Below are 57,671 nucleotides of genomic sequence, written 5' to 3' on the forward strand. Positions count from 1 at the left end.
TATAAACATCAATATTATTTACTCCCCCAGCTATAATAGAGCCTATATCTACTGGTCTAATCATATAATTTGAAGGGATAATAACTTGTGTTCTTACAATATCTTCTCCAATTGGTCTAATATTCTGAAAAGGGGCAGCACTTTTATAAATAGCTACTTTTCCCTTATCTAAATTTATCAAATCCTCTACCATAATTACACAATCGAATTCTTTAGGTATTGGATCTCCAGTATCCACTACTAAATAATCAATTCCTTCTCGTAGTTGGATATGACTCCGATCTGTTGCTCCATATGTTTTGGTACTTATAGTTGCAATACCATCCATAGCAGAACTATTATAAAAGGGTGAAGATATTTTCGCAAAAATTGATGAGTATGAAACTCTTCCTACAGATTCCCAAGTAACCACATTTTCCTTTTCACCTTTAATGCATAATAACTTATTAAAATATATTTTAACTGCTTCATTCAAATCAACATTTGATAGAAAGACTTCTTGAGCCAATACTCTCATCTCCTTTATAATTTATAGACTTCAACTGCTTGTCCTTCTTTTAAACCTTCCGCGTTTTTTTCTATCTTTATATACCCCCATGCCTTTGAAAATGCTGTTATAATCCCAGATTTACCAAACACCGGCTTTGCAATAACCATGCCTTCTATTGTTTCAAGCTCTACAGGTAGATATTCTTCCCGGCCTTTAGCTTTATGGTAATTTATACTCATTACTGCATTTGTTCCATAAATCTTTTCGCTTTGAAGCATTAGGCTATATATATATTTTTGAACAAGTATTTTATATATAATACAACATGCAAGTGGATGTCCTGGAAGTCCAAATATTATTTTTTCTTTATGTTTTCCTATTATAGTTGGTTTCCCAGGCTTTACTGCTATTCCATGTACCAAGACCTCTCCATCGTCAAACGAAGCTATAACCTTTAAAGTGTGATCTTTCGTGCCAACAGAACTTCCTCCTGAAATTAGTACCACATCACATTCATTAGATGCTTTTTGTGTTGCACTCTTTAACAGTTCATAATCATCCTTAATAATTCCATAGCTTACTGGCTCCATTCCATCCTCAAGAAGCAGAGACCAAATCAGGTAAGTGTTTATGTCCCTCACTTCACCCAAAGAAGGCTTTACTTCGCAGGGTACTACTTCATCACCAGTTGAAATAATACCAACCCTAGGTCTTTTATAAACCATCACCTCGGAAATTCCTATACTTGCAAGAACACCTATCTCATAAGGTCTGAGTTTACTTCCCTTTTTTACGACAATATCCTGAGTATTTATATCTTCACCAATTTGTATTACATTATCACCCATAGCCACAGGTGAATAAATAAGTATTGTATTATCATCTAGCTTATGGCTATACTCAACCATAACAACACTATCTGCGCTTTCCGGAAGCATCCCTCCTGTAGGTACGTATAAGCACTCCCCCCCTGCAATATCCGAGGGTGGGATATTCCCCATAAATACCTCACCCTTTAGTTCAAGCATAGACGGGAGTCCTTCACTAGCTCCAAATACATCTCTTGATCTTACTGCAAAGCCATCTACTGTCGATCTCTTAAATTCTGGTATATTACATTCTGCTTTTATATCTTTAAAACTAATTCTATTAACGCTTTGCATAATGTTAATTTTTTCACATTCAATCTTATAGATAAAAGAACTATCTATTATTTGTTTAGCTTCTTTTACAGATACCACATTAAAAAATTCCATTCTCATTCTCCCTTTTGTTAACTTCTACCACACTCGCTAGCTTCCCCTGTAAGTATAGCAATTCCATGTGGAATTGCAGGTATTATAAATTGAAGATTTTCTACAGCACCTTTTGGGCTTCCTGGAAGATTAATAATTAGGGTTTTTTTGCGGATTCCTGCAATGCTTCTTGAAAGCACAGCCTTTGATGTAATCTGGATTGATTTCATCCTCATAACCTCACCAATGCCGGGTACATATTTCTCAATTACATTTCTAGTTGCCTCTGGCGTAACATCTCTTTCTGAAAACCCCGTTCCTCCATTAGTTAAAATTAAATCCACCTTAAGCTCATCACATAAATAAATCAATTCTTTTTCTATTTCCTGTTTCTCATCAGAAATTATTTTATAGAAACTTATAACAAATCCTTTACCTTCTAATTCATTTCTTATTGCAGGACCTGTCCCATCAATTCTTTCTCCCCTAGAACCTTTATCACTCATGGTTAAAATTGCAGTTTTTATCATTTTCATCACTCCTTTTCAACATCGGTCTTAACAATTTATGCTCTAGAAACTTAAGAACCTTATTTTTTTACTTAATTTTAATCTCATTATTATATTTTCAATTACTGAAGAATTCAATAAATAGGGCTTTTGAAGTATAACTAATATATCTCTTCTTATAAATTCACAAGTAAGGTATAATAAATGACAAAGTTATACTTATTGGTTATTTTTTAAATTTTGTACTTTTTTGTTTAATTATAACACTTTACTATAATACAAGTATTTTACCACATTTTTAATTTATATACTATGTGGCTACTTACGTAACAATATTAGTGACTACTCACCCCTCCTGTATATATTTATTTTTTTACATTTACCTAAAATTGAAAAAAAGTGGGAAACTCAAAATTCAGTTCCCCACTCCACAGTATTATTAGTCTTGAAATAAAATTATGTGAATTCTTCCACCCAATGTATTTTACCCGCCCCCAAATTATATTCAATAGTAGTATTAATTTGAATGTTATTTTACAACAACTGAAACTCCATCTGGTATTACTGTTATCGTCGCATCATCTCCCTTTATTTTAAGAGCTCTAACAAGCGCTTCTTCAAAGGTAAATGCATGCTGCATATGCATATTCTTTATCATTTCAGGGTCACACATATCTGTAACAAGAATTACGGTATGCGCATCTAGTATCCGCGCAAGAATCTGAAATTCCCATTGATCTGGTGCTGTATCATTTCTTCCTACTTTAATTACCCTATCAAGAACTTCTCTTGGGCTACTTGCATTTGCGATATTGTCATAAAATGACTGACCACCATGTCCATCATTACAAGCAGACACCATGATTATAAGTCCGCCGTCCTTACAAGTTGCTTCTGCTGCAGTCATACCTTTTACAGTCTGATATATATTTTGGTCTAGTGGATATCCTCCATTAGTTGATATTGCAATATCTGCCTTCACAGCTTTCACAGCTGCAAGTTCCATAACAAATTTACAACCTTCAACGTGGGCAAGCTCACTATCTCCTGCAAATGCATTTATAACATTCTTCTCACTGTCAATAACAACATTTAGTATAAATGCCAGTTTAGCTTGCTTAGCAGCGTATAACATATCTCTATGAATTGGATTATTTTCAATAACTCCGGACCGTGCGTACTCACTTGCTATAAATTCAGAACAATGATTTGCCATAACTGTCTTTGCTGATGCCACTCCGGGGAGAACACTCTTGCGTCCTCCAGAAAAACCTGCAAAGAAGTGTGGTTCTATAAATCCTTCTGAAATTAAAAGTTCAGCTTCCATCGCTATCTTATTAAGCAATAGTTCTCCACCTGAGGGAAGAGTTCCGACGCGTACCATATCGCCATAATCCTCTGATACATGATTTATTATAACTTCATTATCTACTATTTCCTGACCAAACTTATCAATCATTTCTTCTCTTGTAGTAGGTCTATGGAAACCAGTAGCAATTAATATTGTTATTTCAATTTTAGGGTTCGATGATCTTATTCTTTCAAGTAGTATTGGCAGTGTTACTTTACTTGGTACAGGTCTTGTATGGTCACTAGTTATTAATACTAAGTTTTTCTTCCCCTTAACTAGCTCTTCTAGTTTTGCACTTCCAATAGGGTTATCAAGTGCTTTTTTTACAATTTCCTGCTGAGTACTTTCAACTTTGTATGCATGAGCTTTTGATTCTAATATTGCTACCAAATTTTTATCTGGAATTTCAATTTCCAAAAACTGTTTTGAATATGGTATTTTTACTTTAGTCATATATATTCCTCCCTACATTATAAAATATTTTGCTCCAAAGTACGTAATTAATCCTAATATTGCTACATATGCAAGGCAAAATTTTAAAGTTGCCTTTAATATCTTACCTTCAGCTCCTACAAGTCCAGTGGCTGCTGTGGCAACTGCAATACTTTGAGGAGAAATCATTTTACCTGCAGTGGCACCACCAGTATTAGCAGCTGCTAACCAATAAGGACTCATATGTAAATTTTTTGCAACTTCAACTTGAAGTGGTCCGAACAATACATTTGCAGAGGTATCACTCCCAGTTACAAAAGTACCTAAAGCACCTATGATTGGGGCAAACAATGGATAAAAGCTTCCTGTTGCTGCAACTAAAACCACGGCAATAGATGTTATCATTCCGCTATGACTCATTACCTTTGCAAGAGAGACTATTGCAAGTATTGTAATTGCAGTTTTACTCATTTGTTTGCAAGTATCAATAAATACTTTTACTATTTCTTTAAACTTAGCTCCCTGAATAAGTCCCCCTATAAATGTGGCAAGAATTATAAGTGTCCCTGGATTAGCAATCCATATAAAAGAACTAATTTTTGCATCTGGGCCATTATATATTTGAACAGATGTTTGTATAGATGATAATGGTTTATTGATTGCTGGTATAAGAGAACTTGTTATTAATATAAAAGTCAGAACTAAGATAAATGGCACCCATGCCAATAACCCTTGTTTTGCGGATATACTAACTTTATCTTTAGATGCAGTATTTTTATAGAATATTTTAGTTATTGCAACTGTTACAATAATACATATTATTGAACCAATTAGTGCTGGAAGTTCAGGACCCATATATTTTGCAACTAGAAGTTCTGGTATTGCAAAAGCTAGTCCTGACGCAATACAAATAAGCACAACTCCCTTTATTGCCTTTACACTTTTACCTGTTAGCATTACTAATATTAATGGTAAAACTGCAATTAATACAAATAATTGAATTGCAACTGCATAGCTTAAAGTAACAGGATCAATTGCTGCAACCTTTGCTAAGGTTGTTACAGGTAGACCTATTGCTCCAAAAGCTGTTGGTGTTGTATTTGCAATAAGACATATTATTGCTGCAAATACAGGATTAAAGCCAAGTGCGGCTAAAATACTGGCAGGTATTGCAACTGCCGTACCAAAACCTGCAATTGCTTCAAGAAATCCACCAAAACCCCAAGCAATAATTAAAACTAAAATTCTCTTATCAGTTGTGATTCCTGTCATCATATCCTTTATTACGTCCATACTTTTTGTATGAATAGAAAGATTGTAGGTAAACACTGCTGCAATTATTACAACAATTATTGGCCATATTGCCATTGCTGCACCCTCAAGTGTCGCTGTGAGAGCTTGACTAATTGGCATCTTCCAAACTAGGATTGCAAGTATTATTGTAATTACGAGTGTGATTGAACAAGTTTTATGTCCTGGCATTTTTAAAACACCGAGCGAAACCATGAGCCATACAATGGGGATAAGTGCTATGAAAAATAATAAATAATTATTCATCTTTTATTCCCTCCTCTATTAATAATACTAGTCACAATACTGAAATCGACTACATCAAAGTATTATTATATCGCCAACATCTTTAAAAGACATTGGCGATATCATTTTTTCTATTCACAAACCTTTCCTGGATTTAATATATTATTAGGATCAAATGCCAATTTTATATTTTTCATAAGTCCTACATATACAGGGCCAAATTGTTCAAGCATATATGCTTTCTTAGCAAATCCAATTCCATGTTCTCCAGATACTAAACCCTTGAGCTCCCTTGATTTTTCATACATTGCTTCAAATACTTCTTCAATCTTCACTGACCATTCTTTATCTGTAAGCTCATCCTTTAATACATACACATGTAAATTACCATCACCTGCATGACCAAAGCTTCTTATTCTCACATCAAATTCTTTTTGAAGTTCATTAGTATACTTAATGAACTGCGCAACTTTATTTCTTGGAACAACAACATCACATTCATCCATATCAGTTGTCGTTGCTTTAACAGCTTCAAGGAAAGCTCCTCTTGCAGACCAAACAGCTTCTTTTCTTTCATCTGTATCAGTTATAAATACATCAAGAGCACCTTCTTCAAGGCAAATGTTAGCTACACTTTCATAAGCTCTTTCTATTTCTTCTATACTATTACCATCAAAAGTTAGTAAAAGATATGCATCTGACGAATTATCCGGGAATTTTTTTCCTAGGAATTCTTCAGCAGCAATAATAACTTCTCTTTGCATAAATTCTATAGCAGTTGGTACAGATTTTGATTTAACTATTAAAGGTACTGTTCCTATTGCCATATCAAGATTTGGAAAAGGTATTAAGAGCGATACAGCTTTCTTAGGTAGTGGTATAAGTTTTAATATAATTTTTGTGATTATTCCAAGGGTTCCTTCAGATCCACATATTAAATCTTTTATGCTGTATCCAGTAGAATTCTTAACTACTTTCCCTCCAACATCAAGTATTTCTCCGCTTGGAAGCACTACTTCAAGGCCTCTTATATAATCTCTAGTAACTCCGTACTTAACAGCTCTCATTCCACCTGCATTTGTATTGATATTACCAGCAATTGTAGCCGATTTTTCACCTGGATCTGGTGGATAAAATAAATCAAACTCTTCAACGTATTTGCTTATTTCCATTAAAAGTACGCCTGGTTCAAGAGTTAATGTTAAGTTTTCTTCATCAATCTCAAGTATTTTGTTCATTCTGGACATATTTATCATAATTCCACCGTGAATTGGAACTGATGCTCCAACTAGTCCTGTTCCAGAACCTCTTGCTACAACAGGAATCATGTTTTCATTTGCATATTTCATAATCTTTGATACTTCGCTTGCTTCAAGAACCTCAACTAATACGTCGGGCATTTTGCTTATTCCACCCATCTCGTCATGGCTAAAATCATCATTTATTGCTTCTCCAGTAAACACCCTATCTTTATCTAATATTGACACTAAAAACTCTATATCCTTAGCATCAAGTTTTTTGTAATCCATAAAATTACCTCCTCGATTCTGAATTTAGTGTTTAAACCTAGTTAGTTTAAACACTAACTTGCCTATTATCTATAACTCCAGTTTAAAAGTTAACGTATACAATACTCAGCTCCTGAATTTTTAATATTTTCAATCAATTGAGGAACTATTTCATAAATATCTCCTACTATCCCATAATGAGCTACATTGAATATAGAAGCATTTTCATCTTTATTTATTGCAAATATACGCTCTGAACTATTCATACCAGCTGTAAACTGAACTGCACCAGAAATTCCAAGAGCTATTATTAGCTTTGGTTTAACTGTTCTACCAGAAAGACCAATTTGTTTCTTAGCATTAATCCAACCTGCTTCAATTGTTGGTCTTGTCCCAGCTATTTGAGCACCAAGAATGTCTGCTAATTCTTGAATCATAACCATATCCTTTTCTGATTTTAATGCCCTACCAACTGCAATGATTACTTCTGCATCTGAAATATTTTCCTCAACTTCTTTCTTTGTAACCTTTAATACTTCAATATTCGAATCGAGTTTTGCTCTATCCATTTCACAGATTGTAATCTTACCTTTTGCATCGCACTGTTTTTCAGGTGCATTCATAACCTTATATCTTACTGTTGACATCTGTGGTCTATTATTAGGACATACAATTTGAGCCATAATGTTACCACCAAAAGCAGGTCTTATCTGTACAAGGTCTGTATTTTCTTTCATTTTAAGTATTGTACAATCAGCTGTGAGTCCAGTTCTAAACCTTGCGGCTACCCTTGGGGCAAGAGATCTACCAATTGTTGTAGCACCAACCAATAATGATGATGGCTTTACCTTGTTTACAAAGTCTTCAAATGCAGCTGTATAAGGTTCTATTCTAAACTCTTCAAATTCTTTATAATCGTATACAAAGACCTCATCAACTCCATAATGAAGCAATTCTTTAGCCTTTTCCTTTATGTTATAACCAATAAATACACAATATACTGGGAAATTAACAACTGCCGCAAGCTCCCTAGCTTTTCCGATAAGCTCCATTGTTACAGGATGTATAACTCCTTCTACATGGTCAACATATACTCCTATACCCTTCCATAAACTTTTATCAACTTGCACGGCCTCTGTTTCAATAAATTCCATTACACCTGTTGGACCTTTTTTAACGCAAATCTTACACATTTTACATCCTGCATTAACTTCAATTTTACCATCTATGTATTCAATAGCACCAAAAGGGCAAACCTTTATTAATTCTTGAATATTTGAATCGTTTACTTTCTCTTGGTTACAAATTAACTTACTCATGAAAATTCCACCCTTCTCTATACAAATTTTAATTCTTTAAGTTTTGCAGCTATTTTTAAACTAAGCTCTGCACCATTGCCTGTCCATGTTTCTCTATCATTATTTACATCTGGTGGAAATATTCTTTCTACCTGAGTTGGTGAACCATTAAGTCCATATTTCTTTTCATCTTTATCTTCAAAATCGTTTAGTGTTATCATTTTTATTTCTCTATCTTTTGTAGCTAATTTTTTCCTATAAGATGGAAGTCTTGGTTGAAATATATCTTTATCTACAGTTAAAAGACATGGAAATTGAATCTCTGCTACTTCAACAGTATTTGCCATATCCATTTCTACAATAATTGATTTTTCTTTTATTTCTATTATTTTTAAAACGTTTGCAATGTGAGGAATATTAAGATATTCAGCCATTTCTGGTCCTACTTGAGCAGTGTCTCCGTCTGTTGTCTGCTTTCCACATAATATGAGATCAAATTCTCCCATTTTCCTTACACCTTGTGAAAGTGTATAAGCTGTAGCAAGAACATCTGCTCCGGCAAACTTTCTATCAGATACAAGTGCTCCTTCATCTGCTCCCATCATATATGCTTCGCGAATTACATCATTTGCTTGTGGTGGTCCCATAGTTATAACCTTAATTACCCCACCTTTTTCTTCCTTTATTCTAAGTGCTGTTTCTAATGCATATAAATCATAAGGATTCATTTTTGAATCTACACCATCTCTTTTTAAAACACCTGTAACTGGATCTACTTCAACTTTTGAAGTTCCTGGAACTTGCTTTATACAAACTAAAATTTCCATATGTGCTCCTCCATTCTTTTTATAGAAAATCTAAAACTCATTAATGGTAAGATGGTCTGACCATCTTTTAAATCATAATAACACACTATTGAAAATATTTCTACTATTATTAATTAATTAATTAACAATATTTATTTTATTCAAAAATTTAAAAGCGAGGGTAATATTTGTTATTACTCTCACTTTTTGCTTTGGACAAAATTATATGTTTTGAAATCATTTTATTTTACTCATATACCTATTTGCAAAATCTAAATGTTCCCGCATTGCTTTTCTAGCATCAGCTGAGCTATGTTTTTCCATAGATAAATATATCTCATTGTGCTGAGAAAAAAGTATTTCTTTATTTTCTGGATCAACTAATATTAATTTTCTTGCATCCTTAATAAAATGATCTACAAGCGTTGAAACTGTTTTAAGAATGTTAAATACTAAAACATTGCCCGAGCACTCAGCAATCTTATAATGAAATTCTTTATCAATTTCAACATTAGTATTCTCATCCGCACAATTCATAAATCTTTGAGTAAGCTCTTTTAACTCTTTTAGTTGTTCACTTGTTATCCTATTCGCAGCAAGGCCTGAAGCCTCCACCTCCACAATCTTTCTAAGCTCCCATATCTCTTCTGGATTGCTTCCCTCTAACATAAACATAATTGATAGCGGTTCAAATAATTTATCTTGAAAATTTGCTTTTATATAACTACCTTCTCCTTGTCTGCACTCTATAAGTCCAATGACTTCTAATGTTCTAAGCGCTTCACGGATAGAAGCCCTGCTTACCTTTAATTGCTCCACTAAATTCCTCTCTGAAGGAAGTTTGTCACCCTTTTTAAGCGTGCCTTTATCAATCATATTTTTTATTTGATCTATTACCTGTTCATAAACTTTTGTGTTTTTTATTGGACTAAACATTTTGTTCCCCCTGTATATCTCTACAAATAGTTAAATATAAACTTTACATTTTTTTCCATTATGCTTCTTCTAATATTCAAAACCCACACATTGTATACATTTTATTCAAATTCCACATAATATATACATTATAACATAATATATGTATTGCAACGTAATAATTATAGTTTCATAATACTTCAAAAAATTTCTTAATAACTATATATAATTGTGGATTGGCATAATAAACATCATCAGAGTGGATTAAAAAACCGACAAGACTCATACAGTCTTATCGGTTAAATTATCACCTTCGTAGCTGCTCATCATCTTGGACGCTGCAAAATTAATCTTACAGTTTAAATTTTGAACCATGCTATTCAGTTTTCCCGCTAATTTGGATTGATTTTCAGAAGCAAAGCCTTCTCACATAAATTTTTAATGCGATGCCTTTAATTTCAGTATTTATGGTTGAAAAATAGAAGACATCCCCTTATTTGGCATAATTGAATGACAACAAACAAAAACCAAAAGGGGATGTTCTTTATGAATATAATTATAACAAAAAATTATACTGAAAAACAGTTTAATTTGATAAATTTTTTATTATTTTTATTATAATCCTCAATATTTAAAAATGCCCTTGAACCATTATTCAGAGAAAATAAAATTTATTTTATTTTCTTCAAAAAATTCTATATATTTTTCAGATGGTTTTCTATCTGTTATAAGATAATCTATATCTGTTAATTGACAATAAGTCATAAGTGATGAAACTTCAAATTTAGACGAATCTGCTAACAAATACAACTCATTACTCTTTTCTACTATAATTTTTTTAATTTTATATTCTAATGGTGAAGAATTTGTGGCTCCATTAGATATAGAAATACCTGAAGCAGCCATAAATGCTTTATTTATATTATAATCTTTGAATATTGTAAGAGTATTTATCACCTCAAAAGAATTTGTTTTTCTTATTAACCTTCCTCCCGTACAAATAACATTTAAATTTGGAAAAGGGAGTGCGATTATTATAACATTCAAACTATTCGTCAGTATAGTTACATCATTTTTGTTTTTTAAGAAGTCTATCATATTAATTGTTGTTGTCCCAGAATCAATGAATATTACATCTCCATCATTTACAAATTCAGATGCAACCTTAGCTATTGCCATTTTTTCATAATTATTTTTAATGTTTCTTTCTTCGAAAGGAATTATTTCTTTAATAATAGCTGTTACTCCTCCATAAACTTTTTTTACACTCCCTTTTTTTACAAGTTCATTTATATATCGGCGAATTGTATTTTTAGAGATTTTAAAAATATCGCATAATGAATCTAAAGTGACTGATTCATTTCTTAATATATATTCCTCAATTTCTTTGATTCTATTAATTTTCATAATCAATTATCCTTTCGCACATGATTTTTCTAGGCGATAGATTGTAATTTCAGTATTTATAGCAAAAACCCATAAGAACATTCTCTTATTTCTTTTTTATCTAGCAAGTCCTAGTGGTGAAAATAATATATACATTCCGATCATACAAATTACAACAGCTATTCCAATACACTTTCCATATTTCCAAGGTGTTAAATCAACTTTACTTTCATCATCTTGAATTTTGAATGGTATTTCCATCGGTTTTAATTTACCAATTAATAACATTATTAAAATATCCAAGAAAAATAAACCACTCAATACGTATAAAAAATTAACATCAGCAAATAAAAATTTAGAAATCGTATAGGCTATAATATGAAAAATCATTGTTACTTTTGCGGCTAAGGCAGGAACACGTTTTGTATAGAAGCCAAGCAGAATAATTGCTAGTAATGGCATATTATAAAAGCCATTGTATTCTTGAAGGAAAGTATACAAACCTGCTGGTGCATAAGCAATAAAAGGGGCTACAACTATTGAAACTATTGCTACAAATGCTGTCACTATTTTCCCAACCTTAACAACTTCTTTGTCAGAAGCTTTAGGACGAATTATTGGTTTATAAAAGTCTAATGCGAATAGGGTTGAAGTACTATTTAAAGCTCCTGCGAAAGAACTTAAAATAGCTCCAAAAATTACTGCTCCGAAAATACCATAAGCCCATGTTGGAAGTACTGCCGTGACTAAAGATGGGTACGCATCATCAGCTACTTTTAGTGTCTTTCCAAACATATTATATGCAATAATCCCCGGAAAAACTAAAAATAAAGCTCCAAAAATTTTAAAAAAGCCTACATATAAAGCACCCTTTTGTGCTTCTTTGAGATTCTTTCCAGCTAATGCTTTTTGAACAATCATTTGATTAGTACACCAATAAAATAGATTATTGAAAAACATCCCGAGGAACAATGTCGGCCAAGGAATCAATTTTGAATCAAGTGCTCCGATAGCATTTAATTTGTCTGGAGTTCGCTGGATTATTAATTGAATTCCTCCAGTGAAACTACCGTTACCGAGCAAGATTAATCCTAAAATTGGAATTGAAATACCTCCAACAATTAAACCAACACCATAAATCGTATCACTAAAGGCACTTAAAGAAATTCCTCCAATCAACACATACAAGAGTCCAACCAAGCCAATAAATGCTGCTACAATTATAATTGCAACTTGGCCATTTACATTTAATAACTTATCTATATGGAAAAGTTTATTAAAAACTAACGCTCCTGAAAACAATACGACCGGTAAAAAAGTAACTGTATAACTTACTAGAAACAAAAATGATATAATTCTTTTAGTCGTTGTATCATAACGAATTTCAATAAAATCAGAAATAGTACTAATTCCATGTTTTAAGTATTTAGGTAAGAAAACAAACGCCAGTAGCACACAAGCAAAAGCAGCTGTAACCTCCCAAGCCATTACCTCCATTCCAGCTACGTAACTTTGGCCATTTTGTCCAACAATTTGCTCTGTAGATAGATTCGTCATTAGAATTGTTCCAGCAATTGTTATTCCTGTTAGGCTTCGTCCTCCAAGGAAATAACCATCCGCATCATCTTTGTTAATTAATTGTGATTTTTTCCAAGCAATAAACCATACAGTTGCAACGATAGCCATAAATGTAATTCCTGAAAAGAGATTCATTAAGTCACCCCCTTTTTGTAATAGGATTATGCTCCGCATATATCTTTAATATATTTTCTTGCTTTTACTGCATATTCAAATGGATTTGCCTTTGCTGGGTCTTGCTCTGCTTCCACCAATAGCCAACCCTCATAATTATTGTCTGCTAAAATTTTGAATATTGGCTTAAAATCAATGCTTCCATCACCTGGCACTGTAAAAGCTCCTAATCGAACTCCTTTTAAGAAACTAAGTTTTTCATCTTTAACCTTTTTTACTATTTCCGGTCTAATATCTTTTAAATGAACATGCTTGATTCTATTTATATATTTTTTAAGTATTGCTATATGATCCTCACCTGAATATACTAAATGACCTGAATCAAATAACAAGTAAACTAAATTTTCATAAGTAATACTCATAAGCTTATCTATCTCTTTTGTTGTTTGTACTCCTGTTCCCATATGATGATGGTAAACCATTTTCATTCCCTTATCTTGAGCTAACTTTCCTAGCTTGTTTAATCCATTTCCAAGCAGCTTCCATTCTTCCTCATTAAAATGGTACTTCCCATCAAACACTGGAGTATCTAGTTCACCTTGTACGCTATGTCCTTGCTCAGCTACAACGATTACATCAGCCCCAAGATCATGTAGAAAATCTCTATGCTTAACAAATTCTGCCTCAGTTTCTTCATATGGTTTCGTAGTTAAGAACGAACTAAACCAAGCACTTGCAATTTCCAACCCTCTAAGCTCTAAAGCCTTTTTTAAAACTTTAACATCCTTTGGATACTTATTTCCGACCTCTGTTCCTTGGAAACCGGCTAATGCGGCTTCACTCAAGCACTGATCAAAAGTATTTTCTTTTCCTAAATCTGGCATATCATCATTTGTCCATGCAATTGGAGCAATACCTAATTTGACCTTTTTACTATTTAACATAATTAACACCCCTCATAATTAAAATTTAATTTCAGATAATTTAACTGGTCTGTTCTCATGTAATGATTTTGTAGCAGCTTCACCAATTAATACAGCTTGTAACCCATCTTCACCATCTACAGGTGTATCTGTATTATTTACAATTGCGTCAATAAATTCTGTTACTTCCTGCGCATAAGCCTGCATATATCTTTCTAGGAAGAAGAATAATGGTTTTTCTCCTGTAACACCATTTTCATTTGATATTACTGCCGATGAAGTGCTATCATTTGCTATTGAAACCTGACCTAATGATCCAAACACTTCAGCCCTTTGATCATATCCATAAGCTGACTGCCTTGAGTTATCAATTACTGCTAAAGTTCCGTTTTGCATCTTTAATGTTATAATAGCTGTATCAATGTCCCCAGCTTCGCCTATAGCGTTGTCTATCAATACATTACCGAGTGCATAAACTTCTTCAACTTCACTATCTAAAAGATATCTAGCCATATCAAAATCATGAATTGTCATATCTAAGAACATGCCACCAGAAATCTTCACATAATCTATTGAAGGTGGCTCAGGATCTCTTGAAGTTATTTTCAAAATATGAGGTTCTCCAATTTTTCCACTAGCAACCGCATTCTTAATTGATTTAAAGTTGTGGTCAAATCTTCTATTAAACCCTACTTGATACTTAACCTTAGATTTACCTAATTCATTAATGACTTCTTTTATTCTAGTTAAATCATGATCAATTGGTTTTTCACAGAAAACATGCTTTCCTGCTCTTATTGCTTCTATTGAGATTGGTGAGTGTGTATCTGTTGAGGAGCAAATTAATACTGCATCAATTTCTGGATCTTCTAATATTTTTTTATAGTCAGTATATACCTCAAGTATTCCCTTACTCTTTGCCCATTCTCTTGTAGCATCGTTTAAGTATGCATCAGCAATTGATTTAATTTCAGCATTTTTAACATATTTTGATATACTTTCTCCATGTACCTTCCCAATTCTTCCTACACCAATAATTCCAACCTTTAACATAATAACATCTCTCCCCGTTTTAATATTTTCTTACATTTGTAAGATTATCTGTTTTGTTAATGTACGCATTTTTTATTGAATCTTTATCAGAAACCTCAGCAACTCCTACATGCCACCAAGACTCATAACCGTTTGTCATTGTTTTTGGAAGTGTTTTTATATCTATTAAAGTAGATCTAGTTTGTTTTTTTGCATCTACTAGCGCTTCTTTAAGCTCTTCTATTGTTTTGACTGTATAGCTTTTTACTCCATACCCTTGTGCACATTTTGCAAAATCTATTGGAATCAATCCACCATTAAGCTTGCCGCTTTTTTCATTTCTATATCTAAACTCTGTTCCAAAACTGCCCATTCCATTTCCCATTTCTAGATTGTTAATGCAACCAAATCCGCTGTTATCGAATAGTAATACATTTATCTTCTTGTTTTCTTGAATAGACGTTATTAATTCCGAATGAAGCATTAAGTAACTTCCATCACCAACAAATGCATATACTTCTTTATTAGGTTCTGCAAGCTTCACTCCTAAAGCTCCTGATATTTCGTATCCCATACATGAATAACCATATTCCATGTGGTAGCTATACTTATCTCTTGAAGTCCATAACTTTTGTAAATCGCCTGGTAAACTTCCTGCAGCACCCACTACAACATAATCTTTTTTAAGAAAATTATTAATTTCACCTATAACTGTGGTTTGTGGAAGAGCTTCTCCGCAAAGTTCATAAAATTCTCTTAAGCTTGCTTCATTTTGTCCTAGCATTTCAGGTTTGAAATTATCTTCACTATATTTTATACTATATAATCTCTCAATTTCTTTTCCCCATTTATTTTTGGCATCAGAAATCTCCTTGTTATACTCGCTTTTATATCCTTTTTCAATAAGCTTATATCTAAGTTGTTCTAAATTAACCAATACATCCCCGACCACTTTAGTAGCATCCATTTTAGTTGCATTATATCTAGATGTATTTATTGTCAAGAATTGAACTTCATCATTCTTAAACAATCCTTTAGAAGCTGTTGTAAAATCTGTAAATCTTGTTCCAAGTCCTATTATGAGGTCTGCATCTTTAGCTATAAGATTTGCAGCAAGGGTACCTGTAACTCCAATACCTCCTAGATTCAGATAATGGGTTGATTCTACTGCACTTTTTCCTGCCTGCGTTTCTGCAATAGGTATATTAAATTCCTGCGCAAATTTCTTTAGTTCTTCACCTGCTTCTGAATATTTGGCTCCTCCGCCACAAATGATTAATGGTTTTTTCTTTCTAGCTATTAAACTTATAGCATCTTCTAGTTCTAAATCCGTAGCTTTTCTTCTTTCAATTCTATGCACTCTCTTCTTGAAAAAATATTCTGGATAATCGTAAGCCTCTCCTTGAACATCCTGTGGCAGTGCAATACATACTGCGCCAGTATCTCCCTCATCTGTTAATACTCTCATTGCATTTATCATAGCTGACATCAATTGTTCTGGTCTGCTCACTCTATCCCAATATTTACTTACAGGTTTAAAAGCATCATTTGTAGTAATTGAAGCATCATAATCTTGTTCGACTTGTTGAAGTACAGGATCTGGCTGCCTTGTAGCAAATGTATCACCTGGAAATAATAATACAGGTATATTATTTGCTGTTGCTGTTGCGGCAGCAGTTACCATATTAGCAGATCCAGGACCTACCGATGATGTACATGCATATATTTTTTTCCTTCTTTTTTGCTTAGCGAAAGCCACAGCTGCTTGGGCCATGCCTTGTTCATTTCTACCTTGACGTACTATTAATTTGCCAGGATCTTGTTCTAATGCTTGACCAAGACCTAATACATTTCCATGTCCGAATATTGCGAAAATTCCTTCGATGAATCTTTCTTCTTTGCCATCAAAACTTACAAACTGGTTATTTAAAAATTTAACCACTGCTTGTGCAGTAGTCAGTCTAATTGTACCCATCTCAAACCCCCTTATATCTTAATCAATCATTTATACTATTTTTCTGGCCATATCTTAACATTTTTGTCCCAAAGCCAAGTATGATCTTTATCATCTATTCTGTCAGTCCATGGGTTATTATCTAAATGTCTTATCATCCAACAATAGTACATAGCATAACCTGGTGCAGCTGTTTGAGGATGAACAAGGCCTCCTTGAATTAAAGCAAAGCTTCTATCTGTTATCTTATAAGCATTTTCACCTATTAGACATAAACCAAATCCTTGAGGTTTATTAAATTTATAGTAATAAACTTCAGGTTGTGGATGATGATGTGGTGGGTAACTTGACCATTTACCAGGATAAGTAATAACTTCTCCCATTACCATGTTTGAATATGGTTCATTTTTATAATCAAATACTGTTCTAACTACTCTTCTTGCAGTACCATTCCATACCCCTTCACCAAATACTTCACTTTTACAATCTTCTGGATAATATAATTTTGCTTCAAAGGTATTTTTATTATCTGTATATTGAAGAAGTATTTCGCTTTCTTCTAAAATTTCTACTTGGACCTTTGTATCCTTTGGCACATGTAAACACCAAGGATCCTCATCAAATACTGAAGTTCTCTCTATTACTTTTTTATTTCCTGACCACCTAATTTCAAGTTTTCCTGTTAACATCAATACAGCCAATTCTTTGAAATGTGAATAGTACGTTTTAACTGAACCTTTTTTAAGTTTTGTTACAGCAATATCCATTAACATTTCTTTATTTTTACCGTTAATCTCGCATATTGTATTTTCACCGTATTTTAGATTACCTAAACTTTCTACCATTTAAATCCTCCTTATGATTTTACGACCATTTCACCATATTCCTCTTTGCTCTTTCTTATAAATTCATTAATCCCTTCGACTTTTGGCATTGCATCAGAGCAGCTGTGACTTGCAACTAACATTGAAGCTGAAGCACTACCAAACTCTAAGCAGTCAATAATATCCCATCCTTCAAGTAATCCATAAACAAATGCAGACCCATATGCATCCCCGCCACCAAAAGATTTAAGAAGTTTAACTGGGAAAGGCTTTATATTAAAGCTTTTTTTATCTGATGTATAAGCAGTTGATCCATCTTTTCCATGCTTTATAACAACAATTTTACTACCATAATTAAACCATCTATTAGCGGTTTCCTGATCGCTACTATCTTGTCCAATTATTGTTTGCGTTAAATCAAATTCTTCTCTTGACCCTATTATAACATCACTGTTTTTTGCGACTAGAGCATAATAAATTGCAATCTCATCCTTATTAGTCCATGAATATTCTCTATAATCAATATCGAAAATAACTACTGTATTATTTTTCTTTGCATACTCTAATGCCTTCAAGGTTGCTTCTCTTGACGGACTCTGAGATAAAGCAGTCCCAGATATTATAATAGCTTTAGTATTCTTAATATATTCTTCACTAATTTCGGAGGCTTCCAGCGCTAAATCTGCAACACCATTTCTGTACATTAAAATACTACTTTCAGTTGGACTAAGTATTTCAGTAAAAGTAAGTCCTAAATTTTCTCCATTTTTAGCAAAATAAATTTGCGTCGTATCTATTTCTTCATTTTTAAAATAGTTAATAACAAATTCACCAAACCTATCATTTGATACTTTACCAATAAACCCTACCTTTTTACCTAGTCTTGCAAGTCCAACTGCAGTATTAGCTGGTGACCCACCTAAATATTTTTTAAAAGTCGTACTTTCTGAAAGTGGCATATTTATATCAATAGGATTAAAATCAATTGCAGCTCTTCCGAGTGGCACAATATCAAATTCTCTACTATTATCAAATTTAATGTAACCCATTATTTCCCCCTATGCTTTGTTTTGACTTCCGAATATCTTAATATGCCTCTTTACATTAATATAAGCACCTTCTATTTCTTTCTCATGCAACTCGAAATAATCAACTTTTTCGGACTCTTCATATAACTTCCCAACATTTTCTTCAACTGAAGCAAATGTTGCTGTTGCTATATTAATTTTTCTAATTCCAAGACTTACACATTTTCTAAAATCGTCATCACTTATACCTGTTCCCCCATGCAATACTAATGGAACATCTACCCTTTTGTTTATTTTGTCTAATACATCAAAATTTAATTTTGGATTTTCTAAATATACTCCGTGAGCATTTCCTATTGCCACTGCTAATGCATCAACGCCTGTTGCATCGAAAAACTCCCTTGCCTCATCTACCCCAGTACACAAAACTGATATTTCTTCTAAGCCATCTTCACTACCGCCTACTCGTCCTATTTCAGCTTCTACGTCTGCATTATATTTTTTTGCTTCATCTATAACTTCTCTTGTTAACCTTATATTATCTTTCAGTGGATATTTTGAACCATCTATCATAACTGAAGTAAATCCAAGCTGGAGAGCTTCCTTTATCTTTTCTAAAGTTAAACCATGATCAAAATGTATAGCTACTGGTATTTTCGCTTTTTTTGCTCCTGCAACCATCATAGATCCTATTAACTCTAATGGCGATGCATTTAATCTTACTTCTGCAATTTGAATTATCATCGGAGAATTTAACTCTTCACCAGCCTTTATAGCACCGATTAACATTTCCATATTTGCTACGCTAAAAGATCCAACAGCATATTTTCCTTTTTCTGCTTTACTCAATAAATCCCGCATATTTACTAGTGGCATTTATTTCACCTGTTTCCATAATAATTTATAAATATTTATTATGTCTTCCTTTTCAGTCTTTCTTCTTGTATTTCCTGGGCTGCCACTGTCTAAAGCATCACCCGCCATTTTTTCTAAATTTTCAAAGAATTTTTGCTTATTAACACCAACCTCTTCAAGGGTTTGAATGTTTAAGTCTCTACATAGATCTCCAATTTCTTTTATAAAAGCTTGACCTGCTTCTATATCACTCTCACCTTTCTTATAGATGCCTATAGCTTTAGCTAAATCACAAAATCTTTCTGGTGTTCCAGATAATGCAAAATTCAAACAATCTTGCAACAATATAGCATTAGATAATCCATGTGGTACATGATAAAGTGCACCCACTGGTCTACTCATACCGTGAACTATTGTCACTGAAGAGTTATTAAAAGCAATTCCAGCTTCAAGTGCAGCTATTGACATTTCTGTTCTAGCTTCAACATCATTCCCATTTTGATAAGCTTTTAATAAATACTTAGTTATCCTTTTAACCGCAGAAAGAGCAAATGTATCTGACATTGTCTGCGATTTCTTTGATGTATATGCTTCGATTGCATGAGTTAATGCATCCAATCCTGTAGCTGCTGTTACGTTAGGTGGAGCTGTCGTTGTAAAAATCGGATCTATTATTGCTAAAGTTGGCATTAGATAAGATCCCTTTAACAACATTTTTATGTCCCTCTTTGTATCCGATATTATAGTGAACTGAGTTGCTTCTGAACCCGTTCCTGCTGTTGTAGGTAATGCAACTAGAGGAGGGGTTGCATTAGGAATCGTTTTCCCTAAATAATCATTAATTTCCCCTGTATTCGTTATCATAGCCCCTACAGCTTTCATTGTATCTATAGGGCTTCCTCCACCTAATCCAATTAAGAAATCACATTTTCCTTCTTTATAAGCTTTAGTTCCATCGTTTACCATGATATCTGTCGGTTCACTATTTACTTCACTATAGATCGCATATTCAATATTAATACTATCCAACATATCTGTTACTTTTTTTAAACTTCCAATCTTGACCATTACATCATCGGTTACAATTAAAGCTTTTTCCCCTAGCTGTTTAATGTTTTCGCCAGCTAGATTAAGTGCTTCCTTTCCAGTAATTATATATCTTGGTGTTAAAAACAAGTTGCTCATTATATAACCTCCCATGTTGTTGTTTTAATGTCACTTCTTAAGTATATTATGCGCAACTTAACCAATATATGTTAATAATAGTAGTATATTTAATTATTTTTTCACATTCATTATCATTATTATTTTCCCTGGAATATCCTAGACAACTGAATAATAGTTATAATTATGATGCTAATCTATATTAATAATTTTACAGTATACTGTGAAACGTGATGTAGTTCTATGAAAATATTAAAACCTAAAGAAGCTGCTGAGTTAGTAAAGGATGGCGATTATATTGTAACAGATGGATTTGTTGGCAGTTGTTGTCCTGAAACCCTTACTACAGCTTTAGAAAAGCGTTTTTTAGAAACTGGTAAGCCTATAAATTTAAATCTTATATACGCCGCTGCTCAGGGTAATCAAAATGGAAGAGGTGCAGATCATTTTGCACACGAAGGAATGACTAAAAGAGTAGTAGGTGGTCATTATAACATGGCACCTGCCCTAGGAAAATTAGCTGTAGAAAATAAAATAGAAGCCTATAATCTTCCACAAGGAACTCTTTCTCAGCTTTTTAGGGATATTGCTGGTAAAAGGGTCGGTACTATAACTCATGTAGGACTAAACACATTTGTTGACCCTAGAATTGAAGGAGGGAAATTAAATGATATTACAAAGGAGGATATTGTAAAGATAATTGAAATCGAAGGTGAGGAGAAGCTACTATATAAATCATTTCCAATTGATATCTGTTTTGTACGCGGTACATATGCAGATAAAAATGGTAATATTAGTCTAGAAAGAGAAATAGCTACTCTTGAAGCAACATCCATTACTCAAGCAACAAAAAACTGCGGTGGAATAGTTGTAGTTCAAGTTGAAAGAGTAGTAGCTGCTGGCACCCTTGATCCACGACTTGTGAAAATTCCTGGTATATATGTAGACTATGTTGTTGTTTCAAAACCAGAGGAACATGAGCAGACCGTTGGATTTGAATATAATCCAGCTTGTACAGGTGAAATAAAAGCAATAATGGATTCAATTGAAAATACACCTTTAGATATTAGGAAAATAATAGCAAGGAGAGCTGCCTTTGAGCTTAAATCTAATACTGTTGTAAATTTAGGAATTGGAATACCTGAGGTAATATCATTAGTTGCTAGTGAAGAAGGGATTTGCGATTATATGACACTTACAGTAGAAGCAGGAGCAGTTGGTGGATTGCCACAGGGTGGATTAGCTTTTGGTGCATCAGTAAATCCAGAAGCAATTCTAGACCAAGCATGCCAATTTGATTTTTATGATGGTGGTGGAGTTGATTTAGCATTCTTAGGATTAGCTCAAGTTGATAAAGACGGTAACTTAAATGTAAGTAAGTTTGGAACACGTGTTGCAGGATGCGGTGGCTTTATCAATATTACCCAAAATGCAAAAAAAGTTATATTCTGTGGAACATTTACAGCCCAAGGACTTAAACAAGAAATAAAAGATGGAAAGCTTGTTATCAAACAAGAAGGTAAGCTATTTAAATTTATTGATCAAGTTGAGCAAATTACTTTTAGTGGGAAATATGCACGAAAGGTAAATCAGCCAGTAATGTACATTACTGAAAGAGCTGTATTCGAACTTAAAAAGGATGGACTTTATCTTACTGAAATAGCACCAGGTATTGATTTGCAAAAGGATGTTTTAGATTTAATGGCTTTCAAGCCAAAAATGAATGATATTCCCAAACTTATGGATGAGCGTATTTTCTATGATAAACCAATGGGATTAATAGATTTTAGTTTATCAAGAGAGCAAGATATTTAATAAGATAAAGGCCTCATACTAAATTAATAGTATGAGGCTTTTTTTTTGTTTTGTTCTAAGTCTTTACCTTAAAAAATATCTACTTTATATCGGCCCAATTAGCAGGATATGTCACAAACATAAATTTTGCATAATCTGGAACACTGAATTGAATTTTTGAGTTTTTAGGAATTAAAATCATTTCCCCTTTATTGGCTACAACTTTTCTTCCATCAATATTTACTTCTAAAGTTCCCTCTATAACATAATCTATTTCATCATATTTTAATGTCCAATCAAAGCACGTTTCTTTCATTTCCATAAGACCGCATCCAAGTCTCGGACTTTCTTCTAATGTTAAAACATCTGTTAAAAGTACGTCATCTCCCTCTTTGCCAGTATCAAACTTACCCATTTTTACAGTGTCTAATTTTATTGACATTATACCACTAGGATCTACGTGCTTTTCAAATTCACATTTTTCCTTTGATAAACTTTCTGCTATGATTTTTCTAACCATGTCCTCAATTAATTTTGCATCTATATTTTCCATTTTAATTCCTCCATTCATTATTATCTTATAATGCTATTATGCTTGAACAGACTTATTTTTTTTATTTTTCGAAAGTATAAAACAAGCTAACGCAACCGCTGCAACTCCACCGACTAATTTTGCAACTATCATAGGGAATATCATTCCTTTTTCTACTCCAGCAACAAAACCTAAATGATCTCCAAATACAAAAGCTGCACTAACTGCAAATGCAACGTTTATTATCTTACCCCGTTCATCCATGTCTTTCATCATTCCAAACATTGGTATACTATTTGCAAGACTCGCCACCATACCTGCTGCTGAAATATCATTCATACCTAGTAATGAACCAAGCTTCATTAGAGGTTTTTTAAATACTTTCGTTATAACATAAACCATTGGGAAGGCTCCTGCGAGTACTATTGCAATAGAACCTACTATCTCAATACCTTCGGATAGTGGTGCCATTCCAGGTATAACAACTACTCCTGTTAAAGTTTCTATTATTATAGCTGCAAGACCTATTGTTATAAGCACAACTACACCTTTTCCAAAAACGGTAAAGCCTTTTATCATTTTTTCAGGAATTAACCATAATCCTACAGCAAGAAGTGCTGCAAATATTATTATTGGCACAAGATTTTTAAGTAACATTATTACTCCAAATCCAGCTACAAGTCCACCTATAAGCGCTCCTATAGGAATTGTTATTATCCCTGCAAGTACACCTGTTGCCAAAAATTTATGGTCTTCTTTTTTAATTATTCCAAGAGCAACTGGTATAGTAAATACAATAGTTGGTCCCATCATAGATCCTATAATTACGCCTGAGAAGCTTGCTGCTTGTGCTGTTTGTGCAAGTTCTTTTGCAAGAGGATATCCTCCCATATCACAAGCAAGTAAAGTAGTAGCAAACATAGATGGATCTGCTCCTAATGCAGTGTAAATTGGGACTACTACAGGTTTTAATACACTAGCAAGTACTGGTGCTAAACAAACTACACCAACCATAGCTATAGTTAATGAACCCATTGCCATAAATCCCTCTTCAAATTGTTCTCCTAAACCAAATTTATTTCCTATGCACTTATCTATTGCACCTAAAACCATGAAAACAACCATTATATATATAATAATTTCATTTATTCCCATTTTTTCTCCTTCCAGAAAATTATTTTTTGATCATATGTATTTTTTTAGAATTTATCTACATTGTTAACTATTATTATAAGCTACTGATTAGTTCCTTAGATGGTGATGGAATTACTATACTTGAAACTATTTTTTTCTCATCAATTTCTCTTAAAGCTTCTTTTACAGCTTCCTGCACAGAACTCACATCACCATATATAATAAAATAAGATTTTCCACCAATTAAAGTGCCGAGACTTAACTTAAAAAGCCTTACCTCCGCTGCTTTAAGCGCCTTATCTAAGATAAATATTCCAGAAACTACATTAGTGGTCTCCACTACTCCTATAGCTCCATTAGGTACTACTTTTATTTTATTTTTTAATGATTGTATAATATCCTTATGTACATTAGGAAGTAGAAAACTTCCTATCAAAAAACCTTTACTTTGATTCGTCCCCTTGTCTAAGGCTTCTTTAACAGATCCTACTTCTCCTGATATAAGTATCATAAATTTCCCTGGACAAATAGTTCTACAAAATACTAATTCTACCTCTGCTGCTTTTAGAACTACATCCGCTATTTCTATTCCTTTTGCAATACTTCTAAATTCCATCATTCCTAAAGTTTTAATCATAGATTCACTCCAAATAAATTTATTTATACGAGAAGTGCTTTATTATAGAAATTCTGCATCTACTTCTAAACTATCTATTATACCTACTATAACAGCATCCACAGGCACATCTTTTATATGCAGTGATGCGCTTGCAGCGCTACCTTTAGTCACTAATACACTATCCCCTATGCCAGCCCCTACTATATCTGCGGCAACAAAAATTCCGCTCCCCTCGCCGGCTGCAGCTTTAGATGGTTCTATCACTAAGAATTTTAATCCATTTAATTTTTCATCTTTTCTTGTAGCCCAAACATTGCCTATAACTTTACCAATAATCATTAACTGCCCCCCCCTTTTTATTTTTTAAAATGTTTTAGAATAACCCTAAACTCTATTTATCTTTAATCGTTTTATTCTTATAAAATCTTGAGCAAGTGGGGTTAATATAGCTTTTTTAATTAAGTTTACTTCCTTTATTCCGTTCATATATAATTTTCTAAGGTCTGATTCTGTAATCAGTCTTTTATTATTTATTTCTACTATTTGATGAGATTGCACAGTATCCTCTGAAACCGCTTTTTTAGCTTGTGATTCAGTTTTATTATGCATATCATCGATTACTATATTTGATTCTATTGAGCAGGATTTTTGCACTGATTCATCATTGCGATTAGCGCCCATTTGCATGCTTTTTAATAAATCCTTTTGATGGACTAAAGCAATTCCATAAGACATGATTTTGTGTTCATATTGATTATATAGATTATATAAAGCTTCATTAGACGTACTTAAATGTTTTCTGTACTGTATTCCCTCTTTTAATACATAAACCTTCTTACCGTTAAAAAGAGCCTCTACTATAAACGCTTGTACACCATTATTACATAACCCAAGCGCCATTGATGATAATCCTTTATTACATAAATTTGTAACTATTATATGCTCATAGTCTCTCAAATTTATATCTTCTTTATCATAAATATGAACCTCGTATTTATCTTCTACAAGCTCTTTAATCACTATTAACTCTTCTTCAGAGGAACTTATTACCAATACCTTTTCTTTATCCATTGCAGTACTATTTCTACTGCTAGGAATCCTCTTCATAACTTCCTTAGTGATCATATCTACTAATTTTTCTATATCCACTTAAATCACTTCCTTATATAAAAATTATAATGTTTAATACAGCTTAACATATAAGGTATATCATCTTATTTTTAAAATCATCTATAAAACAACAATTCTATTTTATAATTTTTGCAGTAGTGCCTTTATTATATCCACAGGCATTTGCCTCATCATAATCTATGTGCATAAATGTTCTAAATTCTTTCTTTACCCTAATTACAACATCATCAAAGATTAGCGGTCTTTCCCCAGAAACTTCAACTTTAACTATATCTTTATCACGAACCTTAAATAACTTTGCATCTTCTAATGTTAAATGTATATGACGTTTTGCAACTATTAACCCCTCTTTAATTGTTAAAGAAGCTTTTTCTGTAGATATGGTTACACCTGCACTACCCTGTAATTTTCCTGATTCACGAATTGGTGCTTTTACTCCTAAAATAACAGCATCACTCTTAGATATTTCAGCCTGTGTGTGTGTTCTTTCTGGTCCAAGTACAACTACATTTTTAATTGTTCCTTTAGGCCCAGTTAGGCTAACTCTTTCGTTGCAGCTATATTGACCTGGTTGTGATAATTTCTTTACCTCTGTTAATTTATAACCCTTACCAAATAATGTATCAATACTTTCTCTTGAAAGATGAACATGTTTTCCTGAAGCTTCCACTGTAATTTTAAATTTTTCATTTACTCTTTTTATGACTTCTTCTATAATGTATTCAATGTCTATACCGGTCACTGATGTGCCCCCTCTATTTATATTTTCCTGACAAAAACTTAAACATCATTATATATAAACAGCTGCTTAATCTATTTAAATATCTTATAATATCGTTTCTTGTTATCTCTGCGTCAATGTCTTTAAATGCCTTGAAACCACATATTTCAACTTCTCTTATATTACTTCTTATGGAATTAAGTCCAACAACTATTTCACCCATTTTATAATTAGGCATAAAATGATCCATATTAAAATATTTTTTAGGATTATGTGACATTTCCCTCAGGTCATTCTCACCAATTCCTAAAATAGAGAATTCCGGAAGATTTTCTTCTAATACTTCCGCCCTTAATATGTTACGTACAAAAGATAGAATCTCCTCTAAGTCTTTTGCTACTCCTTCATTTTGAAGTTTTGAAGCTATTACTTGAACTTCCAAAATTTTAGATTGAAGACTATCAAGTCTTCCTCTAAACTCTATTTTCCTATGATCTTTAGGTACTAATTTATTTCCATATAACTGTGTCATATGCTCTGGTTTTTCCTCTACATAACCACCCTTGAGGCAAATATATTTCGGGAAAATTTTTCCTTCATCTTCCTTTTCAGTTTTGGAATTACCTTGTTTCTTAGCACTCAATGTATCAACAATTATTAGTTTAATGTTTTTATCTTGTAGATACTGTTTTGCAGAGGGGGTAATAATAACACCCTTTACTACTTCGTATTCTTTAATATCTGTATTTTTAAGTTGTTTTCTTAGTTCACTTTCAGTTAACAAACTCATATAACTCACATCCCCTTGAGAAGATTGTATATAAGCATACTACCCCACAACCTTTTGAATTGTGGGGATAGTATGTTTTTAAATATTATTCTTCTATTACTTCTTTTACTTTTGGAAGTATTGCATCTACTTCAGCATGTGGTCTTGGAATTACATGAACAGAAACTAATTCTCCTACTCGTTCTGCAGCAGCAGCTCCAGCATCTGTAGCTGCTTTAACAGCTCCAACATCTCCTCTAACCATTACAGTTACGAGTCCTGCACCAATTTGCTCTTTTCCTACCAATGTAACATTTGCAGCTTTAACCATAGCATCTGCAGCTTCTATTGCACCTACGAGTCCTCTTGTTTCAACCATTCCTAATGCGTTTGTACTTGCCATTTTATATTCCTCCTAAAATTTTTTTTATCTATATTAATTTTATATAACTAGCTTTTCAATTTTTCCATGATTTTTTCTACTATTAGATTTATAGAGTCTTCATTTAAATCTTCTTTGCTAATATTAGAATTAACAGTGTTACTTCTATCTACTATATCCTCTATTTCACGGGTTCCATAAACCAATCTTCTTATATTCAATAAGTTCATAGGTCCAACATTATCAGAAGTTGCACTTCCGCCAACTGCTCCACAGCCTAAAGTTAAAGCTGGTACTAAGCTTGTAGTAGCTCCTATTCCACCTAGTGAACCTGGAGTATTAACTAATAATCTTGATACAGGTTTTTTAAGTGCAAATTCTCTAATTACAGCCTCATTATTTGAGTGTATTATAAGAGTATGCCCTGCTCCCTCATTGTTTAATATATCAATACATTTTTCACAAGCCTTTTCCCAAGTTTCTTCACAGAAGAAACCTAAAATTGGAGCTAACTTTTCTCTTGAGTATGGATACTTATGTCCTACATTTGTTTCTTCAGATATAAGTACTCTAGCTCCAGTAGGAACATTTAAGTTAGCCATTTTAGCTATAGCTTCAACACTTTTTCCTACTATTTGAGGATTCATTGAACCATTACTTCTAAGTATAAATCCTGCTAATCTATCAGCTTCTTCTCTATTTAAGAAATAAGCGCCCTGTGCTTTTAATTCAGAAACTACTTTGTCCTTAGAGCAAGCTTCAACTACTATAGATTGTTCTGAAGCACAGATAGTTCCATTATCAAAAGTCTTACTATCTAATATTCTCTTTACTGCTAAAGGAATATCTGCAGATTTTTCTATGAAAGCTGGTCCATTTCCTGGTCCTACTCCTATAGCTGGATTACCTGAGCTATAGGCTGCTTTAACCATAGGTGTACCACCAGTTGCGAGTATTAATGAAATATCACTATGTTTCATTAACTGATCTGTACCTTGCATAGTAGGTATAGACATGCATCCAATAGTTCCTTCTGGTGCTCCTGCAGCCACAGCTGCTTCAGATATTATTCTTACAGTTTCCAATATACATTTTTTACCCATTGGATGTGGTGAGAAAACTATTGAATTTCCTGCTTTTATAGATATCATAGCTTTATATATAGCTGTAGATGTAGGGTTAGTTGATGGAATAAGTCCTGCAACAACCCCTACTGGAACTGCCACCTCAACTAATTTTTTATCTTTATCTTCATTTATTATTCCTACAGTTTTTAAATCCTTTATATATTCATAAACTCCCTTACTAGCAAAAGTATTTTTCACAATCTTATCTTGCCATTTTCCAAAACCAGTTTCCTCTTCTGCCATTTTAGCTAATTTTTCAGCATTATTATAAGCTGAATCACTAATGGCTTTAACTATTCTGTCGATTTCGCTTTGGCTCATTTCGCCTAATTTCTTTTGTGCAATCTTTGCTTTAGCTATTAGGTCCCTAACTTCTTGAATTGACATTAAATCCTTATCCACTATTTACTCCTCCTTTGATAGAATAATACGATCTCTTCTACAAGCCTATCTTTTTTAGCAAACTTTATCTGTTTCTTAGTCATATTATCTAAGTCAAGACTTCTCGCTAATGTTCTGAGTTCATTTACTTTTTCACTCTCTAACTGCTCTTTTAGGCTTGTACTATTACTTAGAGTGTTATCTCCAAATTCTATCGCTTTAATCTCTTGTGTTTTTTTGTCTTGATTTACATTCTTGATTTTTTTACTTTCAACAACTAAAACCTCTTCACTACATTCCTTATGGTCACAATCCTTAGTGCTTGTATTTTCCACAATAGTGTTCCATACTGATAAGTCTGGTCCAGGAATTACATGAGCTACTACTAAAATATTTAACTTTGTCACAGCAATTTCAGCCGCTTCAACAGCTGCTTTAACTGAAGAAACATCACCCTTTATCTTTACTGTAACCAAACCACCATCAACTATTTCACAACCTATAAGATTTACATTAGATGTCTTAAGTGCCACATCTGCAGCTTCTATGGCACCAAGGTACCCATGTACCTCAATTAACCCTAATGCTCCCTTATACATTTAATTGCCTCACTTTAAAAATTTGTAGGATTTTCAGCTACAAATTGGACTGCTGCTGCAAAAGCATCACAAGCTGCTTGACAAGCTGATTGGCTACCTGTAAGCAATGCTCCACCAAAGTTAGTTTCTGATGGTGGTCCGTAAAAAGTTACTAATTTAACATCTGCTGCTTTTAAAGCAGCATCTAATGCATATACAGCTTCAAGTGGAGGAGCTATCAAATAAGCTATAGGCTCTCCCTCTTTAATATTCGCAGTTTTCGATAAAAAGCTGCCTGTTCTTGATACACAGTGAGCATAATATGGAACTGTATTATCATCATTAGCACTTGTAAAACTTGCTCCATTTTCTATGAAATCTAGAGCAGAATTAAGTCCACTTCTAACCTCTGCTGGACTTGGTCCAGCCATTATTCCTATAACTTCACCTGCTAGTTTTGTACTTGCATTTGCAGAACCTGCATACATTGATTTTGCATATACTATTTCTACCTCTGCTGATTTCGTAGCTTCATCTAAAGCTGTATAAGTAACATCATCTATATCTGCTGTTATAATTCCTAAACTCTTATGATGTGGAGCTAAATTAAAGGCTTCTACCAAATCTTGACTAACATTTGATATTATTTTTACACCTAATACCGTTGCACGAATAGCTTCATTTTTCATGTGTTTTGCCTCCTAATTATAATTTCTTTACTATAATTTTAAATCTACTCCACTTGCTTTCTTTTCTAGCATTAATTTTATTATGTCAGATATATGAGCACCTGCTTCTACTGGAGGAGTACCACCTTTATGTATATTAGATACAACTGTTCTTCTAGCTTCTGGCATATTTACAGTAGCTTTGTATGCTATATAAGCACTCATACTTTCTGCTGTAACAAGGCCTGGTCTTTCCCCTATAAGTACACAAGTAACATCTGCTTCTAAGGTTTCAGATACTACATCCATAACGCCAACTCTTCCATTTTTAACGAAGAATGGAGTTCCTACAGAAATTCTGTAACCCTCAAGGCCCTGCACCATAGCTGGAAGTACATCACGAATATTAGCTTCTATAGCTGCTGAGCTTAATCCATCTGATACATATATTTGTACCTGTGGTCTCATTTTGCAGTTAGTTTTTATAGCTTTTATACCCTCTTCAGTTATCTTTTTCCCAAGGTCTGGTCTTGTTATAAATTCATCTTTATTGATGCATTCTGTTTTAACAGAAAATAAATTCATTTCCTTTAAGAATTCCTCTGAAACATCTGAGAAAACTGAATCTTGAGCTGCCGCATGATCTGCTCTAACTCTTAAAGCTGTTTCAGTTTTATATCTAGGACCTGCTCTCCAAATTCCTAATCTCGCTGGAGTAGACTCCTTCATTTTTAAATATCCCTTAGCATCTGCTGGATTTGGAACTAAAAGTTGTTTTTTAATATCAACAGTTGTAATATCATCAATAAATCCATCTTCAACCTCTGTTTTAATAGAATTTTCAACTTTAGCTGTAACTTTCTTATCTTTACTTGTCATTTCAAGTAGTACCTGTTCAACCAATTTTTTTAAATCATTTTCTGATACCATTATTTTTCCTCCTCTCATTATTTAAGAAATACAGATGCATCTCCTGTTTTTTCAGTCAATTTACCATCTTTTGTGAATCCCATTTTTTCCATCCAAACTTCAAACTCTTTTATTGGTTTTAAGTGTAATAAATCTCTTAGTGTTGCTGTTTCATGGTATCCAGTAGACTGGTAGTTAAGCATTATATCATCACCATGAGGTAATCCCATAAAGAAGTTACATCCTGCCGCTGTAAGAAGTACGGATAAATTTTCTATATCATTTTGATCTGCCTTCATATGGTTTGTATAACAAGCATCAACACCCATTGGTACTCCAGTTAATTTACCCATGAAGTGATCCTCAAGACCTGCTCTTATAACTTCTTTACTATCATATAAATATTCGGGTCCTATAAATCCAACAACAGTATTTACTAGGAATGGGTTATATCTCTTAGCAAATCCATAACATCTTGCTTCCATAGTTACTTGGTCTACACCATTATGACTATCTGAAGATAATTCTGAACCCTGTCCTGTCTCAAAATACATTACATTAGGGCCAGATCCTGTGCCTTCTTTAAGTGCTAACTGCCTTGCTTCTTCTATCATATCTGCAGTTATTCCGAAAGCTTCATTTCCTTTTTGAGAACCTGCTATACTTTGGAAAATTAAATCCGCAGGAGCTCCACGTCTTATAGCTTCCATTTGTGTTGTTACATGAGCTAATACACAGTTTTGAGTTGGTATTTCCCATTTATTCTTAAAGTCTTCAAAGGTTTTAAGAACTCGCATTACACTTTCAACGGAATCATCAACTGGGTTTAAGCCTATAACCGCATCTCCAACACCATAAGTTAATCCTTCCATAAGAGAAGCTAAAATCCCCTGTGGATTATCTGTGGTATGGTTAGGTTGAAGTCTTGCAGATAAGGTTCCGTCTAGTCCTATTGTTGTATTACAATGTGCAGTAATTCTTATCTTTTTTGCTCCATAAATCAAATCTAAATTAGACATTAACTTAGCTACAGCAGCTACCATCTCACTAGTAAGTCCGCGACTTATCCTTTTAATATCTTCTCCAGTAGTATTTTCATTTAATATCCACTCTCTAAATTCAGATACTGTTAAGTCTTTAATTCCAGCGTATATCTTTTCATTGACATCATCTTGAATTATTCTTGTTACCTCATCTATTTCATAAGGTACTGCTGGACAATTCCTCAAATCCTCTAAAGTTAAATGACTTAAAACTACCTTAGCCGCCACTCTTTCTTCTGAAGATTCTGCTGCAATTCCTGCAAGCTTATCTCCTGACTTTTCTTCATTTGCCTTTGCCATAACTTCCATTATTGATTTAAAATCATACACTTTTCCAAATAACTTTGTTTTTAATTTCAAGATAATTCACCCCTCTTATTTTTTATGAATTAAATATTAGTGTTTTAATTATTACTGGTACAACCCTACCATTTGCTAGAGGTTTACCTATGTCTATGTAATCGCCATTTTCGACGTTTATAGTGTCAATACACACAACTTCTTTTTTGAAATTAAGCTGTCTATATAAAGTTTGTCCCAAGACTTTAGCTATATCATTTTCAACTACTAAAACAGTTGGAAAATCACCTTTCAAAATCTCTTCCATTCCCAAAAGCAAAGTCTCCGCTAGTTTTTGCACCTCTACAAAGCTAGGATTCAACTTTCCTTTTATGGCTATAGCCACGGGTTGAAGCTCATTCTCTAATGTAAACCACTTAAGTTTTTCCTTTATAACCTTAACCATGTTTTCATGACCTGAATTTTCTTCATCCTCTGAAAGTTTTAGTATTGGAAGGTTTTTAATAGGAAACTTATCCTCTGTATATGTTATTGTACTGCCGCTAATTTCTGTGGTGTGAGAACCAGCTCCTACCACCGTAGCCCTTATGGTCTCTATAGATTTTTTAACCACAATTTTAGTACATAACTTTGACTTACTAATAGCTTGACCAAGTAATATACCTATATCTCCATACTTAAACATTTCTTCATGTTCCAGATTGCAAACATAATCAGCAACTCCTCCAGAAAAGGTAATGTAATCTATTGCTATATCGCTTCTAATTCCCTTATTGGTAAGTATTCTTTCATAGAAGCTGCTCTTTTCTCTTATATTCACACTTTCCTCTAAAAGTTTAACCATTTCATCGACTATAATATTCAAAGCCTCAAAGGTTGGCTTCTGCCCCTCTTCTATAGAAACATGATTTAACTTAGCTAATTCCTTTATCTTCTCCGCAATATATAGAACTTTGCCCGAAGACTTATCAATTTTAATAAGTCTTCCACCTATATCTAAACATCCTGTATCTAAAAGTTTTCCTTCTTTGAAGACTGCTATATTAGTAGTTCCTCCACCAATATCCAAGTTAACTACAGTAGACTCTTCATCCTCAGAAATTTTATCTGCTCCTGCACCTTTTGCTGAGATTATTGATTCTAAATCAGGTCCTGCAGTAGCTACAACAAACTCTCCTGCAAGTCCACTTAATTTTTGCAAAACATCATTAGCATTTTGCTTTCTAGCAGTTTCACCTGTTATTATAACCGCCCCAGTTATAACATCTGAGGGCGCTATTCCTGCTGCAAGGTACTCTCTTTTTACTATTTCGCGAACCTTTTCACCATCTATCTCCTTTTGTGATTTAAGTGGTGTGAAGTATATTTCACTTCTATATATAATTTCCTTATCCACAATGGATATTCTAGGTATAGAGAAATTTGAGGCCAAATTTTCTATAATTATCTTGCTAAATACAAGCTGTGTTGTTGAAGTACCAATGTCTATACCAACACTTATAATTTTTTCTCTCATATTAATTCCTCTTTTCAAATGCCTTATGAATTTTCAGAAGCACAGTTTAAAGAACAAAAAAAGGCTTAAAGTCAATTTAAAAAATAACTTTAAGCCTCATCGCTTATCTTAAAAACACGCCCTTGTGTTTCCATTATCCATATTAATTTTTGAAATCAAATACAACTCTAGTTCCTTCTGAATCTGTTGCTATATTAATATCTCCATTTAGCTTATCCTTAACTATAGTCTTTACTATACTAAGTCCTAAACTATTTTTTCTAACCTTATTAATATCAAATCCCGTACCGTTGTCAACTATTACAACGGTAGAATATATTTCACTTTTTTCGATTACAATATCTATATTACCTGAAGGTTTATCTACAAAAGCATATTGCATAGAATTATGAAGTAATTCATTTACTACAAGAGCTATTGAAGTTGCTTTATCTGAACTTACTTTAAAATTACCTCCAATTAAATTCACTTTAATATTCTTATTAGTTGCATTAAAATATCTTATAGCGTTATCTTTAATATTAGAAATAACTTCTTGTATACTTACTTCATCCAGACCTTCTTGCGATAATATCTCATGGGTAGCTGCTATACTTAAAATTCTATTCATGCTTTCATTTAATGCATCTTTAGTCTGCTGGTTATCACTTCTTCTTGCTTGAAGTCTTAATAAACTTGCTATAGTCTGTAGATTATTTTTCACTCTATGGTGAATTTCTTTAATAGCTACAGATTTTAAAATTAATTCCTTCTCTTTTTCCTTCATCATTGTTATATCCCTAATCATAGTAACAAGTTTTAATTTTTTATCAGTTAATATTATTCTCTTAACTTTTAAAAACAGTTTTCCTAAATGCACTTCACATTCATTAGAATTAGGAAAATTCATTACCTCCGTAAAATTAATATCATCTAAGGCTAAATTATCATAATCCATGCCTAGTAGGCTGTCCTTGTAGCCAAGCTTTTTATATAGTAAATCAGCAATAGGATTTTTAAACCTAACTACCCCTTCTTCATCAAAGATAATAATAGCTTCATCTAAGTGATCAGCTATGTTATTTTCATTTTCTGTAGAAGATACTAAAGTATTAGCTAACTCCTCGTAACCTTGTTCTAGCATTTCCATATGTTTTTTTTTTTTTATTTTTTCTGTTATGTCCTTCTCTACTATTAGAACCCCTATAATTTTGCCGTTATTCTCTATAGGTGACACCGTTTGTCGTACATTTACATGCTCTTGAGTTACAGCCTTCAAGTCTTTGGTTGTTATTCCAAGATCTAATGTTCTAAGCACAGCAGGCTCATTATCTCTTAATGCTAGTTCTCCTACTACAGTATTTTGATACATCGAAGGTCTATTAATAGGTTTTGCCTCAGCTATTACTATAGCTTCATCAGCTTCTCTAGTTGGACAATCTATAAAAACATCTGCATTTAAAATGTCGGCAAAATATTTAATACAAGATGACATTTGCTGTATTTTTAAAATGTCATCTTCATCTAAATTAGTGTGCATTCTACATAGTTCATATATCTTTTTACTGTTCATAACTCATTATTATAGCCTCAGCTATATCTCCCATTGAACATCTTTTATTCATACTAAGTGTTCTAATCTGGTCATAAGCATCTTGCTCAGTAATTTTATCTCTTTGAATCAATAAGCCTTTAGCTTTTTCAATAATTTTTCTTTCTTCTAGCTTACTACAACCTTTTTCAATTTCTATTTTCATTTTTTTTATTTCTGCGCTCTTGGATATAGCTACCTCCAAAGTTGGAATAAGTGATTTTTCATCTATAGGCTTAACTATATATCCTATAGCCCCTACTTTAATAGCTTTTTCTACAAACTCTTTGCCACTATAAGCAGTTAGCAGAACTATCCCACTGGCCAAATTTTCATTTTGAATTATTTTAGCTGCATTTAATCCATCAAGAAGAGGCATCTTTATATCCATAAGCACTAAATCTGGTGAATGTTTTCTACACAATGATACTGCATCAAATCCATCTGAAGCTTCTCCTACAACATCGTATCCTGCCGCTTCTAGTATTTCTTTTAAATCCATTCTTGTAATAGGCTCATCATCGGCTATTACTATTTTTTTATTCATACTTCACCTCATAAAATAAAAATAGATTTTTAAAAAGTTTAATTCATAATATAATCCTTTAAATTTTCTAAACCAGATTTATCAAAAGCACTTATTCTAAAAATTCTTTCTACCCCTGCGCTTACTAGAACTTCTTCTGCTGCTTTTAACTTGTTTTCATCACAGCACAAATCAGTTTTTGTAATAATTCCAATAATAGGCTTTGCAAATATACTAGCAAAGCTTGGCGGGAAAATACTATCTTCCTGCGTACAATCCTGAATCATAGCGATTACATCACTATCTGCAGAAGTAACTATAAGAGCTCTATAATAAGATCTGTTTTCAATGTACTCACCAGGAGTATCTATAATTCCGTCGATAATTTCAACTGTCTGAGTTTTCTTATAATGTAAATCGTCTTCGTTTATTGCTTGAGTCAAAGTAGTTTTGCCACAATTTGTTTTTCCAATTAACATTAAGGTTTTCATATATCACCTCTAAGATCTGGTTATCTTACATTCAGAAAAATCGAGTACATTACTAAGAACCTTAATAACTTCAGTAAGTGCTGACTCTACACTGCCTACATCACCAACTATAACCACTGATCCACTAAATCTATCCACAAATCCAATAGATACATCTGCCGACTTTGTTGCCACGTCTGCTGCTATAATAGAGGCCTCGCTAGGTGTTATAGTAAGTATACCTAAGGCATCCTTATGATCTGCTGTAAGTCCTAGTTTTTTATATAGATCTTTGTTGGGGTTTGCAATTAAGTGGGCTAATGTAACTTGCTTGCCAGGAACATATTCTTGTATTACTCTTTGTTTCTCTTCCATAGTATCACCACTTCTTTGAATTTTTATAAAAAAATAGGCTCACTAAAAATATAATTATATTTTTAACAAGCCTCATTGCCTTCTTTAAAATGTACACGCCATTGTGTACCTATGCTTAAATATTATACTCTTTATTCTAATTTGTCAATATGAAAAATTAATATGGAAAACGTTTTTAATATTGTTAATTTTTCCGTGCTATTTATATCAATGTGACCTATTATTTTTTATCAAAAACCCTTTCAAATAAAGCTATTATTTCCTCTATATTAGGTACTCGTGGATTCGTTTCAGTACATCTATCCTCTATAGCTATTAGGGCCATTTGTGAAACTTCTTTTTTAAAATCATCTGCCTTTATCCCTGTTTCTTTTAGCGATGTAGGCATATTTAATTCATTTAAAAGCTTATTTATAGCTGCTATTAGGCTTTTTACCCCTTGTCTAACATTTGATGATGGCAATCCTAATATTTTGGATATTTCTGAATATCTTTTAGCGGCCTTTGTATAATCATTTGAATTAAAACCTTTTAAATCTGCATTGTATTCTATTACATATGGCAGTAATATAGCATTAGTTTTTCCATGAGACACATGAAATCTTCCACCAACAATATGTGCCATTCCATGATTTAACCCTAGTGATGCATTATTAAAAGCTATCCCTGCTATACAAGAAGCATTGTGCATTTTTTTTCTTGCATCTAAATTATTACCATTCTTATAAGCTCTCATTAAATTTTCAAAAACCAATTTTATAGATTTTTCTGCTAATGCATCTGTATAATCTGTTGCTTTAGTAGATACATAAGCTTCTATAGCATGGGTTAGTACATCCATCCCTGTATCTCCTGTAATAAAATTTGGCACAGTTGTAACAAGTTCTGCATCTAATATAGCTTCGTCAGGTAGTAGTTCATCTGATACTAAAGGATATTTTATATTCTTACTTTTATCTGTAATTACAGAAAAACTTGTAACCTCTGAACCTGTTCCACTAGTTGTAGGTATAGCTATAAATTTAATTTTTTTATTATTCTTCACGCCACAATCCATACGATCATGTATCTTAGAACTAAAAGAACATATTGCTTTTGCTGCATCTATAGCAGAACCTCCACCTAGAGCTATTACTACTTCTGGATTAAATTTCATCATAACCTCTATACCTTTTACCACAACTTCGATTGGTGGGTCTGGTACAATATCTGAAAATACCATATACTGAATGTCACCCTTCGAAACTTCATCAGTAATCTTGTTTATGGCACCTGATTTTACCATAAAAGGGTCTGTAACTATAAATGCCCTTTTACAATCAAGTTGACTTAATCTTTCTAATGAACCGTCTCCGAAATATATCTGCGTTTTAATGTTAAAACTTTCCATTAATATTCTCCTTTCAGAATTAAATCATCTCCTGCGGAGCTGAAACAGCTTCGCGGAAGCTGCATTGACGACTTCAGAAGGAGATTTATACACCCACTGAAGTTTTCTATTTGTTATGGTACGTAGTTCCCGCTTATAGACGTGGGAGTCTTTCCTTCTAAACTGTCGTTAAATAAAAAAGCGCCATAGGAATCAATTCCCACGGAGCCTCAATGCTCATTTAATACACTTCATTGTGCATAATTAAAAATATAAAATTATGTTATCACTTAAATTCTATATTTTTAATTATAATATGTCAAGGATTAATAATATTACATTTTTTGTTAGTAAAAACGGATTAGGTGAGGAAGATGTTTTTATATGATACTATATATACAACAACGATAGTGTTAACACTATTCAGAATGCTTAGGAGGTCTTATAATGAATTTTCATGGAATTTTTATTGGCATTGCTGCCTTTCTTATTATTGGAGTTTTTCATCCTATAGTAATTAAAGGAGAATACTATTTTGGTAAAAAAATATGGCCTGTATTTTTAATTTTAGGAATTGTTTTTGTGCTTGTCTCATTGTATATTAAAAATACTACACTATCAGCTATAGTAGGGGTAGCTGGTTTCTCATGCATTTGGAGTATTCATGAAATTATAGAGCAAGAAGAAAGAGTTAAAAAAGGATGGTTTCCAAAAAAAACAAATAGGAAATAACTAAAACTACCCTACAGGATAGACTTTTTAAAATTGTCTACTCTCTAGGGTACATTTTAGTTAGTTCCTTGCTAAAATTTTATGAAAAAGCCACTTCATCACTTATAAAGTCATTGGAATTTTTGTTGTTAAATCTGTCTAAAAGTTTGGGTATAGTCAAACTTTTCTTTTCTTCTCCGCTGATATCTAAAACTATTTCTCCACCATGAAGCATTATCAGCCTGTTTCCTATATCTATGGCATAATTTAAATTATGAGTTATCATAAGTGTAGTTATATTTTTTTCACTAACTGTATTTTTAGTTAATTTTATTATATTTTCAGAAGTCTTTGGATCTAAGGCTGCGGTATGCTCATCTAAAAGCAATAAATCAGGATTAGATATAGTTGATATAAGTAGTGACAAAGCTTGTCTTTGACCACCAGATAATAAACCAACCTTTTTATTTAAGTTATTTTCAAGGCCCAAAGAAAGTCTGGATAATGATTCCTTAAATAATTCTAAATTTTTATTGTTAATGCCAGGAGTTAATCCAAATTTACTCCCTTTATTATAAGCCATTGATAAATTTTCTAATATGGACATAGAAGGAGAAGTACCTAAAGTTGGATCTTGGAATACCCTTCCTATAAATTTTGTTCTTTTATGTTCTGGAAGCGATGATATATTTCTTCCATTTAAACAAATAGAACCCTTGTCAGGTAATATTGAACCAGATATTAAATTTAATAGAGATGATTTGCCGGCACCATTGCTACCTATTACAGTAATAAAATCTCCCTTGTTTAAATGAATGTTCAAATTATTAAATATAACTTTTTCATTTATTGTATCCTTGTTAAAAACCTTTTGAAGATTATTTATCTGAAGCAATTGGAACACCTCCTGACTTAAATTTCTTTAACATTTTAAAACTTAAATTAACCTTTCTCCCATTTAAGGACAAAGCAAATATAACAATTATACAAGTTATAAGTTTTAAATCTGTTGGAGGTAACCCTAAGTTTAAAGCAAGAGATATACTGCCTTTATATAATATTGAACCTAAAATTGCAGTAGTCGTTGGAAGCATCCATGAAGTTTTTTTGAAAATAGCTTCTCCTAATATAACAGACGCTAGACCCATAACTATAATTCCAGTTCCCATGCCTACATCAGAAAATCTTTGATATTGAGCCATCATAGAACCAGCAACTGCTACAAGACCATTTGAAAGCATAAGACCAAGTATTTTGATAGTCCCTATATCAATTCCTAAGGAAGTTACCATTTGAGAATTATCTCCTGTAGCTCTTAATATAAACCCTAGTTTTGTATTCAAAAACAAATCTAAAACTATCTTAGCTAAAATAGCAAATAAGGCAATTATGATTACTGGAGAAATATCATTAGAAAAAATAGTGCTTTGTGAAAATAATGGCACATTAGCTTTACCCATTATCCTAAGATTTATAGAATAAAGTCCTATCATAACTAAAATACCTGAAAGTAAATTTGTTATTTTAAGCTTCACATGAAGTATCCCAGTAATTCCTCCGGCCATTATGCCCGAAATAAAAGCTAAAATTAGTGATATAAAAGGATTTACACCTTTTACTAATGCGGCTGCTGTAACTGCAGCTCCTAATGCAAAAGTTCCATCTACAGATAAATCGGGAAAATCTAATATTCTATAAGTTATATAAACTCCTATAGCCATTATTGCAAAAATAAATCCTTGTTCTAGTATGTTTATGATAAGGCCATCCATTACTTAGCACCGCCCTTAACTATCACTGCTTTTGCCTTTAAATCACTTGGTATAGTAATTTTAAGTTTGCTTGCCGTATCTTCATTTATGGTAAGTGTTGATTCCTTTAAAGTTTGTATAGGCATATCATTTGGCTTTTTACCATTTATGATATCTACTGCCATAAGACCTGTCTCAAAACCAAGTTTATAGTAGTCTATACCTTCTGTAGCTAATGCACCAGCATCTACATGGGCTTTTTCAGCGCCTATTATAGGAATTCCTTTTTCAATGGATTTTAAGCTGATGAGAGGCATTGAAGATGCTACTAAGTTATCAGTTGTTGTATATAAAACATCAATTCTAGGAAGTAATGAAGCTAATGCTTGAGATATATCGTTAGAACTTGAAATCCCCACAGCTATTATTTCTAAATTCATCTTTGAACCTTGCTTTTTTGCCATTTCTACTTGAATTTCTGAATTTGCTTCACTAGTATTATATAATATACCTACCTTTTTACAGTTAGGTTTTAGTATTTTAATTAATTGAAATTGTTTATCCATAGGCAATTCATCACTAGTGCCTGTAACATTTGTATCGGGTTTGTTTAGAGATTTTACCAGACCTGATTTTACAGGATCAGTTACAGCAGTTATAAGTATAGGAATACTTTTAGTACTGTTATATGCTGCCTGTGCGCAAGGCGTTGCTATAGCATATATTAAATCCTTTTTAGTTGAAGTGAAATTGCTTGCAATAGTTTGAGCTGTTGGAATATCGCCTTGAGCATTTTGAAAGTCTATTTTTATTTTTTCACCATCTATAAACCCCTTAGAACTAAGAGCATCCATAAATCCTTTGTGAGCTTTGTCTAGTGCGGGATGTTCTACAAGTTGGATTATTCCAATACTTGTCACCTTACCAGAATTACCTTTACTTTTTGTTTTAGCAGTCGAACAACCTGCTAAAACTGAGGCACCTAAAAACAACGTGCCAATTACACATAATAATCTCTTTTTCGCTACCATACTACCATCCTCCTAAAATATTTAATTATAAAAATAAAAGCTACTGTTAAATCATCTCCTGCGGAGTCATCTCCTGCGGAGCTGCAATATTAATGACTTCAGAAGGAGCTTTATACTCCCACAATAATTTTTTCTTTGTTATAGTATAGAACTCCCACTTATAAAAGTTGGAGACTTTCCTTCTGAAATGTCATTAATTTTATAGTTAGCTTTATTTACGTCTTAATCCCTACCATTATTACACTACCATACTACCCTACTACGCTACCATACTACATGCTACAAAATACCTTAACTACATTATTATTCTATGTTAAATTTTTTATTAATCTTATAGCATTTTTTTCAAATTGTCAATATATTTCTAAAATATTAGATTTTTAAATTATAAAATTTCAGTTAATAAATATCAGGTATAGAACGATGTGAAAGTCCTATTACAACCTCATTCAAATGGAGCAAACCTATACTTAAAAATATACATACACTTATATGTTCACCAGATCTCGCTATTCCCATTTTCCCACCTACATTTAATCCGTTAGCTTTAGGTGCAACTTGGGCTAAAGCATCTTTAGTAGCACCAGCTACAGCACCCTCATGAACATGACAATCCTTTATAAGTCCACCTCTTTTTGAAGCTACAATAGCACTTTCAATTACCTTTGTAGTAAATGCAGAAAAATTACCTCCAATATCTATTGCAGTAACCAATATTCCTTTTTCTTTATAAGCTGCGATAAATTTTTCTTCACTAGCTCTTGGACATAGGGACATTTTCACAGAAATTTTAGCAATATCTGTACTTTTATGATCCATAAGTATCACCTCTAAATTAATATTTTTCAATTTTAGTATAACATATATTATACTTGCATCTAAAAGTTTTATCATTTTATATTTTTTAGGCTACGAACATGATTCCGTAGGATATAACTAAATCCAGCTCCTTACTACCTCATTGACTAACTCCTTCATTATAAATATAATATATATAATGCGCAGGGAAAGGAGCTGTAATGTATGTCACAAACCACAAAAAAAGCTTTAGCATCATCATTGAAAAAACTAATGAATACTACTCCATTAACAAAAATTACAATTAATGATATTGTTAACGACTGTGGAGTAAATCGCCGTACATTCTACTATCACTTTCAAGATATCTATGCACTTTTAGAGTGGGTTTTCGAAACTGAAGTTGCTAGTGTCATGGCAGAAAATAAAACGTATCAAACGTGGCAACAGGGATTTTTGCAAATATTTCTCTATTTAGATCAAAATCATAAAATGGTGTTAAATACCTATAATTCCGTTGGGCGTGAGTATTTGGAAACCCATTTATACAATGCAGTGTACACCCTTGTCTTTAATGTTGTTGATGAGCTCGCCGTGGACATGAAGATTTGGGAAGAAAAAAAAGAATTTATAGTTAATTTTTATAAATTTGCATTTGTAGGGTTATTGCTTGATTGGATAAGAACAAAGATGGTTAAAAATCCAGAACAACTTATCGCCGATCTCAATAATGTAATAAGTGGCGATATCCATAGAGCATTATCAAAATGCAAAATACAAAAATAGTAAACACTTTTGCCAACCATACTGTCACTGATAGTATTTTTATTTAAACATCAGAAATTGTATGTGGTAGTTATTATAAAAATATTTATAATAAAGAGAACCAGGAGGAATTAAATTTCTCCTGGTTCTCTTTTTTTATATTTAAATTAACCCTTCAAGTGTTGTGTTTTTTAAAAGTTTTTTCACAATCATCTCAGCGGGGAGAGGACGTCCACTATATAATGCCTTTGTTGCCGCAGCAATCACGCGAACATCGTATTTAGTGGGATATACATCTGGTACTTCTTTCTCAAGATTAAGTAGCGTATAAACCGCCATCATAGCTGAACGAATGGAATATTCAACTGTGAATACACAATCATCTGCAACTTCTGCAAATTGTCCTAAAAAGGCAAGATTGTTACTTCCTTTCGGAATAACGTCAGGACGATCACCCTTGACACGTGGCATAAACTGACTGGTTGTATAAGGCATCATGCAAGGGATAACATTAACGTTTTTAAGGATTTCTGGTATTTCATCTTTCTTACCCATATGGTATAAAAGTTCCGTTACAAGTTCTTCACCAGTGCAATCACACATTCTCTTTTTTACAAAATCTCCAATATTGTCAGGGAAAAGACCATAAGCCCATAGTACCAATACATTTTTAGGTTGGTCAATAAAGTGAGGCTGTCTATTACAAGTTACGCTCAAAAGCCAGCTTGAATCTTTGATAGTTATAATACCTCCTGTAACAGTTTTCCCGGAATATGGGTCATTACCTGTTAATTCCTTAAGAAGATCTGCTATTTTAGGATCCGCGCTAGTTATAGTAAAAGATTCCCATTTGCTTTTGTCTATGTCACTACAAAAAACTTCTGGTTTTCCAAATGAAGGATCTTTCTTAGCTATGTTTTTCCATAAATCCCAGCAACCTGCTGTTCCACGATTAATTGTTGCAGGCTCGTGCATACTTCCAATCGTAGAATTTTCTGTCATAGATCCATTGGTAACAAATACCAAATCATTCTCGGTTGTATGAATTATTTCTTCCTTGCCATTATGCAACAGTCGAATGGCCGTAACAGTTTTTTTATCAGTTTCTATATCAATATCCAAATCTGTAACCTGTGCATTTAGGTTAATGACTACATTTTTAGACTGCAACCATTTTTCCAAAGGAAGAATCATAGACTCATACTGGTTGTACTTTGGAAACATAATGTTTTTCATATGGCTCATTCCAGGAAGCAAGTGCATAAAACGTTGCATATATCGTTTCATTTCCACAACGCTGTGCCAATTTTCAAATGCAAACATAGAGCGCCAGAAGCACCACATATTAGTTTCTAAAAAAGATGGGTGAAAATACTGCTCAACAGTTGTGGCTCCCAAATTTTCTTCGGTTGCAAGAAGAAGCATAGTAAGTTGCTTAATATGAAGATCGTTTAATCCAAGAGAGGAAAAATCGGCCTTTTCACCACAGTTATGAAGTAACCTACAAGTCGATTCGTTAGGGTCAGCCATATTTAGCTCTCGAAATTCGTCCAAAACAGTTCGATTAGGGGCGCTTAGAGAAGGAACCGCGCTAAATAAATCCCAACAACACTCATAATGTTCTTCCATTTCGCGTCCACCGCGAACAACGTAACCGTCCTTTGCGTTTCCAGCTCCATCCATACTACCACCGATAATATGTGCTTGTTCTAAAATAGTGATATTTTTACCATCCATATGACCATCTCGAATTAAGTATGCAGCAGCCGCAAGAGAGGCTATACCTCCTCCGACTAAATATGCTTTTTTGTTTTCAATGCCTTCTGGCTTTAAAGTATTAATATTTTGAAAATTCCCCATAAATATTCATCCCCCTAAATGTTAATTAATTCATACGTCTACTAAGTAATTTACTACAACTACAGAAAAAAACAAATCATCAATCTTCAACTAATGTGCAATTTTGCAATAAAATCATAATTTTGTGCAATAAATTCAGAATCAAGCATAATTCTCCATTAAATCTAAAATTCATTATTTTTCATACAAATCACCTCTACTCTTCTTATTTTTGAGTTCTAATAAATACGATACTAAATGCTAACAAAATTAGGTTTATAATTACTAAAATCACTCCTCATTGACCATACTTGAAATATTGGAACGCTCTCTTAAATACCATAGTTATAGGGCCCTGAAACTTCACCAGTGGTAGTTATAATAAAAGCTCAGCAATGTACTGATATCCACGGAATGGCTGTCACATATCAAAAAAATTTATTAGAATAATATCAGTAGAAATGTTATATCTTCTCTTTTAGTATTTACTAAAATACTGAAAGAAAAAAATAAAATTACTATATTGACAATATTCTCTAAATGGTTTATTATAATGTTTAAGCAAACGATTGCATAGATAAGATTTAATTAGAAAATAGGGGGGGCTTAATAATGAAGAACACAAAAAAGCTTATAGCAGTTGCATGTACAGTTGCTATAATGACAGGTATGTTGTCTGGTTGTAGTAAAAGTACAGATCCTGCTGCTTCAAAAGCGGTAGGCAAGGATGTCGTAGTGGACATATTCCAATTTAAAGTTGAAGCTAAGGATGCTCTTGAAAAAGCTACAAAAGAATACATGGCATTAAATAAAAATGTTAAAATTAATGTACAAACAGTTGGCGGTGGAGAAGACTACGGTGCGGCATTAAAATCTAAATTTGCATCAGGACAAGAACCAACAATATACAATATTGGCGGAACTCAAGATGTCCTTGACTGGAAAGCTAAACTTCAAGATTTATCAAGCGAACCATGGGTATCACAAGCTTACCCAGGAACTTTAGATGCTGTAAAGATGGATGGTAAACTTTATGGTATGCCGTTTAACCAAGAAGGATCTGGACTTATTTACAATAAAACAATATTCACAAAAGCAGGAATTGATGCTTCAAAAATCAAAACATATGCAGATTTAAAAGCCGCATCGAAAACATTGGATTCAAAGAAGAAAGAATTAAAGATAGATGCAGTATTTGCTTTACCTGGCAAGGAAACTTGGGTAACAGGATTACATTTATCTAACGTTGCTTTTGCAAATGAATTTCCAACAGTTGTAGATGCATTTAATGCAAAAGAAATAACATTCAAACAAAATGAGCCATTAAAGAAACTATTAGATCTTCAAATTAAATATGCTTATAAGCCAGATGGTACTAATAAATCAATTAACAGCGTGGACTATTCTACTCAAGTTGAAAAAATGTTCTCTATGAGTAAAGTAGCAATAATTCAACAAGGAAACTGGGCTTTTGGATCAATAGATGGTATCGATCCAGAATTGTCCAAAAATATTGGTATATTACCAATGCCTTTAGATGGCGTTAAAGAAGGTTGTATCCAAGTTGGAGTACCTATGTATTGGGCTATTAACAGTTCAAAAGATGATGGAGCTAAGAAAGCTGCTGCAGACTTCTTAAACTGGTTATATACTTCAGACAGAGGTAAAGAAATGATCATTAAAGACTTTAAGTTTATACCAGCTTTCAAAGGTTATGACGGTGAGAAATTACAACCAACAGATGCACTAGGTAAAGAAGTACTTAGATACGTAAACGAAGGAAAAACAATTCCATGGGTATTTATGGGATATCCTACTGCATGGGGTATGGAAAAATTCGGAACAGACGTTCAAAAATATATTGCTGGCACCATCACATGGGATAAATTAGTAGATAATATGAAAACGACCTGGTCAGCAGCAAGAAAAAAATAATGAATATGATTTAAGATTTCAAAATCCTGGGAAAGTTCAAATCTGTTCCAGGATTTTATTAATATCAAGCTAATGTACGAAAGGAGATACTGTAATGAAAAAAAATAATGCGTCATTTTGGATGTTTGTAGGTCCAATTTTAGCTGTGTTCACTATAGTTTTGATCATACCATTGCTTTTTGGAGTTTACTATTCTTTTACAGACTGGAATGGAATTGCATCCGATATAAGTTGGATCGGATTTGCAAACTACGTCTCTGCATTTAAGGATGAGACTTTCCTTGCTTCATTCTTATTTACAGCTAAATTTACTATAGTTTCAGTTGTTGTAATAAATTGTATTGGATTTGGCCTCGCTTTACTTGTAACAACTGGTATGAAAAGCAATAATCTACTTAGAACTATATTTTTTATGCCTAACTTGATAGGAGGACTTATACTTGGATTTATTTGGCAGTTTATTTTCACACAAGTTTTTTCTGGACTTGGAACTATTTTTCATCAGCAATGGTTACTTGGATGGTTATCGGATGGGACTACTGGATTTTATGGGTTAGTAATTTTAATGTCATGGCAAATGTCAGGATATTTAATGGTTATTTATGTAGCTGCTCTTCAAAACATACCACCAGAGCTTACGGAAGCAGCTGAGATTGATGGTGCAAATGCATGGCAGAGAATAAAGAATATTACATTCCCTCTAGTAGGACCTGCCTTTACAGTAAGTTTATTTTTAACTTTATCTAATTCCTTTAAACTTTATGACCAAAATTTATCCTTAACTGCAGGTGGTCCTGCAAATTCAACACAGATGCTCTCTATGAATATTTACAACACCGCATTCAAATTTAATCAAATGGGCGTAGCGCAAGCAAAAGCTGTTATATTTTTACTAATAGTTGGTGCGGTTACTTTAACACAAGTATATCTTTCTAAGAAAAATGAGGTGGAAGCATGATAAAAAAAACCAGAAAATTAAATGTAGGTAAACTAGCTCTAGGAGTTATTGGTATTGCCTTAGGCGCATTATTTTTATCACCTTTTTATATCATTATTATCAATTCCCTTAAAACAAAAAAAGAATTATTTGCAAGTGTATTGTCCTTTCCTGAAATATTCACTTTAAATAATTATAAAGAAGCATTTGATAGGTTGCACTATTTAAATGCAATTACTAACTCTTTAACAATAACAATATCTGGTGTTATTTTTATTGCAATATTCGCTTCAATGGCGGGCTGGATGTTAGAGCGGACAAAAACAAAACTGAGCAACGCAATTCTTTTGTTATTTATTTCATCCATGTTAATACCTTTTCAAGCAATCATGTTGCCCCTAGTTAGAATTATGGGTAAATTTAAATTATTGAATATGGGTGGACTCATATTTATGTATCTTGGCTTTGGATCAGCCTTATCCATATTCCTGTATCATGGTTTTGTAAAAGGAATCCCAAAGGAGTTAGATGAAGCTTCCATGTTAGATGGTTGCAACAAATTTCAAACCTTTTGGTATATAATATTTCCTTTGTTAAAACCAATAACTGTTACAGTTTCTATCTTAAATACCGTTTGGATTTGGAATGATTTTTTATTGCCATCCTTAGTTATTAATAGACCAGGAACACAAACATTGCCACTCCGAACTTTCTTTTTCTTTGGTGAATATACCAAACAGTGGAATTTAGCTCTTGCGGGACTAACTCTCGCAATTATTCCAGTTATAATATTTTATTTTTTAGCACAAAAACAAATTATAAAATCTATTGCAGCTGGAAGCATAAAATAATCAGTTTTTCTTTAAATTGTAGATATCTTTAGTGTGAACCAAACTTAGGAATCCATACAATTTCTAAGCTTATTTAAAAATTTCTACATAAATAGCCAACTAATAAATCCCGGAAGATGTTAATTCTCCGGGATTTATTAGTTGGCTATTTATTCAACAGATTCATTCAATAATACGAGTTTTACCATGTGATAGTCGAGTTACAACTAATTTCAGTAACATTCTAGGATTGTTCTTCATATATTAATACAGTAGAAATATTTGAAGGGAGCCTTTTATGTTCTATTGTCCAAACAATTATAATGATCCTTATCCGCTATATAGAGTTACCCCTAAGAATTCTTATTTTAGGATTCTTCATGCTTCACCTAAATCCCCAGCTGTTGATGTATATATTAATGATATGTTAAAATTTAAAAACCTTACTTATGGTGCTTTTACAGATTATATAGAAGTTATGGCTGGAAATTACAATGTAAAATTGTATGCTACAGGTACTAAAACTACACCTGTACTTAATAAAAATATTTTTATTCCGCCTGAAAAAATTTACACCGTTGCAGTTATTGGTCTATTACCTAACATTGAGTTACTACCTATTCCAGAACCTATAGTTATAAATCCTAGTAACAATGCTTATATTAAATTTGCTCATTTATCACCTAATCTTGGTGCTGTAGATGTTGCATTACCAGACGGTAAAATTCTACTTAAAAATATTAAGTACAAACAATTTACTGATTATATAGAAGTCCCTGTTGGAACTTATACTTTAGAAGTTAGACCTACTGGTACCACGAATATTGCTTTATACGTCCCTAATATAAAACTAAAACCTAATCGTTTTTACACTGTTTATGCTGTAGGATTAGCTAACGATATTCCAGGCCTTCAAGCTCTAATTCCTCTTGATGGTAGTTCTTATTTAGATTTACGCGAAGATTAGTTATTGCGTGTTTTTGATAAAAAATATTAAAATTAAAGTTCTAGGATTTGCAAAAATTCCTAGAACTTTATGGTGCGCTGAAATTCTTACTTATCATCCTTTAATGCTTCTATTAATTTTATTGGATTTATCAGTTTGCCTGTTTTGGTTTCTTTACCTTCATTGCTTATATCCATGGCATCGCCTGTTCTCAGTGCAGTACTCCAAAATAAATCAGGAGTGATATTGGGTTTTACTTGACAAGACAGGGCATATAGTCCAGCAAGATAAGGTTCTACCGAGCTCCACCCACCTATTCTATTAAAACTGTAGCCCTTGACATCTTCAGGAATCGCAAAGGTTTTTGAGCTCATTGGAACTAATAGCAATTCTTTTGCTGCTAATTTATTATACTTTTCTTCATAATATTTACCAAATCCAGGTATCTCTGCTACGAAAGAAATCCAATTACTCCATTTATGAGGTTTGTAGGAGGATTGTTTCTCTGGATCAGCCATAGGTTCTCTATCAACTCCATAATACCAAAACTTATAATTAGAAGTTTCAAATATATTGGCAGAAATAACGAAAATCCCAGCATTTTCGGCTCTTTTCACAGCTTCATTCATTTCCTTATATCCTTTATTATTGGGACCCCATACAGCTGAAATTGATAATACTCTTATTTTATCTTTTTCAGAAAGAGTTTTATTAATTTTTACAATTTTATCAATTGCCTTTACCTCCGCCAACGTGTAATCTATTTTAGAATTATTTTCTTTAGTATTAAAATTATAGCAACCAACATAATAAAGCTTAGCTTTTGGTGCAACTCCTATTGACTTACCTACAGCTATTGACGTCATTGCAGGCCCATGCATTGATGATTCTCCCCCACAATTGATCTCATCATAAAATTTTATCTGATCTTTATATTGCTTATGATCAACTAATAAGGGCTGGTCTATTATTGCAATATTAATTCCTCTACCATCTATACCCTCATTATTAAGCTTTCTTATTCCTAATCCTTGATTTTTGCCAAGCTCCAAAATGGTATCTGGCTTATATTCTTTTGTCATTTTTTCAGGCCATTTAGTATAAGTACTAAAAAAACAATTACTAAGTTGTTCACTATTTTGACTTAGATTGACATTACTTAAGTCACTATACCGTAAATCAAGATAACCGTTAAAATTTTTCGCATCTCCTAAGAACTTTGATTTGTGACCTGTTATTACATTAAGACCACCAATATTTTCTCCAGATGCAGGAGGATGCCTCACAATATAAGTCCCACTTTTAGAAGTAGAAGTATTTTCACAATTAGAGCTTTGTAATGCAGTAGTTACAGCATTATTTTTTGCATTGCAACCTGAAAGCATTAAAACTATAGATAATGCTAACAACAAATATATTTTTCTCATATTTATCCTCCAAATTTCTTAATCTGAAACATTATGATTAATAAATAAGCGCTTAGTCATTAATATACAACTTATTGATGCTACTAACATTACAAAGAATGCTAGGTAAGGATATAATACAGGATATCCCAGTATATTAAACGCTTTAAAGTCTTTATACAAATAATCCGAATAAATGTATCTTATATAATAAAAATCTGTTAAATTCTTTAGCCACTCTGGAAGAATACTTTGAATAATTTCAATTACATTTATAGCTACAACAGCCGCAATTCCGGTGAATGCCGGAATAAGCAAATTTTTAGCTTTTGCAGAAATAACTAAAATGAATAAACCAAGAGCTATACCCGCAGTAAGATTAGTTAGAAATTGAAGAACAAAATGTCCAAACATGCTTAAAGGGAATGCAACACCGCTATAATTACCCAGCATACTTATATCGAAAATTGTCTGAAGTGTACATGCAAAACCTGCAATAACAATGATATATACTTGCTGCTAATATTTTTGCTCTTACTATAGTATTTCTTCCTTTTTTACTACTTAGTATTAGATCATCAACACCAGTTGAATATTCCTCAGAAAATATAGGAGATATTCCAAGTATAATAAGAAACGCAATAAAGCAATATATATCATTTTTTCTAAGAATAGACGGCCATATACTATGGTAACTGATGGCTTCTGGTGATCCTATCTTTTTAAGGTAAGTATATTCTAGGTTCTTTTTCCTATAAGCATAACTACTTATCCCCTTTACTTTTTGAATTTTTGTTATTTCATTTTTTAGTTTAGTAAGCTTCTCTTTGTGATTTGACCACAATATGTTAAGACGAGAAATTGTGCTATATAATATCTCCTGCTCCATATTACTTACCATTATTGTATTTTTACCAGTATTAATTGCATTATTATATTTTTTAAATGTATTATTTACATTAGAAAGCTGCGAAGCTATTAATACAATGAAACCTGCAAGTATCACTATTCCAATAATTACTATCTTCTTTGAAAATATTTTATATAATTCATGTCTTACTAAATCCATAAACTCACCTCCATCTATACTTCAAAAACTGTAATTTAATTAATAACTTCATGTTTTCTAAAAGAGCGCTTTGTAATATATATAGAAATCATAGAAAATATTATTAAAGCAATACCACAAGCGAATATATTTATCACAGGTGTCCCAAATATATTATAAGTATTAACCATTTGTAATAAAGCAGAAGGACTTATAAAATAACCATATGAATTTATAAGTCCAAGTTTAGATTGCTCAAGACTCATATTTCCAGCAAGATATTTAGGTATTAGAATTGCTGCAAAACTAACGAAGAACGTTACAAGTAGATTCCTTATACGTGAGGAAAACATTAAAATCAATAACCCGAATGCTAATATCCCTATAAATATCATCAAGAACTTCAATAAATATACCTGAGATATATTTAGCTGATATGGGCTAAAAGAATACATTCCCAAAGCTTGCATCGGGCTATCAAAACCTTCTATATTTCCATAGTATAAAATAGATGATAGAATCGTTGTAATTCCAAATATTAAAACAACAGAAGAAGAATATATACATGAAGCAAGGACCTTTGCAGTAATTATAGTTTTTTTACCATACTTACTGCTTAATATAAGTGCATCCATACCACTCGAGTATTCTTCTGAAAATACTCCTGAAAGTCCCAAACATAAAAGTAGTAGTAAACCAACAGGTATAATATAACTTGTACTTATACGATTAATATTCCCCCAAAAACCTAAGTAATAAGGCTTTTCATTCTCGTTTACTTTTTTATACATATTAAGCTCCATAACCTTTGATTTGTACTCATATCCAGTGATACCACTGGCCTTCATTTCATTTAACTTCTTTTGCAATTCAGCAACATTTTCATCATTATTTGTTTTATATTCCTCTAAGTTAAAAATATTTGTATAGATTGATAATCCCTCTTTTTCTTTTTGTGTAATTTGACTAAGTTTTGTTACATTACCACCAGTTTTATAATATTCTTTGACTAAATTTTTAGCCTCTATCGCTTTATCCCCACCACCTGTCAATATTGTACTTAATATTATAATTGTTACAAACACTGCCAATAAAATTAAAACACTTTTCTTATAATAAATTTTATAAAGCTCATGCTTTATTAAATTAAATAGCTTGCTCATCAGTTTGTTCCTCCTCAAAATAATACATGTATAAATCCTCTAGTCTTGGAACTTCAACTTTCGCTTTAGGTAAAGGTTTTTCATCGCTTATTATTCTTACTTCAATGCCTTTTTCTTTTCTCATTATATTGCCTACTTTAAAATCCTTATTAAGCTCATTTAGCATATTTTCCTCAACTATAGCGCTCCATACTTTGTTTTCCATATTCTTTAGAATATTATCGATAGAATCTTTTTCAATAAGCTCTCCATTTTTAAGCAGAAGTACTTCCTTTGAAATATATTCTATATCCGAAACAATGTGAGTAGAAAATATTATTATTTTATCCTTTGACATATCTGATATCAAATTTCTGAATCTTATCCGCTCCTTTGGATCAAGTCCTGTGGTAGGTTCATCCAATATAAGAATTTTAGGATCATTTAGTAATGCCTGTGCTATTCCTATTCTTTGTTTCATTCCACCTGAAAATGTTCCCAGCTTTTTTTTACTAACTGCCTTCAAATTAACAAGTTCAAGCAGTTCGTCAACCTTTCTTTGGGCAGAACGTGTATCAAGTCCCTTCAAGGCTGAAATGTACATAAGAAACCTATGGGCAGTAAAATCTTTATATATACCAAAATTTTGCGGTAAATATCCCAGAATATCCCGATACCTATCTCCCATTACCTTAATATCCTCACCATTAAGAATAACTCTTCCTCCTGTTGGATTTAAAATATCCGTCATTATTCTCATAAGTGTTGTCTTCCCCGAACCATTAGGACCAAGAAGTCCATACACTCCTGGGGTTAGTTCAACCTTTAGATTTTTAACCGCATATTTGTCTTTGTACTGTTTTGATATGTTTTCAAGCACTAATTTCAATTTGATTTCCCCTCTCAAAAATATTATTATATCTGCTTTGTAAAGCTTTAAGCTGTAGTACTAACATTAATGTACTGATTGATAATATAACCATATATGCAACAGTATCAAGTTGCATAATGGTATTTACAAATTTCTTATCGATGCACATATATAAAATTACCATTGACCAAATTGATACAATCGCAGCTACCGCATAATCTCCTTTGATTTTCATTGCTATCCAAAGTGATACTCCGGAAACCAATGTAAGCGGTGTTAGCCACAGTACTGATAGCTTCCATAGATCTATATTGCTCCTAAACATGTATAGAACGACGGAAAGTGCTGTATTCATAAATATACTGTAAATTCCTATAACTAATATTCTCGAAAGCATTATCTCAATAGCTGATATTTTACAGCTTAGTTCAATTTCAAGCACACCACTGTCACGACCTTTGAATACCTCAACTACACCTAAAATAGAAGGCAAAGGCGCTAACGCCATAATGGTAATGTATGGATCAATCTGATTAATAGATATAAAATACCCTATAATGAATATTGCGGTGCAGAAAACCCAGTAAATCTTACTTATAAAAGTTATTTCTCCTGCTGCCATCCTTATAATATGGCAGAACTTTTTAAATCTTTCATTTTTTATCGGTACATATTGTCTCAGAACTTCTATCGTTGCATCTATTTCCTCTTCCCCTGGGAGTTCTATTGTATAATTTTGCATATACGTGAGCAACTCTTCTACTGCCTTGTCATCATTATCTGGTATGACCTGAGATTTAGCGATAAGATTCTTTGGCACTTTTTTCATTTTTTTCACTCCTTTCAAATACTTGTTTAAGTTTTCCTATGCCTTGCTTTAGTCTCGACTTTACTGTTGATTCATTACTTTGTGTTATATATGCAATATCCTTAATCTTTAAATCATGATAATATTTTAAAATTATAGCATTTCTTTGAAATTCGGGAAGTGTCGTAATTGCATTTTTTATCTTCTGCCTCTCAATTTTCCTACTCATTATTTCATAAACATTGCTATTTTTATCAATTATATTTGTATTAAGCTCTATGTTACTTTTATTTTTTATAGCGCCGCTACTTCTAAAATAATCATTGCATGTATTTGCTGCAATCCGTAGCAACCAATTTTTAAACTTTCCTTCATCTTTATAAGATTTAATTGATTTAACAAGCTTTATTAAAACTTCTTGTGTAATATCGTAAGATGTATGATAGTCTCCAATATGTCTATATATAAATGAAAACAATAATTTATAATTATTTTTAACCAAAATTTCCATTGCATATTGATTTCCGCTTTGTATTTCCTTAATTAATTCTTCATCAGTCGACATTCCATCACCACCCTTCTACATATAATAACGTAAAGTTTTATTTAAAAGTTTTAAATAAAAAAATAAAATTAGCCTATATCTTAAATTACTATGTAAAATAAGATATAGGCTTTACTTTATAGGCTAATAACCTCACTAATAATTCACTATATATTAGGCTTGTCATTTTTTTGTATATCTTATTGATGTGTTTATAATAAGATGTTATAATGTTGTCAGGCGCACATGTATATACACCAGTATATACATGTGCGCCTGAGTTAAATAACAGTTTATGTGCATAATATTATAAACATTATTTATATTCATAACTTAACAAAGTATATATTTTATTAGGAGGAAACCTCATGGAAAAATTCAAAATCGTTGTAAAAAAAGGCCTTAAACGATATTTTTTAGATGCCTTGAGTGCAATGGCATTAGGTCTATTTGCTTCATTAATTATTGGACTAATACTAAGTCAATTATCAAAAATACCTGCACTAGCTTTCCTTGAAGAGTTTGCAGAAATCATTTCAGTTAAATCCCCTGTAGTTGGCGCAGCTATTGGTGTGGCTATAGCTTGGGGCTTAAAAGTTACCCCACTTACTATGTTCTCCTGCGCTGCTACTGGTGCTTTTGGATATATGTATATGGGTGGTGGCCCAGTAGGATCTTTCATTGCTGCAGTAATAGGTGCAGAACTTGGCAACTTTGTGTCTGGAAAAACTAAGATTGATATTGTTATAGTTCCCATTGTTACTATTGTTACTGGAAGTATATCCGGTAAGTTTGTTGGCCCTTATATCTCAGTTCTTATGACGAATATTGGTGCAGTCATAAATTCTGCTACAACTCTTATGCCTATTCCAATGGGTATTGCTGTATCTACTTTAATGGGTTTAGCGCTTACTGCTCCAATTAGTAGTGCTGCCATAGCAATTTCACTAAAAATGTCTGGCCTTGCAGCCGGTGCCGCCACTGTTGGTTGCAGTGCTCAAATGATAGGTTTCGCTGTTTCTAGTTATAGAGAAAATAAGATAAGTGGTTTAGTATCTCAAGGACTAGGTACCTCTATGCTACAAGTACCTAACATAATAAGACGTCCCCAGGTTTGGATACCTCCAACACTTGCCGGTGCAATACTCGGCCCTCTTGCTACTACGGTTTTCTCCATGAAAAACAACTCTCTAGGTGCAGGTATGGGTACTAGCGGTCTTGTAGGTCAGTTTGGAACCCTTGCCGCTATGCAGGGGAGCCAACCTACTTCGGTGATAGTTTTAAAAATATTACTTCTACACTTTATAGCCCCTGCTGTTTTAACTCTACTCTTCTCAGAAATTATGAGGAAGAAAGGGTGGATTAGTCAAGGAGACTTAAAGCTTAAGCTTTGAGTTAGTGAGCTTTAAAAGAAGCTGCAGGTGATAATACACCCTTTGGGTGAGTTCACCTGCAGC

The 57,671-nt window shown here is 32.8% G+C and carries 57 protein-coding genes (1 of these 57 only partly in view); 8 read left to right on the forward strand and 49 right to left on the reverse strand.

Annotated elements, in window-relative coordinates:
• The 18 genes from KTC94_RS07045 to KTC94_RS07130 form a co-directional block, all read right to left on the reverse strand.
• A protein-coding gene (locus tag KTC94_RS07045; protein ID WP_220319967.1) for a molybdopterin biosynthesis protein crosses the window boundary here: on the reverse strand, positions 1–508 show its 5' portion. 1,400 nt of this gene lie to the left of the window's left edge; the window shows 508 of its 1,908 coding nt (coding positions 1–508); its start codon is at positions 506–508; its stop codon lies beyond the left edge, outside the window.
• A gap of 14 nt (positions 509–522) precedes the next feature.
• On the reverse strand, positions 523–1,746 hold the full coding sequence (locus tag KTC94_RS07050) for a molybdopterin molybdotransferase MoeA (protein WP_220286534.1): 1,224 nt from the start codon (positions 1,744–1,746) through the stop codon (positions 523–525).
• Positions 1,747–1,763: 17 nt separating this feature from the next.
• Complete coding sequence (locus KTC94_RS07055; protein WP_216303157.1) at positions 1,764–2,255, reverse strand: molybdenum cofactor biosynthesis protein B; 492 nt, start codon at positions 2,253–2,255, stop codon at positions 1,764–1,766.
• 508 nt (positions 2,256–2,763) lie between these two features.
• Positions 2,764–4,038, reverse strand: a complete 1,275-nt coding sequence (gene larA, locus KTC94_RS07060) for a nickel-dependent lactate racemase (RefSeq protein WP_216303158.1) — start codon at positions 4,036–4,038, stop codon at positions 2,764–2,766.
• Positions 4,039–4,050: 12 nt separating this feature from the next.
• Positions 4,051–5,574, reverse strand: coding sequence for an L-lactate permease (locus KTC94_RS07065; protein ID WP_216303159.1), 1,524 nt, complete (start codon positions 5,572–5,574; stop codon positions 4,051–4,053).
• A 110-nt stretch (positions 5,575–5,684) separates the two neighbouring features.
• A complete protein-coding gene (locus KTC94_RS07070) occupies positions 5,685–7,082 on the reverse strand; it encodes an FAD-binding oxidoreductase (RefSeq protein WP_216303160.1) in 1,398 nt (465 codons plus the stop codon).
• An 89-nt stretch (positions 7,083–7,171) separates the two neighbouring features.
• Positions 7,172–8,380, reverse strand: a complete 1,209-nt coding sequence (locus KTC94_RS07075) for an electron transfer flavoprotein subunit alpha (RefSeq protein ID WP_216303161.1) — start codon at positions 8,378–8,380, stop codon at positions 7,172–7,174.
• 17 nt (positions 8,381–8,397) lie between these two features.
• The gene (locus KTC94_RS07080) at positions 8,398–9,186 is read right to left on the reverse strand and encodes an electron transfer flavoprotein subunit beta/FixA family protein (RefSeq protein WP_216303162.1); all 789 of its coding nucleotides are present in this window, start codon (positions 9,184–9,186) and stop codon (positions 8,398–8,400) included.
• Positions 9,187–9,402: 216 nt separating this feature from the next.
• Positions 9,403–10,101 (reverse strand): FadR/GntR family transcriptional regulator, encoded by a 699-nt coding sequence (locus tag KTC94_RS07085; RefSeq protein ID WP_216303163.1) that lies wholly within the window; start codon positions 10,099–10,101, stop codon positions 9,403–9,405.
• A gap of 630 nt (positions 10,102–10,731) precedes the next feature.
• On the reverse strand, positions 10,732–11,487 hold the full coding sequence (locus tag KTC94_RS07090; RefSeq protein ID WP_216303164.1) for a DeoR/GlpR family DNA-binding transcription regulator: 756 nt from the start codon (positions 11,485–11,487) through the stop codon (positions 10,732–10,734).
• A 96-nt stretch (positions 11,488–11,583) separates the two neighbouring features.
• Positions 11,584–13,179 carry a solute:sodium symporter family transporter gene (locus KTC94_RS07095; protein WP_216303165.1) on the reverse strand — a complete coding sequence of 532 codons (1,596 nt, stop codon included), beginning with the start codon at positions 13,177–13,179 and terminating at the stop codon, positions 11,584–11,586.
• A gap of 26 nt (positions 13,180–13,205) precedes the next feature.
• Positions 13,206–14,102: a myo-inosose-2 dehydratase gene (iolE, locus tag KTC94_RS07100; RefSeq protein WP_220286536.1), complete on the reverse strand. Its 897-nt coding sequence runs from the start codon at positions 14,100–14,102 to the stop codon at positions 13,206–13,208.
• An 18-nt stretch (positions 14,103–14,120) separates the two neighbouring features.
• On the reverse strand, positions 14,121–15,134 hold the full coding sequence (gene iolG, locus KTC94_RS07105) for an inositol 2-dehydrogenase (RefSeq protein ID WP_216304652.1): 1,014 nt from the start codon (positions 15,132–15,134) through the stop codon (positions 14,121–14,123).
• A gap of 19 nt (positions 15,135–15,153) precedes the next feature.
• Positions 15,154–17,088: a 3D-(3,5/4)-trihydroxycyclohexane-1,2-dione acylhydrolase (decyclizing) gene (gene iolD / locus KTC94_RS07110; RefSeq protein ID WP_220319963.1), complete on the reverse strand. Its 1,935-nt coding sequence runs from the start codon at positions 17,086–17,088 to the stop codon at positions 15,154–15,156.
• Positions 17,089–17,123: 35 nt separating this feature from the next.
• Positions 17,124–17,912: a 5-deoxy-glucuronate isomerase gene (locus KTC94_RS07115; protein WP_220319962.1), complete on the reverse strand. Its 789-nt coding sequence runs from the start codon at positions 17,910–17,912 to the stop codon at positions 17,124–17,126.
• A gap of 11 nt (positions 17,913–17,923) precedes the next feature.
• Positions 17,924–18,940 carry a 5-dehydro-2-deoxygluconokinase gene (gene iolC, locus KTC94_RS07120; RefSeq protein WP_220319961.1) on the reverse strand — a complete coding sequence of 339 codons (1,017 nt, stop codon included), beginning with the start codon at positions 18,938–18,940 and terminating at the stop codon, positions 17,924–17,926.
• Between the two features lie 9 nt (positions 18,941–18,949).
• Positions 18,950–19,795, reverse strand: a complete 846-nt coding sequence (locus KTC94_RS07125) for a class II fructose-bisphosphate aldolase (RefSeq protein WP_220319960.1) — start codon at positions 19,793–19,795, stop codon at positions 18,950–18,952.
• Positions 19,796–20,959 carry an iron-containing alcohol dehydrogenase gene (locus KTC94_RS07130; protein WP_220319959.1) on the reverse strand — a complete coding sequence of 388 codons (1,164 nt, stop codon included), beginning with the start codon at positions 20,957–20,959 and terminating at the stop codon, positions 19,796–19,798.
• Between the two features lie 222 nt (positions 20,960–21,181).
• Between KTC94_RS07130 and KTC94_RS07135 the strand changes: the two genes are divergently transcribed.
• Positions 21,182–22,753: an acyl CoA:acetate/3-ketoacid CoA transferase gene (locus KTC94_RS07135; protein WP_220286403.1), complete on the forward strand. Its 1,572-nt coding sequence runs from the start codon at positions 21,182–21,184 to the stop codon at positions 22,751–22,753.
• A 79-nt stretch (positions 22,754–22,832) separates the two neighbouring features.
• Here KTC94_RS07135 and KTC94_RS07140 read toward each other — a convergent pair whose 3' ends face one another.
• The 19 genes from KTC94_RS07140 to KTC94_RS07230 all read right to left on the reverse strand — a co-directional run bounded on the left by KTC94_RS07140 (position 22,833) and on the right by KTC94_RS07230 (position 38,873).
• Complete coding sequence (locus tag KTC94_RS07140) at positions 22,833–23,285, reverse strand: cupin domain-containing protein (protein WP_220286404.1); 453 nt, start codon at positions 23,283–23,285, stop codon at positions 22,833–22,835.
• A gap of 36 nt (positions 23,286–23,321) precedes the next feature.
• Complete coding sequence (eutH, locus tag KTC94_RS07145) at positions 23,322–24,419, reverse strand: ethanolamine utilization protein EutH (protein ID WP_216303440.1); 1,098 nt, start codon at positions 24,417–24,419, stop codon at positions 23,322–23,324.
• 73 nt (positions 24,420–24,492) lie between these two features.
• On the reverse strand, positions 24,493–25,035 hold the full coding sequence (locus KTC94_RS07150; protein WP_216303439.1) for a BMC domain-containing protein: 543 nt from the start codon (positions 25,033–25,035) through the stop codon (positions 24,493–24,495).
• 42 nt (positions 25,036–25,077) lie between these two features.
• A complete protein-coding gene (locus KTC94_RS07155) occupies positions 25,078–25,356 on the reverse strand; it encodes a EutN/CcmL family microcompartment protein (RefSeq protein WP_165411581.1) in 279 nt (92 codons plus the stop codon).
• Positions 25,357–25,401: 45 nt separating this feature from the next.
• Positions 25,402–26,166 carry a hypothetical protein gene (locus tag KTC94_RS07160; protein WP_220286406.1) on the reverse strand — a complete coding sequence of 255 codons (765 nt, stop codon included), beginning with the start codon at positions 26,164–26,166 and terminating at the stop codon, positions 25,402–25,404.
• A 97-nt stretch (positions 26,167–26,263) separates the two neighbouring features.
• Positions 26,264–26,890: an ethanolamine utilization phosphate acetyltransferase EutD gene (gene eutD / locus KTC94_RS07165; protein WP_165411579.1), complete on the reverse strand. Its 627-nt coding sequence runs from the start codon at positions 26,888–26,890 to the stop codon at positions 26,264–26,266.
• Between the two features lie 13 nt (positions 26,891–26,903).
• Entirely contained in the window at positions 26,904–27,659 is a 756-nt protein-coding gene (locus tag KTC94_RS07170) for a cobalamin adenosyltransferase (protein WP_216303437.1), read from the reverse strand.
• Positions 27,660–27,744: 85 nt separating this feature from the next.
• Positions 27,745–28,041, reverse strand: a complete 297-nt coding sequence (gene eutM, locus KTC94_RS07175; RefSeq protein WP_165411577.1) for an ethanolamine utilization microcompartment protein EutM — start codon at positions 28,039–28,041, stop codon at positions 27,745–27,747.
• A gap of 47 nt (positions 28,042–28,088) precedes the next feature.
• Positions 28,089–29,534 (reverse strand): acetaldehyde dehydrogenase (acetylating), encoded by a 1,446-nt coding sequence (locus KTC94_RS07180; protein WP_216303449.1) that lies wholly within the window; start codon positions 29,532–29,534, stop codon positions 28,089–28,091.
• Positions 29,535–29,548: 14 nt separating this feature from the next.
• The gene (locus KTC94_RS07185; RefSeq protein WP_220286407.1) at positions 29,549–30,127 is read right to left on the reverse strand and encodes a BMC domain-containing protein; all 579 of its coding nucleotides are present in this window, start codon (positions 30,125–30,127) and stop codon (positions 29,549–29,551) included.
• A 14-nt stretch (positions 30,128–30,141) separates the two neighbouring features.
• On the reverse strand, positions 30,142–30,795 hold the full coding sequence (gene eutL, locus KTC94_RS07190; protein WP_165411575.1) for an ethanolamine utilization microcompartment protein EutL: 654 nt from the start codon (positions 30,793–30,795) through the stop codon (positions 30,142–30,144).
• 30 nt (positions 30,796–30,825) lie between these two features.
• Positions 30,826–31,704, reverse strand: coding sequence for an ethanolamine ammonia-lyase subunit EutC (eutC, locus tag KTC94_RS07195; protein ID WP_216303435.1), 879 nt, complete (start codon positions 31,702–31,704; stop codon positions 30,826–30,828).
• A 17-nt stretch (positions 31,705–31,721) separates the two neighbouring features.
• On the reverse strand, positions 31,722–33,086 hold the full coding sequence (locus KTC94_RS07200; RefSeq protein WP_216303434.1) for an ethanolamine ammonia-lyase subunit EutB: 1,365 nt from the start codon (positions 33,084–33,086) through the stop codon (positions 31,722–31,724).
• A gap of 22 nt (positions 33,087–33,108) precedes the next feature.
• Positions 33,109–34,542 carry an ethanolamine ammonia-lyase reactivating factor EutA gene (gene eutA / locus KTC94_RS07205; protein ID WP_220319958.1) on the reverse strand — a complete coding sequence of 478 codons (1,434 nt, stop codon included), beginning with the start codon at positions 34,540–34,542 and terminating at the stop codon, positions 33,109–33,111.
• A gap of 142 nt (positions 34,543–34,684) precedes the next feature.
• Positions 34,685–36,094 carry a sensor histidine kinase gene (locus KTC94_RS07210; protein WP_216303432.1) on the reverse strand — a complete coding sequence of 470 codons (1,410 nt, stop codon included), beginning with the start codon at positions 36,092–36,094 and terminating at the stop codon, positions 34,685–34,687.
• Positions 36,084–36,659 carry an ANTAR domain-containing response regulator gene (locus KTC94_RS07215; protein ID WP_165411570.1) on the reverse strand — a complete coding sequence of 192 codons (576 nt, stop codon included), beginning with the start codon at positions 36,657–36,659 and terminating at the stop codon, positions 36,084–36,086. Before KTC94_RS07215 ends, KTC94_RS07210 begins: the two co-directional genes overlap by 11 nt.
• Before the next feature lie 38 nt (positions 36,660–36,697).
• Positions 36,698–37,129, reverse strand: a complete 432-nt coding sequence (locus tag KTC94_RS07220) for a EutP/PduV family microcompartment system protein (protein ID WP_216303431.1) — start codon at positions 37,127–37,129, stop codon at positions 36,698–36,700.
• A 9-nt stretch (positions 37,130–37,138) separates the two neighbouring features.
• Positions 37,139–37,483, reverse strand: a complete 345-nt coding sequence (eutS, locus tag KTC94_RS07225) for an ethanolamine utilization microcompartment protein EutS (protein ID WP_165411568.1) — start codon at positions 37,481–37,483, stop codon at positions 37,139–37,141.
• Positions 37,484–37,703: 220 nt separating this feature from the next.
• A complete protein-coding gene (locus tag KTC94_RS07230) occupies positions 37,704–38,873 on the reverse strand; it encodes a 1-propanol dehydrogenase PduQ (RefSeq protein ID WP_220319957.1) in 1,170 nt (389 codons plus the stop codon).
• A 426-nt stretch (positions 38,874–39,299) separates the two neighbouring features.
• Between KTC94_RS07230 and KTC94_RS07235 the strand changes: the two genes are divergently transcribed.
• Positions 39,300–39,584, forward strand: a complete 285-nt coding sequence (locus KTC94_RS07235) for a DUF4491 family protein (RefSeq protein WP_216303429.1) — start codon at positions 39,300–39,302, stop codon at positions 39,582–39,584.
• Between the two features lie 79 nt (positions 39,585–39,663).
• Here KTC94_RS07235 and KTC94_RS07240 read toward each other — a convergent pair whose 3' ends face one another.
• The 4 genes from KTC94_RS07240 to KTC94_RS07255 form a co-directional block, all read right to left on the reverse strand.
• Positions 39,664–40,458, reverse strand: a complete 795-nt coding sequence (locus KTC94_RS07240; protein WP_220319956.1) for an ABC transporter ATP-binding protein — start codon at positions 40,456–40,458, stop codon at positions 39,664–39,666.
• The gene (locus KTC94_RS07245; protein WP_220319955.1) at positions 40,442–41,335 is read right to left on the reverse strand and encodes an ABC transporter permease; all 894 of its coding nucleotides are present in this window, start codon (positions 41,333–41,335) and stop codon (positions 40,442–40,444) included. Before KTC94_RS07245 ends, KTC94_RS07240 begins: the two co-directional genes overlap by 17 nt.
• Positions 41,335–42,345: an ABC transporter substrate-binding protein gene (locus KTC94_RS07250; protein ID WP_216303428.1), complete on the reverse strand. Its 1,011-nt coding sequence runs from the start codon at positions 42,343–42,345 to the stop codon at positions 41,335–41,337. Before KTC94_RS07250 ends, KTC94_RS07245 begins: the two co-directional genes overlap by 1 nt.
• Before the next feature lie 399 nt (positions 42,346–42,744).
• Positions 42,745–43,164: a HutP family protein gene (locus KTC94_RS07255; RefSeq protein WP_216303448.1), complete on the reverse strand. Its 420-nt coding sequence runs from the start codon at positions 43,162–43,164 to the stop codon at positions 42,745–42,747.
• Positions 43,165–43,368: 204 nt separating this feature from the next.
• Between KTC94_RS07255 and KTC94_RS07260 the strand changes: the two genes are divergently transcribed.
• Entirely contained in the window at positions 43,369–43,929 is a 561-nt protein-coding gene (locus tag KTC94_RS07260; RefSeq protein ID WP_216303427.1) for a TetR/AcrR family transcriptional regulator, read from the forward strand.
• A gap of 141 nt (positions 43,930–44,070) precedes the next feature.
• Here the strand turns inward: KTC94_RS07260 and KTC94_RS07265 are convergent, their stop codons facing one another.
• The gene (locus KTC94_RS07265; RefSeq protein WP_216303426.1) at positions 44,071–45,768 is read right to left on the reverse strand and encodes an oleate hydratase; all 1,698 of its coding nucleotides are present in this window, start codon (positions 45,766–45,768) and stop codon (positions 44,071–44,073) included.
• 591 nt (positions 45,769–46,359) lie between these two features.
• On the opposite strand from KTC94_RS07265, the gene KTC94_RS07270 reads away from it, so the two are divergent.
• From KTC94_RS07270 to KTC94_RS07285, 4 genes are all read left to right on the forward strand, one after another.
• Positions 46,360–47,682, forward strand: coding sequence for an ABC transporter substrate-binding protein (locus KTC94_RS07270; RefSeq protein WP_216303425.1), 1,323 nt, complete (start codon positions 46,360–46,362; stop codon positions 47,680–47,682).
• A gap of 94 nt (positions 47,683–47,776) precedes the next feature.
• Entirely contained in the window at positions 47,777–48,640 is an 864-nt protein-coding gene (locus tag KTC94_RS07275; RefSeq protein ID WP_216303424.1) for a carbohydrate ABC transporter permease, read from the forward strand.
• Positions 48,637–49,470, forward strand: coding sequence for a carbohydrate ABC transporter permease (locus tag KTC94_RS07280; RefSeq protein WP_165411558.1), 834 nt, complete (start codon positions 48,637–48,639; stop codon positions 49,468–49,470). Before KTC94_RS07275 ends, KTC94_RS07280 begins: the two co-directional genes overlap by 4 nt.
• A gap of 277 nt (positions 49,471–49,747) precedes the next feature.
• Positions 49,748–50,416 (forward strand): DUF4397 domain-containing protein, encoded by a 669-nt coding sequence (locus tag KTC94_RS07285; RefSeq protein WP_220286411.1) that lies wholly within the window; start codon positions 49,748–49,750, stop codon positions 50,414–50,416.
• Positions 50,417–50,502: 86 nt separating this feature from the next.
• On the opposite strand, the gene KTC94_RS07290 is transcribed toward KTC94_RS07285, so the two are convergent.
• From KTC94_RS07290 to KTC94_RS07320, 7 genes are read right to left on the reverse strand one after another with little or no spacing between them, the layout of a single operon-like run.
• The gene (locus KTC94_RS07290; RefSeq protein WP_220319954.1) at positions 50,503–51,822 is read right to left on the reverse strand and encodes a S8 family serine peptidase; all 1,320 of its coding nucleotides are present in this window, start codon (positions 51,820–51,822) and stop codon (positions 50,503–50,505) included.
• A gap of 18 nt (positions 51,823–51,840) precedes the next feature.
• On the reverse strand, positions 51,841–52,254 hold the full coding sequence (locus tag KTC94_RS07295; RefSeq protein ID WP_220319953.1) for a hypothetical protein: 414 nt from the start codon (positions 52,252–52,254) through the stop codon (positions 51,841–51,843).
• Entirely contained in the window at positions 52,244–52,870 is a 627-nt protein-coding gene (locus KTC94_RS07300; protein WP_220319952.1) for a hypothetical protein, read from the reverse strand. Before KTC94_RS07300 ends, KTC94_RS07295 begins: the two co-directional genes overlap by 11 nt.
• 35 nt (positions 52,871–52,905) lie before the next feature.
• Positions 52,906–54,012 carry an ABC transporter permease subunit gene (locus KTC94_RS07305; RefSeq protein ID WP_220319951.1) on the reverse strand — a complete coding sequence of 369 codons (1,107 nt, stop codon included), beginning with the start codon at positions 54,010–54,012 and terminating at the stop codon, positions 52,906–52,908.
• The gene (locus tag KTC94_RS07310) at positions 53,996–54,880 is read right to left on the reverse strand and encodes an ABC transporter ATP-binding protein (RefSeq protein ID WP_220319950.1); all 885 of its coding nucleotides are present in this window, start codon (positions 54,878–54,880) and stop codon (positions 53,996–53,998) included. The genes KTC94_RS07305 and KTC94_RS07310 overlap by 17 nt, the downstream gene beginning before the upstream one ends.
• Complete coding sequence (locus tag KTC94_RS07315; protein WP_220319949.1) at positions 54,864–55,691, reverse strand: hypothetical protein; 828 nt, start codon at positions 55,689–55,691, stop codon at positions 54,864–54,866. The genes KTC94_RS07310 and KTC94_RS07315 overlap by 17 nt, the downstream gene beginning before the upstream one ends.
• A complete protein-coding gene (locus KTC94_RS07320; protein ID WP_220319948.1) occupies positions 55,660–56,235 on the reverse strand; it encodes an RNA polymerase sigma factor in 576 nt (191 codons plus the stop codon). The genes KTC94_RS07315 and KTC94_RS07320 overlap by 32 nt, the downstream gene beginning before the upstream one ends.
• Before the next feature lie 347 nt (positions 56,236–56,582).
• Here KTC94_RS07320 and KTC94_RS07325 point away from each other — a divergent pair, with 347 nt between their 5' ends.
• The gene (locus KTC94_RS07325; protein ID WP_220319947.1) at positions 56,583–57,608 is read left to right on the forward strand and encodes a PTS transporter subunit IIC; all 1,026 of its coding nucleotides are present in this window, start codon (positions 56,583–56,585) and stop codon (positions 57,606–57,608) included.
• Positions 57,609–57,671 lie beyond the last annotated feature (63 nt).

Source organism: Clostridium sp. CM028 (genome assembly GCF_030585565.1).
Lineage (GTDB): Bacteria > Bacillota > Clostridia > Clostridiales > Clostridiaceae > Clostridium_AD > Clostridium_AD estertheticum_B.

Bases quoted from the DNA above. Each gene is read 5' to 3' on its own strand.
- KTC94_RS07050 (WP_220286534.1), bottom strand. From the start codon at position 1,746: ATGGAATTTTTTAATGTGGTATCTGTAAAAGAAGCTAAACAAATAATA.
- KTC94_RS07055 (WP_216303157.1), bottom strand. From the start codon at position 2,255: ATGATAAAAACTGCAATTTTAACCATGAGTGATAAAGGTTCTAGGGGA.
- larA (WP_216303158.1), bottom strand. From the start codon at position 4,038: ATGACTAAAGTAAAAATACCATATTCAAAACAGTTTTTGGAAATTGAA.
- KTC94_RS07065 (WP_216303159.1), bottom strand. From the start codon at position 5,574: ATGAATAATTATTTATTATTTTTCATAGCACTTATCCCCATTGTATGG.
- KTC94_RS07070 (WP_216303160.1), bottom strand. From the start codon at position 7,082: ATGGATTACAAAAAACTTGATGCTAAGGATATAGAGTTTTTAGTGTCA.
- KTC94_RS07075 (WP_216303161.1), bottom strand. From the start codon at position 8,380: ATGAGTAAGTTAATTTGTAACCAAGAGAAAGTAAACGATTCAAATATT.
- KTC94_RS07080 (WP_216303162.1), bottom strand. From the start codon at position 9,186: ATGGAAATTTTAGTTTGTATAAAGCAAGTTCCAGGAACTTCAAAAGTT.
- KTC94_RS07085 (WP_216303163.1), bottom strand. From the start codon at position 10,101: ATGTTTAGTCCAATAAAAAACACAAAAGTTTATGAACAGGTAATAGAT.
- KTC94_RS07090 (WP_216303164.1), bottom strand. From the start codon at position 11,487: ATGAAAATTAATAGAATCAAAGAAATTGAGGAATATATATTAAGAAAT.
- KTC94_RS07095 (WP_216303165.1), bottom strand. From the start codon at position 13,179: ATGAATCTCTTTTCAGGAATTACATTTATGGCTATCGTTGCAACTGTA.
- iolE (WP_220286536.1), bottom strand. From the start codon at position 14,102: ATGTTAAATAGTAAAAAGGTCAAATTAGGTATTGCTCCAATTGCATGG.
- iolG (WP_216304652.1), bottom strand. From the start codon at position 15,134: ATGTTAAAGGTTGGAATTATTGGTGTAGGAAGAATTGGGAAGGTACAT.
- iolD (WP_220319963.1), bottom strand. From the start codon at position 17,088: ATGGGTACAATTAGACTGACTACTGCACAAGCAGTGGTTAAATTTTTA.
- KTC94_RS07115 (WP_220319962.1), bottom strand. From the start codon at position 17,912: ATGGTAGAAAGTTTAGGTAATCTAAAATACGGTGAAAATACAATATGC.
- iolC (WP_220319961.1), bottom strand. From the start codon at position 18,940: ATGGGTTACATTAAATTTGATAATAGTAGAGAATTTGATATTGTGCCA.
- KTC94_RS07125 (WP_220319960.1), bottom strand. From the start codon at position 19,795: ATGCCACTAGTAAATATGCGGGATTTATTGAGTAAAGCAGAAAAAGGA.
- KTC94_RS07130 (WP_220319959.1), bottom strand. From the start codon at position 20,959: ATGAGCAACTTGTTTTTAACACCAAGATATATAATTACTGGAAAGGAA.
- KTC94_RS07135 (WP_220286403.1), top strand. From the start codon at position 21,182: ATGAAAATATTAAAACCTAAAGAAGCTGCTGAGTTAGTAAAGGATGGC.
- KTC94_RS07140 (WP_220286404.1), bottom strand. From the start codon at position 23,285: ATGGAAAATATAGATGCAAAATTAATTGAGGACATGGTTAGAAAAATC.
- eutH (WP_216303440.1), bottom strand. From the start codon at position 24,419: ATGGGAATAAATGAAATTATTATATATATAATGGTTGTTTTCATGGTT.
- KTC94_RS07150 (WP_216303439.1), bottom strand. From the start codon at position 25,035: ATGATTAAAACTTTAGGAATGATGGAATTTAGAAGTATTGCAAAAGGA.
- KTC94_RS07155 (WP_165411581.1), bottom strand. From the start codon at position 25,356: ATGATTATTGGTAAAGTTATAGGCAATGTTTGGGCTACAAGAAAAGAT.
- KTC94_RS07170 (WP_216303437.1), bottom strand. From the start codon at position 27,659: ATGAGTTTGTTAACTGAAAGTGAACTAAGAAAACAACTTAAAAATACA.
- eutM (WP_165411577.1), bottom strand. From the start codon at position 28,041: ATGGCAAGTACAAACGCATTAGGAATGGTTGAAACAAGAGGACTCGTA.
- KTC94_RS07180 (WP_216303449.1), bottom strand. From the start codon at position 29,534: ATGTCAATTCAAGAAGTTAGGGACCTAATAGCTAAAGCAAAGATTGCA.
- KTC94_RS07185 (WP_220286407.1), bottom strand. From the start codon at position 30,127: ATGTATAAGGGAGCATTAGGGTTAATTGAGGTACATGGGTACCTTGGT.
- eutL (WP_165411575.1), bottom strand. From the start codon at position 30,795: ATGAAAAATGAAGCTATTCGTGCAACGGTATTAGGTGTAAAAATAATA.
- eutC (WP_216303435.1), bottom strand. From the start codon at position 31,704: ATGGTATCAGAAAATGATTTAAAAAAATTGGTTGAACAGGTACTACTT.
- eutA (WP_220319958.1), bottom strand. From the start codon at position 34,542: ATGAGAGAAAAAATTATAAGTGTTGGTATAGACATTGGTACTTCAACA.
- KTC94_RS07210 (WP_216303432.1), bottom strand. From the start codon at position 36,094: ATGAACAGTAAAAAGATATATGAACTATGTAGAATGCACACTAATTTA.
- KTC94_RS07215 (WP_165411570.1), bottom strand. From the start codon at position 36,659: ATGAATAAAAAAATAGTAATAGCCGATGATGAGCCTATTACAAGAATG.
- KTC94_RS07220 (WP_216303431.1), bottom strand. From the start codon at position 37,129: ATGAAAACCTTAATGTTAATTGGAAAAACAAATTGTGGCAAAACTACT.
- eutS (WP_165411568.1), bottom strand. From the start codon at position 37,483: ATGGAAGAGAAACAAAGAGTAATACAAGAATATGTTCCTGGCAAGCAA.
- KTC94_RS07230 (WP_220319957.1), bottom strand. From the start codon at position 38,873: ATGGAAAGTTTTAACATTAAAACGCAGATATATTTCGGAGACGGTTCA.
- KTC94_RS07235 (WP_216303429.1), top strand. From the start codon at position 39,300: ATGAATTTTCATGGAATTTTTATTGGCATTGCTGCCTTTCTTATTATT.
- KTC94_RS07245 (WP_220319955.1), bottom strand. From the start codon at position 41,335: ATGGATGGCCTTATCATAAACATACTAGAACAAGGATTTATTTTTGCA.
- KTC94_RS07250 (WP_216303428.1), bottom strand. From the start codon at position 42,345: ATGGTAGCGAAAAAGAGATTATTATGTGTAATTGGCACGTTGTTTTTA.
- KTC94_RS07255 (WP_216303448.1), bottom strand. From the start codon at position 43,164: ATGGATCATAAAAGTACAGATATTGCTAAAATTTCTGTGAAAATGTCC.
- KTC94_RS07260 (WP_216303427.1), top strand. From the start codon at position 43,369: ATGTCACAAACCACAAAAAAAGCTTTAGCATCATCATTGAAAAAACTA.
- KTC94_RS07265 (WP_216303426.1), bottom strand. From the start codon at position 45,768: ATGGGGAATTTTCAAAATATTAATACTTTAAAGCCAGAAGGCATTGAA.
- KTC94_RS07270 (WP_216303425.1), top strand. From the start codon at position 46,360: ATGAAGAACACAAAAAAGCTTATAGCAGTTGCATGTACAGTTGCTATA.
- KTC94_RS07275 (WP_216303424.1), top strand. From the start codon at position 47,777: ATGAAAAAAAATAATGCGTCATTTTGGATGTTTGTAGGTCCAATTTTA.
- KTC94_RS07280 (WP_165411558.1), top strand. From the start codon at position 48,637: ATGATAAAAAAAACCAGAAAATTAAATGTAGGTAAACTAGCTCTAGGA.
- KTC94_RS07285 (WP_220286411.1), top strand. From the start codon at position 49,748: ATGTTCTATTGTCCAAACAATTATAATGATCCTTATCCGCTATATAGA.
- KTC94_RS07290 (WP_220319954.1), bottom strand. From the start codon at position 51,822: ATGAGAAAAATATATTTGTTGTTAGCATTATCTATAGTTTTAATGCTT.
- KTC94_RS07295 (WP_220319953.1), bottom strand. From the start codon at position 52,254: ATGCTGGGTAATTATAGCGGTGTTGCATTCCCTTTAAGCATGTTTGGA.
- KTC94_RS07300 (WP_220319952.1), bottom strand. From the start codon at position 52,870: ATGGATTTAGTAAGACATGAATTATATAAAATATTTTCAAAGAAGATA.
- KTC94_RS07305 (WP_220319951.1), bottom strand. From the start codon at position 54,012: ATGAGCAAGCTATTTAATTTAATAAAGCATGAGCTTTATAAAATTTAT.
- KTC94_RS07315 (WP_220319949.1), bottom strand. From the start codon at position 55,691: ATGAAAAAAGTGCCAAAGAATCTTATCGCTAAATCTCAGGTCATACCA.
- KTC94_RS07320 (WP_220319948.1), bottom strand. From the start codon at position 56,235: ATGTCGACTGATGAAGAATTAATTAAGGAAATACAAAGCGGAAATCAA.
- KTC94_RS07325 (WP_220319947.1), top strand. From the start codon at position 56,583: ATGGAAAAATTCAAAATCGTTGTAAAAAAAGGCCTTAAACGATATTTT.